This is a genomic window from Ensifer sp. (assembly GCF_035999135.1).
Lineage (GTDB): Bacteria > Pseudomonadota > Alphaproteobacteria > Rhizobiales > Rhizobiaceae > Ensifer.
The window spans coordinates 1-50,667 of the sequence record NZ_DASYGZ010000180.1 but is presented as its reverse complement, the minus strand read 5'-3'; the positions used below and the strand labels follow the sequence as shown (position 1 = coordinate 50,667).

Here is a 50,667-nt window from a genome sequence, read left to right as displayed (position 1 = left end):
AGAGGTGCCCTTCACCCGCCCCGATCTGATCTTGCAACCGGATCAGCCGTTCCGATCGGGGCTGATCATCGTGCCATGCGACGGCCCAAAGTGACATTTCTACTTTGCACCAACGCGGACAGTTCAACTTCGCTGCCACATTTCCCGTAGCCGGGCGGATTCCATTTTCAAATGCAACAGAGACAAACTGGCCATCGTTTCTCGATGGATGATGTGGCCACCTCACCTCAAGCAGACGGGAAAACGGGCATCGATAGCGCCTGCGTCGTCTTTTCGGCCATGCGGATCTCGTAGGCCTTGCCCCAATGGGACATCACCGTCACCGCCTGGTTCAGGCTGCGGCCGAACTCGGTTGCGGAGTACTCGACCCGCTGCACCTTGCCTGGAAAAACCTTGCGACGAAGGAGGTCGTCCGCCTCCATCTCGCGGAGCGCCTGGGCCAGCATCTTCTCGCTGACGCCCGAGAGAACCCTTTTAAGTTCGCCAAACCGGCGGGGCGCCACGTTGATCTCCCAGAGGATGTCGGTTTTCCATTTCCCGCCGATCACGTTGAGGGCGCTCGCAAAGCCACAGTCGTCGTCCGGCAGGCGCTTCATGTGTGTCTCCTTACTTCAAGGTAACCGGTTACTTGAAAGTGCGTAATTTACCAATGGCTTCTGGCCGACCTATCAAGTGGGATCTTCGGAACTGGAGTTCAATCGAATGACCAAAATAGGTTCCCTCGGTGCCGGCCGGATGGGCGCGGCCCTGATTAAAGGGTCTGCTCAACAGCGGCCACAAGATGCGATGGACAAGGCGCCGACGCAGCACTCGCACGGTTCATGGTTTCGCGATGAGTGAGCGAAAGACCGATGAAATCCGCACCGCCGCCTGCTCGTGCGGCAGTTTCCGCCTGACCGTAAAAGGAGCGCCTGAACGGGTCTATGCCTGCGCCTGTCTGGAGTGCCAGAAGGCGACCGGATCCGCATTTTCCTACCGTGCGCGCTACAGCAAGGACGCCATTGCCCTTGACGAGGGAGACCGGCGACGGTTTCGGCGCCTGAACGATGCCGGTATGTGGATGGACCAGGTGTTCTGCCCGAACTGCGGGACCATCCTCTACATGGAAGCCGAGGTCATCAACGACAAGCTCGTCGTATCCGTTGGCTGTTTCGGTGAGCCGGACTTCCGTGCGCCGGCCTCGATCTACTGGTCGAGACGGCGTCACGCCTGGTACGAACCCGATGGTGAAATCGACCTGATCGAATAGCCGCAAGCAGGACGGGCCAGGTGACGGCCGCCCTCGCCTTCACCACCTGCCCCGCCCGAATGGGTCGGCACGGGCGGAGATCCGCGCCGCCGGCGCCTACAGGCCCTCTTCCCTGGCATAGGCCGCAAGGAGATCCGACACGTCGTGCTCCGAGCTGTTCTTGAACAGCGCCCGCGACGTGATGGCTTCGATGTGATGGTCCATCAGTTTGCAGGCGCCTTCGCGATCGTTCCGCGCGAGCGCGGCGATCAACTCGCGGTGCTCGGACACGGCGCAATCGGACGAATGGGGACGGCCATAGAGAGATAGGATCATCGATGATCGTGAAACCAGTTCCGTCACGTACCGCGACAGGATCGCATTCTTCGTCAACTGCGCGAGCAGCACGTGAAACTCGCCGGCGAGTTGGATCGAGGCAGACGGATTGTCGATGCGGGCCTTGTCTTCAGCGTCCACATGCGCCTCGAGCGCCTTGACCATCGGAGCCGTGAGCTTGCCGATCAGGCTGTCGACGACCAAGGTCTCAAGCGATCGGCGCACTGCGAAAATGTCGTGTCCGTCTTCCAGGCTCGGATGGGCGACGCATGCGCCCTTGTTCGGGCGCTGCTCGATCAGACCTTCCCCGTTCAGGCGTGCCAGCGCCTGACGCACGATCGTGCGGCTCACGCCGAGCCGCTCGCCGATCGAATCTTCAGGCAGCTTGGCACCGGCGGCAAACGCCTGCTCCAGGATCGCCCGTTTCAAGATCCGATAGACCGCATCCGACTTCGGAACGGTCGATTTTTGATGGCTGCCGTTAGGGTTGGGGATCATGGTCATCCTGAACGTCGCAAAACACACTGCAGGAATCTGCCGGGTGCCGGGTTGCAAAAGGCTATCACTACACGGAAAGCACCGTAAAGCCGCTCTCCTGCCCTATTCATGGGCGGGCATGCTTCCAAGCACCTCCCCGCTGGCGACGACGACGCGGCCGCGCCTGATCACGGTCCGGTTTTGTGGCGTCAGGGCCACCGCTTCCGCCACGCTCCGTGCGGGCAGAAGCACGAGATCGCCGAAGCAGCCCTCATCAAGCGCGTGACCGGCAAGACCGATCCCCCTGGCACCGCCCGACGTACAGATGCGCGCGGTCTCTTCAAGGTCAGCATCGTTGGCCATGCCGTTTCGTTGAGCGAGATATTTGGCGCGCTCCAGCATGTCCCCACTGCCGAACGGGTCCCATGTTCCCTGAATGCCATCGGAGCCGGAAGCGACGGTGACACCGTGCTCGCGCATCAGCCGCAACGGCAGCGCCGGCGCCGAGGGGCTGCCGACCGTCATCACCGCGATCTCTTCGTCAACCATCGACTTGATCAGTGCCTGTTGGCGGGTCGCGTCGAGCATCCCGAGACAATAGGCATGGCTCACCATCACCTGGCCTTGAAGGGATAGCGCGCGCGTCCGCTCGATGATGAGTTCCAGACAAAAAGCGCCGAGATCCCCCGGTTCGTGCAGATGGATGTCGACAGGTTTGCCATGACGATCGGCAAGGGCGAAAATCGCGTCGAGATGGCGCACCGGATCACGCTCGATGGACGCAGGGTCGATGCCGCCGACCACATCCGCGCCGGCCCTCAAAGCCTCGTCCATCAGCTCGAAGGTGCCTTCACGCTGAAGCATGCCGCTCTGCGGAAAGGCTACGATCTGCAGGTCGATCAGATCGCGCATCGCCTCGCGCGTTTCGATCACCCCCAGGATATTGGCAATCCCGATCTCGGTGTCGACATCGACATGGCTGCGGATGCTGAGGACTCCAAAGGCAAGCGTCTGGGCGATCTGGCGGGCGGACTGGCGGCGCGCGTCGATGCCGAGCTCACGCTTGGCCTTTCGATCGGCGAGGATCCGGTCGTTGCGGGCTGGGCCCACCCGGTTCTCGAACCAGTCCATCCCGATCAATGTCTTGTCGAGATGGGTATGCGCCTCGACAAAGCCAGGCAGCGCAATGTGGCCGGACGCATCGATCTCGTCCGCCGGGCGGTCTCCAGCGATTGCGGTAAAGCGTCCGTCGCGAATGAACAGGTCCTGGACAGCGCCGCCGAAGGGACGGGCATTGCGTATTATCAGGTCTGCCGACATTTGGAATTCCTCTCCTCTCACGAGTGCGTGCCGAGCCCGGCGCGTGCCATGGCCCGATGGAAGGCGCTCAGCGCCCGCTCCAGAATGGCGTCTTCGTCCTGGTCGACGAGCCGTCGGCCGCGCATCAGGATGCGCCCGTCGACGATGGTCGTGTTGACGTCGGCTCCGTTGGCGTAGCGTGCAAGGCGTTGCGCCGGATCATGGGGCGGCCACAGATGCGGCTGGCGCATGTTCACCAGAATGATGTCGGCGCGCTTGCCGGCCTCAAGCGAACCGATCTCATCCGCCATGTTCAATGCGCGTGCGCCTTCGATTGTCGCCATGGCCAGGAGCTGCAGGGGCGGCAACACGGCGTCATCGGCAAAATGGCGCGCATGGTAGCGATGCGCCTGGAACATGTTGCGAAACATGTCGAAGGAGCGATCGGGCGCCGCCGCATCGGTTCCGAGCGATACGGTGACACCGTCCGCCATCAGTTCGGGTGCCGGGCAGCGACCATAAACCGACATGATGGCGCTCGGATTGTGTGCAATTTTTGCCCCAGTTCGTTTAAGAACCTCCCGATCCTTCGCAGTCAGATCGATGCAGTGGGCCAGCAGCGAGCGCTCATCGAAAAGCCCCAGCCGGTCGTCATTGGCTGCGATCGAGCCGCTTCGATGGCCGTCCTGCACCAGAAGCACGCCTCTTTCGCGCGCGCGATCGCGCACTTTGCATGCAATCCCGTGGATCGCCTCGTCCTGCAACTCCGCCTGATCGAATACCGGTAGGGAAAAGACAACCCGGAGCCGGTCGTTCCGTTCGGCCCAGGCGTCGACCAGGGCCGTTGCGACGTCCACCTGCCGGTCGGGAGACACGATGACGTCGTCATGCGCCGTCGATGTGTACTGGCGATAAACGTGGTCACGGCCGGTCCGGTTCGGCCCCACGGCAAGGACCTCGCGAAGGCCCATCGCCGCTATGGCCTCAAGGTGCGCCTCCGCCGCTTCGGGACCGTCGGTGCGCATGATGTCCGGCCCCCCGCCGAACAGCAGCGCCGCGGTCGTCGTGCCGCAGCGGATCCGTTCTGCCGCCGAGAGCGCCGCCTCTGCCGCCCAGAACTCGGGGTCGGTCGCCGTGGCATAGATTCGTCCGGTGACATCCATCCAGTCTTCCGCCTCGGTGCCAAGCCCCTTGGTCAGCATGTGGCCCGCATGGGCGTGGGTATCGATCAACCCGGGCATCGCCACCATTCCGCCAGCCTCGATCCGTTCGACCGGCGCCTCTCCGAAAAAGTCCCCCTCCCCGATACGGACGATGCGCCCGCCTTCAATGAGGATATGGCCGCGATCGATGATCCGCCGTCCTACATCCATCGTCACGATCGTGGCGTTTTCAATCAGCAGTGCATCCGTCATTGCGCGTTCCCTTCCTGGCTGCCGGATACGGCGAACTTTTTTGAGAAAGCGCCACCAAATCCGGTTTTACCCATCTTGATATTGTTCTGATCAGATGTACACTCTTTATGGGAACAATCGTATCCAACAGAAGCAAAAATATGTATACGTTAACTGGGAGAAATCGATGAAGACCTCTATCAAGACCCTTTTGGCGGGGTTCGCCCTGCTGGTGCCGATGTCAGCGCCGGCCCTTGCGGAAACCCTGCGCTGGGCCTCGTCCGGCGATGTCATTTCCTACGACCCCAACGCACAGGTCGACAGCTTCACGCAAAGCGTTCACCACATGGTTTTCGACCCGCTGGTGCGTCGCAACAAGGATCTGAAGCTTGAGCCGGCGCTGGCGACATCCTGGGAAGTCGTTGAGCCGACCCGCTGGCGCTTCAAGCTGCGCCAGGGCGTGAAATTCCATGAGGGCCAGCCGTTCAACGCCGACGACGTCGTGGCGACGATCCAGCGCCAGATCGATCCCGGCGCCCGCAACCGGGAAAACCTGTCGACGGTGGTTGGTGTCGAGAAGGTGGACGAATACACCGTCGACCTCATCCTGCGCGCACCGTATCCGCTGCTTCTCAACGATCTTGCCGCCATCTACATCATGAGCAAGCCCTGGATGGAGCAGCATGACGCCCTGAAGCCCGGCAATGCCTCGACCGGCGTCGTTACCTATGCCAGCAACCACGCCAATGGCACGGGCGCCTTCAAGCTGAAGGCCTATGAGCCGGATTCGCGCTCTGTCTTTGAAGTGAACAAGGAGTGGTGGGACAAGCCGCAGCACAATCTGGACGAGGTCGAGTTCCGCCCGATCGCCTCCGACGCCACCCGCGTTGCCGCGCTATTGTCCGGCGAAGTCGACATGATTGCGCCAGTACCTCTGCAGGACATCGATCGTATCGCGGCCACCGATGGGCTGAAGGTCGTTGAAAACCCGTCGCTGCGCACGATCTTCTTCGTCTTCAGCTACCGGCCGGAACTCCACGCAACGCCGGGCCAGCCGAACCCGCTTCGCGACGTACGTGTGCGCCAGGCCTTGTGGCAGGCGATCGATACCAACACGATCCAGAAGCGCCTGATGCGCGGCAAGTCGCGCACTGCCGGCATGCTGGTCGCGCCGGCCGTAACCGGTTACGACGAGGATATCGACGTGCCGCTGCCCTATGACGTCGCCAAGGCCAAGGCGCTGCTTGCCGAAGCCGGCTATCCCGACGGCTTCAAGACCGGGCTTGCCTGCCCCAACGACCGCTACATCGCCGATGAACAGATCTGCCTTGCGGTTGCTTCCATGTGGGCGCAGATCGGCGTTCAGGCCAATGTGAACGTCGAGAGTAAGACGACCTATTTCCCGCGCACCGACAAGGGCGAATTCGACGTCTACCTGCTCGGCTGGGCCTCGCTGCCGCCTATGGACGGCTTCAGCCCGCTGCAGGCGCTGCTTGCGACCAATGACGGCACGTTCGGCGGCAGCAATGCCGATGGGCTCTCCAATCCCGATATCGACAAGCTAGCCCACGCCGCTGCCAGCGAACTCGACGAGACCAAGCGTGTCGAGATGCTGAAGGAGGCCTTCCGCATCACCCATGACCAGGTACTCTACCTGCCGCTGCACCAGCAGCCGGTCGCCTGGGCCATGAGCAGCAAGGTCGACATGCCGCAGTTCCCGGACGAGTACGTTCGTCCGTGGTTTGCGCAGATCAAGAAGTAATCGGGAAACTCCCAGGCGCCGTCCCGGTTAAGCGAAAGCGAGCCGGGACGACGCGGCAGACCGGGCCAACCCCTCCCCGCTCCTTTGGAGCCCGGAGGAAGCGGGAGCGCAACACCCCGGTTTTCGCCCTTGGGCAAGCTCGCTCCCTCGCAAGGACTATCCGATGATCAGACTCTTCTCAGTCCGGTTGCTTCAAGCCATCGTCGTGATGGTTGCTGTGACCGCCATCGCCTTCTTCATGTTCCGTTTCGTCGGCGATCCCGTCGCCTCGATGGTGCGTGAGGGCGCCACGCAGGCGGAAAAGGACGCGGTCCGCGTCGCGCTCGGCCTCGACAAGCCGGTGTTCGTCCAGTTCGCCACTTTCGTCGGCCAGGTGCTGACGGGCGATCTCGGCACGAGCTACCGCTACCAACAGCCAGTGACGACCCTGCTGCTCAGCCGCCTGCCCGCCACACTGGAACTGGTGATGGTCGCCACCGTGCTGGCGCTGTCGCTCGGCATTCCGCTCGGCGTGCTCTGCGCGCTGAAGCCAAAGGCCTTCCTCTCCCGCTTCACGCAGTCTGCGACGCTTGTCGGCATCTCCATGCCCACCTTCGTCACGGGGCTGTTGCTGATCCTTATCTTTGCGGTCAATCTGCGCTGGCTGCCGTCCTCAGGGCGCGGCGATCTCGTCGATATCGGACCGTGGCAGACCGGATTCCTGTCGCTTTCGGGCCTGAAGTCCCTGATCCTGCCGTCGATCACGCTGGCCCTGTTTCAGCTGACGCTGATCATGCGGCTGGTGCGTTCTGAAATGATCGACGTTCTGTCGTCGGACTACATCCGCTTCGCCTTCGCACGCGGTCTGCCCCGGACCTACATTTACGGCCGGCTGGCATTGCGCAACGCGTTGATGCCTGTCGTCACCGTGACCGGTCTGCAGATCGGCCAGCTCATCGCCTTCGCCATCGTCACCGAAACGGTGTTCCAATGGCCGGGCATGGGCCTGCTCTTCACCAATGCCGTCGGCTACCCCGACGTGCCGGTGCTGGCGGCGTACCTGCTCTTCGTCGGCTTCCTGTTCGTGATGATCAACATGATCGTCGACATTCTCTACACCTTCATCGATCCGCGCCTGAGGACACGATAATGGCCACGCAATCCCTGATGCGCCGGCTTCCGCCGGTTTCCGTTATCATCGCCAGCCTGGTGCTTCTCATCATGCTGATCCTCGTGATATTCGCGCCGCTGATCGCGCCGATGGATCCGCGCGATGTCGCTTCCTATTCGCTGATGGACATGGAAATTCCACCAGCCTTCATGGACGGTGGCGATCCCCGCTTCCTGCTGGGCACTGACAACCAGGGTCGCGACCTTGTCTCGGTGATCCTGTTCGGCTTGAGGATCTCCGTCCTCATCGGCCTTGGCGCGGTGGTCTTTGCGGCCATGCTCGGCGTTGTGCTCGGCCTTGTCGCCGGCTTCTTTGGTGGGGTGGTCGACGGCATCGTCATGCGCATTGCCGACATCTTCGTCAGCTTCCCTACCATCCTCGTCGCGCTTCTGATCAGCGGCATCACCCGCGCGCAGCTCAGCGCCGAGACCATGCTCGCCTGGGCGCCGCTGGTTCTGATCTTTTCGATCGCCATCAACGAATGGGTGCAATATGCGCGCACCGTGCGCGCATCGACCATGGTGGAGATCGCCCGGGACTATGTGCGCGCCGCCAAGGTGATCGGGCTGCCGGCCCCGCGCATCATGGGGCGCCACATCCTGCCGAACATCATGAGTTCGGTCATGGTCATCGCCACGATCAACCTTGCAGGCGCCATCCTGACCGAGGCGACACTCTCCTTCCTCGGCGCCGGCATGCCACCGACCTATCCGTCGCTCGGCACGCTGATCCGCATCGGCAACCAGTTCCTCTTCTCCGGTCTCTGGTGGATCGCGGTCATGCCCGCAACGGTGCTCGTCGTCCTCGTTCTCGCCGTCAACGTGATCGGCGACTACCTGCGTGATCATTTCAACCCCAAACTGATGGCCCGATGAGATGACCGAAACAACGCGTCCCGTCCTCGACATCCGCAATCTCCGCGTCGAGTATCCGCTGGCCAATGGCGACACGCTTGTCGCGGTCAAGGATATCGACCTCACGATCCGGCCCGGCGAGATCCATGCCCTCGTCGGCGAATCCGGCGCCGGCAAGACCACGGTCGGCAATGCGCTCATGGGGCTGTTACAGGCACCCGGCAAGATCGCCGCCGGTTCGATCGTGATCGCCGGCAAGGAGATCGACCTGCGCACCGGCCGCACGGAGGGCATTGTGCCCGGCCGCGATGTCGGGGCGATCTTCCAGGACCCGATGACGAGCCTCAACCCGCTTTTCACGGTGGAAAGTCAGCTCTGCGAAGGCATGCTCACCCATCTGAAGCTTTCGTCCCGGGAAGCAAAGGCCCGCGCGCTCGACCTGATGAGGGCCGTCGGCATTCCCGAGCCTGAACGCCGGCTCGGCAGCTATCCGCACCAGCTGTCCGGCGGTCAACGCCAACGCGTCGTCATTGCCACGGCGCTCGCCTGCAACCCGCAACTGATCGTCGCCGACGAACCGACCACCGCCCTCGACGTTTCGGTCCAGGCGCAAATCCTCAAGCTGATCCGCGACCTCGCCGACGAGCGCGGCGTCGGGGTCCTGCTCGTCACCCACAACATGGGTGTCGTCGCCGAGATCGCCGATCGGGTCACCATAATGCAGAACGGGGCGGTCGTTGAAACCGGTCCGACACGCACGGTGCTGACTGCACCCAAGGCGCCCTACGCCCGCACGCTGATCGCAGCCGTGCCGCCCATCGATGCGCGCCTCGACCGTCTCCCGGTCCCAAGCGAAGAAACGCAGGTGACGCTTGACGCCCGCGCCAGCGTGCGGCGCAAGAGCGCGCGTGCCGAGACAGGCAGCCGCGAAGACGTGGTTCTTTCGGTGCGCGACCTTGCGGTGGAATATGGAGGACGGTCCCTGCTCCCCGGCCGCAAGGCGTCGGTGTTTAAGGCCGTCAAGGGCGTTTCGTTCGACGTCAGGCGCGGCGAGATCTTTGGCCTCGTCGGCGAGTCCGGTTGCGGCAAGACCACCGTTGCCAACACGATCGCCGGACTGGTGACCCAGAGTGCTGGCTCGATCGACTTCCAGGGCACGGCACTTGGCGCCCGACGCGAAAAATCGATCCGCCAATCCCTGCAGATGGTGTTCCAGGATCCCTATTCCGCCCTTAATCCGCGGCTGCGCATCAACGCCGCCATCGCCGAACCGATCCTGTTCTACAAGCTCGCCGCGAATGCGCAGGAAGCCCGTGAGGATGCCAGGACCCTGCTCGAAGCCGTCGGCCTCCCGTCGGACGCCGGAGCGCGCTTTGCGCATGCCTTCTCCGGCGGCCAGCGCCAGCGTATCGCCATTGCCCGCGCGCTTGGGCCCCGCCCGTCGCTGCTTATCTGCGACGAGCCGACTTCGGCACTCGACGTCTCCGTCCAGGCGCAGTTGCTCAACCTGTTGAAGGATCTGCGCGATCTCGCCGGCCTTTCCATGCTGTTCATCAGCCACGATCTGGCGGTCATCCGCCAGATGTGCGACCGCGTCGCGGTGATGAAGGCAGGCGAGATCGTCGAACTTTCGGAGACCGAAACGCTCTTCACCGCGCCGAAGCACGAATACACACGCGAGCTTCTGCGCCTTGCGCCATCGGTGGAGCGCATCTTCGGGCGCCAGCTGGCCTCGGCATAGGAACAATGTCGCGCCGAAGAAAAGGCGCGCCCGCCGGGCGCGCCCGTTCGGACCGACCGAATAAGAAGAAGACCCAAAGGAAACATCCGCTCATGTCCCCATCCACCCAGCCCCAATCGGGCCGGCAATGGCTGTTGCTGGTTCTCGTCGTGATGGTTGCCATCAACCTCAGACCATTCCTGACTGCACCCGGGCCGGTCCTGTCCGAAATCGTCGCCGATACCGGCATGGGATATGGCAGCCTCGCCCTGTTGACGCTGCTGCCGATGATGCTGATGGGCGTGGGCGCCTTTGTGTCGCCTGCCCTGCAGGCGATGATCGGCACGCGGCGCGGCATCCTGATCGCGCTCCTTGTCCTGGCGGCGGGTTCCTTGCTGCGGCTGGTCGCGCCTGGAGGCGTGGCGCTGGTGATGACTGCCGCGCTTTGCGGCGCGGGCGTGGCGTTCATCCAGGCGGCCTTTCCCGGCATCATCAAGGCGGAGTTCCCCAACAACATTCCTGTTGTCACTGGTCTTTATTCCGCGATCCTGATGGGCGGCGGCGCGTTGGGTGCACGACTGACGCCGTTGCTCGTCAATCACGGCTTCGGCTGGCGCCCGGCGCTTGCCTGGCTTGCAGCGCCGGCGATCATTGCATTCGGCGCCGCCTTCCTCATTCTCAAGGATTCGCGCAGCCAGCGGCCGGACAGGGCGCTTGCCGGGCGGCTCATGTGCCGACCCCGCACCTGGACGCTCATTCTCGCCTTCGGCCTCGTCAATGCCGGCTATTCCTCGGCCGTCGCCTGGCTTGCCTCCTATTATCAGTCGCTCGGCTGGAGCAGCGGTGACAGCGGCAACCTGGTGGCGCTGATGGCCATCTGTCAGGCGGCGGCCGCCCTCGGGCTGCCGGTGCTCGCGCGACGCAACGTCGATCGCCGCGCCTTTCTGCGCCTCACGCTCGCCATGCAGGCGATCGGCTTTGCCGGCCTCGCCTTCCTGCCCGAAGCCGCACCCGCGATCTGGGTGGGTCTCTGCGGCGCCGGCCTTGGAAGCAGCTTCTCGCTCGCAATCGTAACCGCACTCGACCATCTGCCGCGGCCCGAAGAGGCCGGCGTCCTTGTCGCGCTGATGCAGGGCGGCGGCTTCCTGATCGCGTCGCTCGGGCCGTTTGCAACCGCATTTCTTCACCACTTCAGCGGCAGCTTTGCCCCGGGCTGGACGCTTCATCTCCTTTGCGTCGCCACCGTGTTCTTCCTCTACATGCGCTTCAACCCGTCGCGCTACGCCCAGGCCATGCAAGCCCCGGCTTGAGGACGGGCGCATGGTCCCATACCGCTCCGTCGCCTCGATCGGGCTCACCGCGCGTGACTACGTCGCATCAACGTCAGGGTGAGCGCCCAAGGCGAGCCTTGCCCACGCCGCCATCAAAGCGCTGGACATTTCGGCATTTTGTATGCGATTCCGGGAGAAAATTGTCACGGCTTGGAGGAACGGGATGGCGAAGAAAGAGAGCGAAGGGGGCGGCGGCCGCGCACAGGCCGTTCACCGCGTCCTGAAGCGCGCAATCCTCGACCAGGCCCTGTCTCCCGGGTCGAAACTGCCGGAAGATTCGATCGGCGAAAGGCTGGGGGTCAGCCGCACTCTGGTGCGCGAAGCGCTGGTGCGCCTGAGCCAGGAGGGCCTTGTGGAGTTGCGGCCAAACAAGGGCGCGATGGTTGCACGGCCGACGCTCGAAGAAGGGCGCAACCTGTTTCTGACACGCATGGCGCTGGAGCGCCTGGTGGTCGAAACCCTTTCGGGCAAATTGACGTCCGAACAGATCGACGCGCTTTCGGCGCATATTGCCGCCGAGGAAGCAGCAAAGAAGGAGCGCGCGCCTTCGATCCGCCTGGCGGGCGAATTTCACACCCTGCTGGCGCAGATGACCAATAACTCCAGCCTCACGCGTTACGTCAACGAACTGGTCGCCCGCAGCTCGCTGATCCTTGCGCTCTACGGTCGTCCGCATTCTTCGGAGTGCGCCGTGTCGGAACACCAGGAGCTTCTGGACAAACTGGTTTCCGGCAAGACCGAAGAGGCGGCCGCCCTGATGGCGCACCACCTGGATTCGGTCACGACACGCGCGCTGCTGCCGCAGGACGGGGACAAGAACATCAAGGAAGTGCTGGCTGCCTACGCCGTGGCCGAGGGGCTTGCATAGCGGCGACCTCCCCGTTCGCCGATGATCCTACACGTCAGGCCCCGCGGAGCGCGAGGCCTAACAAGCGTCAAGCTATAAGCCGATCTTCAGGCGGAAGCCGGGCCCGATCAGGCCTGATCGACCCCGCCCGACACCAGACGGCCGCGGTGGAAGGTGGCGGACCTTGCCGAGACGCGCGCCACCGCCTCGGCCGAGCAGCTTGCAGCGGCCAGCGTAAACGACGCCGTATCGCCGACCTTTGGCCAGGCGCGATTGCCCTGGTCATCAAGCGGCAGCACGCCGCCGGTGGCGATCGACATCGCCCGCGACAGGCGGAACTCGTCCGATCCGCGGTAAAGCTGGGCGTAAAGATAAGCCTTTTCCAGCATGTCGCCGCTGCCGAAGGGCGACCAGTGATCGATGACGCTGTCGGTGCCGGTCATGACGAAAACGCCCTTCTGGCTCAGTTGCGGCAAGGGCATCGTCAGTCCGATCGGAACCGTCGAGGCGATCGAAATCCCGCTCGCCGCCATCCGCGTGGCCGTCTCGTCCAGTTTCTCCGGCGCAAGCGTGGAAAGCGCGAAGGCGTGGCTGATCGTGACCTTGCCGCGCAGGGCCGCGTTCTTCTCAACGGTATCGATCATGTAGTCGACCGCCGCGACGCCGGCGGGGCTGGTTTCGTGGAGGTGGATGTCCACGCCCTTGCCGGTATCAAGCGCGATCTGGAACATGGCGTCGAGCGACTTTTCCATGGCGGCGTCGACATTGGTGGGATCGAGACCACCGACATATTGCACGCCCATCTGCATGGCTTCACGCATCAGACCGTCGACCTTGGAATGAAGCAGGCCGTGCTGGGGGAACGCGACGATCTCGCACTCGAAATCGTCCCGATGGTTTTCGAGCGCGCGTTGCAGGTGCTCGAGGCTCTTCAGGCCGCTCACCGGATCGATGTTGCAATGACTGCGCGCAACGGTGCTTCCCTTGGACTGCAGCAGGGCGATCAGCCCTTCCGCGCGCTCCTGCGACGTCGGCAGCAGTTGCGGCAGCAGTTTTTCCTCGAGCGCGATCATGTCCATGATGGTCTTGCCCTGGCGCGGACGCGGCGCCTGCCATGGACCGCCGTAGAACGTCTTGTCCAGGTGAATATGCATATCGCGCATCGTCGGCAGCAGCAGCTGGCCGTTTGCCTGATAGCGCGGCAGACCTTCGGGCAGGACAGCCTTTTCAGGATGCAGGGCGACGATGACGCCGTCCTTGATCTCGAGAGTATAGAGTCCCGTACGAGTGGCGACGACGACGTCCTCGTCGTGCTCGAACCCCTCCTCAAGCCGCACGCCGGCAAGGAGATAATGGCGGTCGGCGAGCGAATTGGCCCGCATTGCATCCGCCTTGTCAGCCGTGCCGGCAGAGGCCGCTTGAGCGGATCCGGCAGATAGACCGCCGGCCGCGCAGGCCGTGGCCAGCATGCCCGTATGGCTGAGAAATGCCCTGCGGCTCTGGGATAGCGTGTGTTCCAACATCATTGCCTCATCGTCGATTGGGATGCGCCAATCTAGCGAACGGCACCTCGCGGTGGCAGCGACATTTCCCAATGATGAGCATTGGCATTTCCGATGCAAGCGCGCCCCAGCAGAGACATCTCAAATACAGCATGGTCGAGGCTCATTGCCTCAAGTCACAAAAGGCGATCAGGCGCTCCGCCAGCGCCAGGGTGGCCGGGCCGGCATTGTCCCTGTAAAACAGAGCCAACTCAAAATCGTCGACAGGCGGCAGCTTTTCGGCAGCGCCAAGGACACGGTGGGAAGGCAGCCGGCAGCTGGCGGGCAGCAGGGTGAGGCCTAGACCGGCCGCAGACGCGGCCGCCAACGCGGCAAGGCTGGCGCTGCTGTAGCTGATGCGCCAGCGAATGCCGAGACCGTCGAGCGCATGGCACAGTTCGTCCCGGTAGAGACCGTTGAGCGGAAACACCGCCAGCGGTACCGGGGTCTGCTCGATCGCCGGCCTGACCAGACTGTCCAGCCAAAGCAGCGGCTCGGGCCGTGCTGCGCGCGGTATATGCCTGCGACGCTGCTTGACGAGGACGAGATCGAGCTCTCCTTCAAGATAGGCGGCCTGCAGATCCGCGCTCAAACCACTGGTAACATCCAGTCGCAGATGCGGATGCTGGCCATTAAACGCCGCAAGCAGATCCACTGTCGGTACCGTGAAATCCTCGGGCATCCCCAGCCGAAGCACGCCGTCGCGCCACGGCCCGGCCAGGGCGTCATGCGCCTCCTCGTTGAGCGCGATGATGCGACGGGCATAGCTCAGGAGCTTGACGCCCTCCTCGGTCAATTGCACCTGATGCGACGAGCGCTCGAACAGCGCCTTGCCCAGCATTTCCTCAAGCCGTCGAATCTGCTGGCTGACGGTGGACTGCGAGAGGTTCACCCGCTCGGCCGCGCGCGTGAAGCTGTTGCTTTCGCAGATGGCCACGAAACTCAGCAACAGCTGAGGGCTGAACATGGGATAGCGGTTCATTCTTCCCCTTGATCGCGCTGGCGCAACGGTTCGCGGCCGGGTGTCAGGCATGCATTCAGCGCCCGAACTCGCTGCCCCTGCCAGAACGCGCGCCGCGCCGGCAATCAGGCCTTGAAGCGGTCGAACGCCGTCAGGCGCTTCACCGGCGGGTCAGCATCCTTCCAGCGATAGATCTCCGCGCGCAGGTAGCCCAATTCGTCTTCGGCCGCATCCTCGCCCACTTCGATCCACCACGATTTCGGCCGGCCGTCGCTTCCGTCCGACCAGCGATAGCCCCGTGCCTTGAGGTGATCCTTCATGTCAAAGGGGCTGTTTTCGGCAAATATGCGGACACGGGACTGTTGGCTGGCCTGGTAAAGCTCGGACAGCGGGGGATGCCCATCGTCTTCGTCCGTCAGAGCCAGAACCTCCAGCAGGGCGAAACAGTCATCGACCGCCCGATGCCCGTCGTGGAAGTAGCCCGCCTGGCCGACGAGGTAGCCGAGCTTGGTGCCTTCGAAGCCTCGCCCCGACCAATCGATCTCGGAAACCGAACACGCCCATGCCTTGGCGGAAAAGATCGGCGAAAACGCCTCGCAGAACGGACGATCGAAGCGGGCATTGTGCGCGATGATGAGGTCGGCCGGTTCGATCAGCGCGGCCAGCGCGCTAAGATCAATGGTCTGCCCGGCCACCATGTCATCGGTGATGCCGGTCAACTTCGTGATTTCCGCCGGGACCGAAACGCCCGGCTGCCGCAATCCGCCGTAAACGCCGATAACGTCGCCGACGCCACCGGTCGCATCGAACGTAAAGGCAACGGCGCCGATCTCGATGATCTCGTCCTTGCGGTGACTAAGTCCGGTCGTCTCGGTGTCGAGAATGACGCCCCGCAAGGGGAACCCAGGCCGAGGAGATGTAACGACCGGTCGTGCTTCCAGCTTTTTCAGGATGCGGTAGCGCTCGGTTTCCCGGAGCATGCGCACCATGTCGTCTTCGCTCAAGGCGGGCGCGGACCGCCGCCTGCCTGCCGACAACCCTCCGACGTTCCCGGGGGCAGGCCCGCCTGCAACGAAAAGATCGAACTGCTGCGTCATCCGACTGCTTTCACCGACTCACTGAACGGCCACGCCGTCGGTTCCGCTATAAGCCATTCGGACGCACAAATCAGGCGAAAGACGTCGTCAACCACAAAAGCCTTGCCGCGTCGCGGCAGTATCGCCCGCGAAGCACAACCGCGGGTTCAACCGACTGACCGATGAAGCTTGTGGTGGGCCGCCTCGGCCTCACCGGTCGGATCAGATTTGCGTTCCTGGCCCTAACGCATCATCGCGGCGACGTTGCCGCCGTCGACGGTGAGAACGGCGCCAGTGCTGGTGCGGGCCTTCGCCAGGTGGACAAAAGCTTCCGCGACATCCCTTGCCGCGACCTCGCGGTGCACGAGGTTCCCGCGCATATAGGCCTCCGGCGTGATGCCGCGGGCACGGCTGCGCTCCTCGACCATCTGGTCGGTCATCAGCCCCGTGCGTATGCGGTCTGCGTTGACGGCATTCGACGTGATCCCGTCGCCACCGTGCTCGACCGCGTACTGCCGCATCAGCGCCATCAGTGCCGCTTTCGAGGTCCCGTAAGGGCCGAAGTCGGGACCGGGGTTCACCGCCTGCTTGGAAACGTTGAAGACAAGTGCGCCACCCGTACCTTGTGCCTTCATGATCTTGACCGCCCGGCGCGCGATATAGTGGTGTCCCCAGAAGTTGAGGGCGAAGGCCTTCTCAAACAGCGCGTCAGAGACCTCTGCGATGGCACCCTGGAATGCCGCCCCCGCATTGGAGATGACGATATCGATGCCACCGAAATGCGCCGCGACGTCGCCAAGTGCTGCATCGACCGCCTCGGGGCTGGTCACGTCGCAAACGAGGCCGAAACCGCCGAGGCGCTTGGCTTCCTTCTGCAGTGCTTGTTCGGAAAGGTCGAGCAACGCGATTTCAGCGCCTTCGGCCCTGAGCGCCTCGGCAATTGCCAGCCCCAGCCCGCCGGCGCCGCCGGTGACCACGGCAACCTGGCGGCTCAGCGGCTTCTCCACCTGCTTCGTCAACTTGACCTGCTCGAGCGACCAGTACTCGATGTCGAACAGATCCGCTTCCGACAGCGCCTCGAAACTCTCGATGCCCTCGGCATTGCGGATCACGTTGATCGTCGCCTCGGCAACGTCGGCGCCAACGCGCGCAGCCGTCTTCGTCGGACCGGCTGCAAAGAGCCCGACCCCTGCGACATAGAAGACCCGGGGCATCGGATCGAGCATCGTCTTGTGGCCGCCGACGCGGGCATTGTTGCGTTCGAAATAGGCGCGATACTCGTCGGCGTAGGCTGATATCGCCGCGCGCACGGTCTCGGCCCAGGCGGCGGTTTCGCCCGCCAACGGAGCCGACAGGGCAAGGCCGAAGCGCTTGATATGGATGACGTGTTCCGGCGTGGCGTTTCCGCGCCGGGAAAGGTCGGCGACGTTCTCGGCATTGCAGAATTCAAGCACCGGCTCGCTTGCGCGGTGCTCGAGCACGAAACGCTTCGGGCAGCCCTCGATGCCGGTTTCGATCGCGATCGCGCCGCGCAGGATGGGCGCGATCTCTGCGGCGGTCGCAAGCTCCTTCGGCTGTGCGACGGGCGTGAAGGGACGCGCCCTGCCCTTTGCGATGCGGCGCTCCGCCTTGTCGATCGCCGCAATCATCTTCTCGTAGGATTCGCGCGGATCTTCCGACCAGGTGAAGATGCCGTGTTTCAGGAGGATCATGCCGTCGGCGCCGGGGTCGGCCTTGAAGGCCGCGTCACAGGCCTTGGCGAGATCAAAGCCGGGCATGACGTAGGGCACGATGATGGAATTGGGGAACAGTTCTCGGATGATCTCCTCGCCATGCGGCTGGTTGGTCAGGGACACGATCGCGTTGGCGTGGGTGTGATCGATATGCTTGAACGGCAGGTTCGCGTGCAGAATAGCTTCGACCGAGGGGTTGGGGGCCGTCGGATCAAGCAGCAGCCGGCGCTGCAGCATGACCATGTCGTCGTCACTGAGCGTCTCAAAGCCGACCATCGCCTGAAGTGGGTGGAGCCGGACGGCTGGCAGACCCGCCGGCTCAATCGTTCCCATGTCCCAGCCGCTTCCCTTGACGCAGAGAACCGGAATTTCCGAACCGTCGAGATCGACGAAAGTCGTCTTCACCGAGGTATTGCCGCCACCGTGCAGGACCAGTTCCGGGTCGGACCCAAGAAGCCGCGTCGTGTAGGTTCGGATCGCGAGGTCGCGATTCACGCCGTTCTTCACATAGGTGTCGACGACGCTTGCGTGGTCGGTTTCGGACCATCTCGATTTCATCAAAGGCTCCTCTGCTACCGGTGCCCGGGCATGTTGCGCGACGGATCCGGACTGGAAATTGGACGCGCAGCATCGCCCTCGCCAGACCGCGTGCGGCAGGCAAGGCATGTCGCGCATGTGAAGCTTGGAATCGGCAACCAGCTCCGACCGCGCCAGAACCTGGCCCCGGTCTTCCGTTTGCCTCGGCCTCCCCCGCACGCACATCCGCATTGACGGCGCCACGCGCAAACAGGAATCCGGCCTCGATTGTCCGTAACAACGAGACGAATACAAATGACAACATGCCGTGTCAAATGTCAATCTTGCTTTCGAATTTGTTTGACCGCGAGGGATTTTCCGGTTTGAGGTGGCGCAAACGATATCAGGCGGAGTGACATATGACGGATGGCGGACGGGCAAGCGGGATGATCGGCGAAGGCAAGTCGTTGCCGCCCGAGTTCGATGACGGCGTCGTGTGGGCCGCATGGCTCTACTACGTCGATCAGCTGACCCAGAGCGACATCGCCAAGATCCTCGGCATGTCGCGCGCGACAATCGTCAACTATCTGCAGGAAGCGCGCGAGCGCGGCCTTGTGTCGATCCGCGTCAACACCGACGTCGGCGGGCGTGTCGCCATTGCGCGCAAACTCAAGGAGAGGTTCGGACTTGAAGGGGCGCTTGTCATTCCCGGCAGTGATCCGGCCACACTGGTGACAAGGCTCGGCGAGGCCGGCGCACGCCTTCTCGCCGACATGGTGAAGCAAGGTGACACGATCGGCGTTGCATGGGGGCGCACCGTGCTCGCCGTTGCGGACCAGATCTCCCTGCCGGAGCCGCTCGACGGGCTGACGGTGGTTCAGGTCTCCGGCAGCTCGATCGCCAACCCGGAGTTTTCGCCCGAATTCTGCACCTCGCTGATGTCGCAACGCATCCATGCGCGCTGCGTCAACCTGCTTGCCCCGGCGCTGCTTTCGACACCGGAGCTCAAGCGCTGGCTGCTCGCCGAGCCGGTGCTCGTCAAACAGTTCGAACTCATCCATTCCACCAACGTCCTCGTCTTCGGGGTCGGCGATATCGGGCCGGATACGCTGATCCGCTCCGCCAATGTCGCCAGCCAGGAAGACTTCGACGCCTACCAGGCCGATGGCGCCGTCGCGGTGCTGATCTGCCGTTTCATCGATGAGGCTGGGCGGCAGGTGAAGGGCGAGCTCGACGACCGGATGGTGGGTATCGAGCTCGACGAGCTGGTGCGCATCCCCAGCCGGATCTGCGTCGCCGGTGGCGCCAACAAGATTGCAGCGATCCGCGCCACGATGAATGGCGGCTATGCGACGCATCTCGTCACCGACGTTGCGACAGCCGAATTGCTCCTGGCCGGGCGCCCCTAGATCATTTTCACTGTTTCATCGAAACTGTGAAAATGATCTAACTCTTTGATATCACGCAATTCCGGACGGAAAACCGTTACACACTTTTCCTGGAATTGACTTAGGGCGCTCGGCGTGGCGTCGCGATAGCGGCGTCAATTCGCCTTGATGCGCGCGGTCTTCATAAAGTCGAGCGTGGCCTCGAAGGAGGTGATGCCGGCGTCAGAGCCGAGGCCCGTGGCAACCAGGGCGGCCGACGCCTGGGCGAACCGCAGCCCGGTTTCCGTATCCATGCGGTGGTGCAGACCGGCAATGAAGCCGGCATTGAAGGCATCGCCACAGCCGGTGGTATCGACGACGTCGATTTCGAACGCCGGCAGCTTCAGGCTGTTGCGATCCGGGTCCATGAAATAGACCCCCTCCCCGCCCAGCGTGAACAGGCAGTGCTTTACCCCGAGATCGGAGAAGAAGAGGGCCGCGTCCTCGGCGCTGCGGCGACCGGAGATCAGCAGCGCTTCCTCGACCGACGGCATGAAGTAATCGATATAGGGAAAGAGCGGGCGGATCAGCGACAACGTCTTGTCGCTCACGCCGAGAAGGTCGAACGTGACGGTCTTTCCCTTGCGCTTGGCGGTCTCGAGAAGCACGCGGCTCGGCTCGCCGTCGAGACTGTCGAGCAGGCCGGTGCCGCCGAGGTGAACGATCGGCGCTTCCGTCACGCGATCAAGCGCGTCTGCGGGAATCTCGAAACGGCCGGACGCGCCGCGGACATGAAGCGCCGGACGCTCGCCATTGCGGCGAATGTTGAGGATGGTCGCGGATGTCGGAACACCCCGGATACGCTGCATTTCCGCCGTATCGACACCGAAGCGCTGCAACGTCGAAATGACGAAATCGGCCTTCTCGTCCTCGCCGACGGCGCCGACCGCAAGGCAATTGAGGCCGAGCTTCGCAAGGTCCACGACCGTTCCGCCGGCCGTGCCGGCGACCGTCAGGCGGATTTCGTCGATGAACTCGACATTGCCGCCCTCCGGAATGCGGTCGACGGGACGACCGAGGATATCGAGGATGTAAAGACCGATTACCGATACATCGTGCGTCATGCGTTCAAACCTCTCTCATGAAACTCAAGTACTAGCGACGTCGAAGGAAAGCCCGGCGTGGCGGGCGCGGATCGCCCTCATGATGTCCTGCCGCGCATCGAGAAGATTGCGCCGGCGAGAATGATGAATATGCCGACGATCACCAGCTGCCAGGTGCTGGGGATGCCGACGAGGATGAGGACGTTGCTGACAAGCGTGATGAGAACCACGCCGAGCAATGTGCCGATGACACTGCCTGAGCCGCCGGTGATCCGCGCGCCGCCGAGAACGACGGCCGCGATGATTTCGAGTTCGGCGCCGGCAAGATCGAACGGATTGGCGAGGCGATTGCTGGAGACGTGGATGATGCCAGCAATGCCGGCGAGAAGCCCGGCATAGGCAAAGACGAAAATGCGCACCGTGCGCAGATTGTAGCCGAGCCGTTCGGCCACGTTGGCGTTGCCGCCGACGGCATAGACCGCGCGGCCGATCAGGGTGCGCTCCAGGATCCACCAGGTGACGACAGAGGCGACAGCGAGCACCAGGACGAAGGCCGGCAAGGTCGACGTCGAGCCGTTGGCGCTATGGTGTGTGAAGAGCGCCAGTTTTCCGAACCCGTCCATGGCCGCAGGGATGTTCATGAACAGCGCCGTGCCGACGAAGGTGAGCAGGAAGCTGCGAATAACATATTGCGTGCCGATCGTGACGATCAGCGACGGCGCGCGAAGCGTGTGAACAAGAATGCCGTTCAAGGCGCCGAAACAGGCGCCGCCGGCAGCACCGAGCACGAGGATCGCAAGGATCGGCATGTCGGGCACGACGTTAACGACGAGCATCGTGACGGCATACATGACGAACGCCGCAATCGCCGTGAACGAAACGTCGATGCCGCCGGACGCAAGAACGACGAGGACGCCAAGGGCAAAGAGCCCGCGCACAACAGAGGCACGCAGGATGTCGAACAGGTTCGACATCTGCCAGAAATCGGTGTTGATCGCGCCGACGACGATGGAAACGGCCACGATGAGGATCAGGGTAAACGCCGGCGGATGGCGCAGCAGCCAGGACCAGACGCCGCGCATGCTGCCGGAACCTTCGGCCCGCGGCGTAGTCGTCGGGAGGGTCGTTTCGGTCATTGTAACCTCGCAATGGTCTCGTCGCTCAACGCCCGATAAAGGGCGTCCTCCGCCAGTCCCTCGGCGGTGAAGGTTTTGACGACACGGCCCTTGCGCATCACCATGATGCGGTCGCAGTTCTGCAGCAGCTCGGGCAGGTCGTCGCTGATGATGAGGACACCCATGCCATCGTCCGCGAGCCTTTGAATGATGCGGTAGATCGTCTCCTTGGAGCCGACATCGACGCCGACGGTCGGGCCGTGAAGGATGAGAAGCTTCGGATTGATCGTCAGCCAGCGGCCAATGAGCACACGCTGCTGATTGCCGCCGGAAAGCGATTGCACCGGCTTGTCGACGCCGGCGGAAGCAACCTGGAGATCAGCGACGGTACGCTCGGCAAGGGCGCGGGCGCGGCGTCCGTCGACGACGCCAATCGCGTTGCGCAGCCGATCGAGCACCGGCACCACGATGTTGTCCCTGATCGATTGCGACAGGAACAGGCCCTCCGAAAGGCGGTCCTCGGGCACATAGCCGATGCCCGACGCGATCGCATTCGTCGGTTTTTCGAGCGCGATCGGCTTGCCCTCAAGGCGCACCTGCCCCTGGTCCGCCGGATTGACGCCAGCCAGGGCAAGGGCCAGTTCGTTGCGCCCGGAATCGAGCAGGCCGGTGACACCGACGATCTCGCCCTTGCCGAGCGAAAACGACACGTCAGAAAAGAAGCCCGTGCGCGACAGCCTCTCGACGTCAAGCAGGCCTTCGCGGGCTGTCACCGTGGAACGCTGGCGAGCATCGTCCAGCACCCTGCCGGTCATCCAAAAGGCCAGATCCGCTTTCGAATGGCTTTCGACGGCGCATTCGGCAACCTTCTGGCCGTCGCGCATGATGATCGCGCGGCCGCCGAGCGATTTGCATTCGTCAAGCTTGTGCGTAACGAACAGCACCGCGACACCCTTGGCGCGCAGGCGATCGACGACACCGATGAGATTGTCGACCTCAGGCTTGGTCAGCGCCGTTGTCGGTTCGTCCATGATGACGAGGCGGGCGTCCGAGGCAATCGCGCGGGCGATCGCGATCAGCTGGCGCGTTGCCATCGGCAATTCATCGGTGCGCGTCGACAGGAAGGACCGATCTGCCTTTAGGCCAACTGCTGCAAGCGCGCGCTCGGCCGTCTCCCGCATCTTCGGAATGTCGAGCCGTCGCGCAAGTTTGCCGGAGGACGCCACCAGTTGCTGCGTCAAGCCGATGTTTTCGGCAACCGAGAGATTCGGCAGCAGCGAGAAATCCTGGTACACCGTCTCGATCCCTGCAGCGAGCGCTGCAACGGGCGTTAGTTGTTCGACCGGCTTGCCGTCGATTAGCAGCGCACCGGCGTCAGCAGCCTGAGCGCCTGAGATGATCTTGATCAGCGTGCTCTTACCGCAACCGTTTTCGCCCATCAGGTGGTAGATGTTGCCGGCCTCGATCGAAAGGCTCACGCCTTTCAGCGCACGAACGCCGCCGAAACGCTTCTCGATATCGCGAACCTCAAGAAACGGGACTACAGGCTCGTTCCGCGGAGCCGGCGCGCTGTCAGTGGGCTGAGGTTGCATGGTTTAATCCTGGTGGAACGTGCCAGCAGCGCCCGGCCCCTTTCGGGCACTCGGGGATCGCTGCAGCGCGTTGATTTGCGGCAGATACAGGCCGCCGCGCCGGCAAGCGGCGCGACGATTGTCAGGAAAACCGATCAGAACGGGTACTTGGCGTAGTTCGACTTGTCGACGTCGACCCAGGCTTCGCCGACGACGATGATGCCGTCTCCTGCGCCCTTCTTGACCGACACCTTTTCGTAGCCGGGCACGCCGAGGTTCATGCCGTCCTTGATCTCTTCACCCTTGATGACCATGTCGGCCACCTTGTTCATGACGTAGCCGGCATCCTTCGGATCCCAGAAGCTGATGCCATCCACGGCGCCGGACTCGAGATACGAACCGGTGTCCTTCGGCAGGCCGATACCGAAGACGCAGGTTTTGTCCTGAAGGCCAGCCTCCTCGACGGCACGGCCGATGCCGATGACGTCGATGGCCGACCCGCCCTGGAAGCCCTTGATGTCAGGGTACTTGCGCAGGATCTCGCGCGCCTTCTCATAGGCGCGGTTGGCATCGTTGAAGGATTCGTTCTTTTCCGAGACGAGTTCCATCTCGGGATACTTCTTGGCGTTTTCGGCGCCGCCGTCGGCCCATTGCACATGCGTCAGGCTGCCGAGCGAACCGACGAAGGAGGTCCACTTGCCCGACTTGCCCATGCATTCGGCGATCTTCTCGTTGAAGCGGGCGCCGAACGCCTTGTTCTCAAAGGCTTCGATGTCAACAAGCGTGTTCTTCATGCTGTCGGCCTCGTGGGTCACGACCTTGATGCCGCGCTGGGCGGCGCGCTTCAGCACGCCTTCAAGCGATGCCGCGTCCATCGGTACCACGGCGATGGCGCTGACCTTCTTGGCGACGAGGTCCTCGATCAACCGCGCCTGCTGTGCAGCATCTGCCTTGCCTGGACCGATCTGGCTGGTGGAGACCGTGTCGTTGTCGTTGCCATAGGCGGCGACACCCTCTTCCATGCGCGTGAACCAGTTCTCGCCGGTGACCTTGACGACGGTGACGATGGACGGCTTCTCCTCAGCCGTTGCGACCGCCGCACCGAAGACGGTGCTCAGGGCGACGGTGCAGGCGGCAATCTTACGAAAATCAGGCATAATTCCTCCCATTGCGCCTCCGAAGACAACGAGCTGCCGACGCGCGAAGGCTCGCGCCGGAGCTGCCGGTAATGGTGATAAAGGTCAGTTGCGCGCGGCTCTGAACCAGGCCCTGACGTCGATGCCCGACGTAGCGACGAAAACGAGCAGAAGCACGCCCCAGGCAAGATCGCGGAAGAAGTTGGAAATGTTCATGAAGTTGAAGAGGCTCGAGAGCATCTGCAGCGAGGTCGCAGACAGCACCACGCAAATCACCCGCCCGTAGCCGCCTTCCGGGCGAACGCCGGCCATGACCGCAATCAGGATTGCGATGAGAACGTAGGACGTTCCGTAGTCCCATTTGACGCTCGAGGTGCGCGCAGCAATCACGATGCCGGCGACCGAGGCCAGAAGGCCGCACAGCGTATAGGTTACGAACAGGATCCGCTTTTCGGCGATGCCCGCGTATCGCGCGGCCTTTGCGTTATTGCCGAGCAGCAGCAGCCGGTGGCCAAAGGGGGTGTAGCGCAGCACGATGCCGATCCCGAAGGCGACCGCGAGGAAAAGCGCGAAACACTGGGGAACACTGAGGATCGTGGCATTGCCGAAATCGTCGAGCGGTTCGACATAACCAAGGCTCAGAGCCGAACCGTTTGTGAGCACGACGGCAAGGCCCGTGAAGAGCAATTGCGTGCCGAGCGTGGTGATGATCGGCGTCAGGCCGAGCTGCGCGATCAGAAAGCCGTTCAGCATGCCGCCGACAAGGCCGATCGCAAGCGCTACGCCGACGAAGCTCCATGTAAAGGCCAGCGGCGCATCGTCTGCCGAAATCACGTCGCGCAGCAAGAAGTAGGCCGCGACGCCCGCAAGATTGGCGAGCGCTATGCCGGAGAGATCGATGCCGCCATTGCCGGATATCATCGCGAGCATGACACCGAGTGCGAGGAAACCGAGTTCCGGCACCTGTGATGCCATGGACTGGAAGTTATAGAGCTCGACGAAACTGCCGCCCACAAGTGTGGCGCCCGCCACGATGACGGCGACATTCACGGCGGACAAGAAGCCCAACTGCCGGTCCATCTGAAAAGCCAAGACAAGTCCTCCACCTCGGTATCTGCGCAGGTCGAAGCCGTCATTCGGACCGTTGGTTTCTGCTCCAGTCTCCCTTGGAACAAACCGGCCGAGTGACAATCGCTACCTGCTTCTGACATTTGCCAACGATCAGTGTGTTTTGTCAACAGCGATCTTCAAGTGATGGAAAACAGGTCGCGGCGGCTCATGCCGCGCCTCGCGGCGCGCAGGAAATCGTTGCTTTCGGAAGAACGCATTCAAGGAGGGGGTGGAGCAGTCTCACCGCTGCTAACCGGCGCGGCCATGCTTGGGCCGCGCGCGGGACCGAAAGGGTCGTGCAAAAAGGCGACGGCGTTCGGGCCTTGACGCCAGCGGTCAGCCTCGGTGGCGAAGGAGCGACCAGACCAGCCGGAAGTCAACCCGCGAGAACCAGTTTAGAGTCGCCCCTACGCCAGTTGCTCCGCTCAGTAGCCCAGCGCCGCCAGGGCGCGCTCGACCTGCTCGCTTGGTGACAGCGCCACGTCGACGACCACGCCGTCCTCGTCCCGACCGAGCGGCTCGAGGGCCGCCAGTTGAGAATCGAGCAACGCGGCGGGGAAGAAGTGTCCGGCACGATGCGAAAGCCGGTCGGCAAGCACGGCGCGATCGCCATGCACATGCACGAAGCGCACGCGCGGCGCCCCGCTGCGCAGAATGTCGCGATAGGACCGCTTGAGGGCGGAGCATCCAAGCACGGAAGACCGGCCAGCCGCTTCATCCTTGGCGATCTCGCCCGCAAGGGTCTTCAGCCAGGGAAAGCGGTCGTCGTCGCTGAGCGGGGTGCCCGCCGACATCTTCGCGACGTTCTCAGCGGAATGGAAGCTGTCGCCCTCGATGAAACGCCAGCCGACCCTCTCGGCCAGTAGCTCACCGACCGTCGTCTTGCCGCTCCCGGATACGCCCATCACCACGATATGCTGCAATTGCCCGCTCATAGCAGCCACCATCCCACAAGCGCGAACGCAAAGCCAATCACGCCGAGCAAGGTTTCCATCACGGTCCAGGTCTTCAGCGTCGTCTTTTCGTCCATCTCAAGGAAGCGACCGACAAGCCAGAAGCCGGAATCGTTCACGTGGCTCAGCACCGTTGCACCACAAGCGATGGCGATGACGAGGAAGCAGAGATCGAACGGGCTGAGGCCTGTCGTCGCAGCAACGGTCGGCGCCAGCAGCCCCGCCGTCGTCGTCAGCGCCACTGTGGCGGATCCTTGCGCCACCCGCAGCGCGGTCGAAATAAGAAATGCCGCGACGATCAGCGGCATGCCGATCGCCTCGAGGCTTCCGGCAAGCGCCTGACCGATGCCACTCGCCCTGAGCACGCCGCCGAACATGCCGCCGGCGCCCGTCACCAGGATAATGCCGCAGATCGGGCCAAGTGCGCCGTCCATCAGCTTTTCCATGTCCTTGAGCGTCCTGTGGCCGCTGAGGACAAGCATGCCGACAAGGACGGTGATCAGCAGCGCAACGGGGGTTTGCCCCGCCATGCGCAGGATGTTCACCCACGTCGCACTGCCGTCGATCATCTTCGCGGTTGCAAGCGTCCCGAGGCCCGTGTTGAGGAAGATCAACAGAAGCGGCAGCAACAGCACGAGCATGACGACGCCGAACGATGGCGGCTGCTGGTCGCTTGTCGCCTCACTGGACGATCCGAGAATCGCCGGAACCGGAAGCTCGAAGCGCTTGCCGGCCCATAGGCCATATACGTAGCTGCCGAGATACCACGTCGGCAGGGCGACAACGAGACCGACCAGAACGAGCAGACCGATATCCGCGCCAAGCAGTTCGCTCGCAGCGACCGGGCCCGGGTGCGGCGGAAGGAAGGCATGCATGACCGCAAAGGCGCCGGCCGAAGGCAGCGCATAGAGCAGCACGGAGCCGCCAAAGCGCTTTGCGACGCTGAAGATGATCGGCAGCATGACGACGAGCCCGGCGTCAAAAAAGATCGGAAAACCGAACAGCAGGGACGCGACGCCAAGCGCCAGAGGCGCGCGATCGTGACCAAACTGCCCGATCAGCCGGTCGGCAAGAACCTGCGCTCCCCCCGAGACTTCCAGCATCCGCCCGATCATCGCGCCAAAGCCCACCAGCAGCGCGACCGAAGCAAGCGTCGAGCCGAAACCCTGCAACAGCGTCGGGACGACGTCCTGAAAGGAGATGCCGGTGACCAGCGCCGTCAGCAGGCTGACCAGCACCAGCGCAACGAAGGCATGCAGGCGCAAGCGCAGGATCAGCAACAGAAGAAGCCCAACGGCTGCCGCCGCGATCAGCAGCAGCGTCACGGTCCCGTAAACTGGTTCGCTCGAAGTCATGGATGCCCTTTCGCAATAATCGATCGGTCGCCCATATAGTCTATGGCCTTTGCCGGCAACCCGACTGAATTGGGGGGGGCAAAAGTGCCGCAGTCTCCAACGATCAGCACCCAGCCGCCCAATTCCGCTTCTCGACCCGTGGGCTTGAGGCACCGACGCGTCGGCATCATGGCATCGCTGTCTCGTTCCCCGATGCCGCCACCTTGAAAACGCGGTGCCATGTGAGCACATCCGCGCTATAATCGGTTGCGGGGCAGAAAGAAGGGTGAGGCCGATGAAGAGGCTAGCAATCTTTGCCTTGGCGCTGACGGCGGCGGCTGCGAACGTTCCGCCGGCCATGGCATTCCCTACAAACATCGCGATGGCGGTCGAAACGCCGAAAGCGCAACTGGTCCAATACCGTCACTCCGGCGGTTACCACGGCGGCTACCACCATGGGCATAGCCATGGCGGTGGCGATGATTGGGCGTGGGCGCTTGGCGGGCTCGCCGCCGGCGCAATCATCGGCGGCCTGATTGCGCAACCGCGCTACTATGGCCCAAGCTATTACGATGACGGCTACGACGGCCAGGCGTATTACGGGCAAACATATTACGCTCTACGTTATTACGCCCCGCGCTACTCTGCTCCGCGTTACTATCGCCAGACCTATTACGGCGGCAGCGGGCACACGCGCTGGTGCTATGCGCGCTATCGGTCGTACAGGGCCTATGACAATACGTTCCAGCCCTATTATGGTCCGCGACAGGCGTGCATCTCGCCGTATTACTGAGAGGATGCGCGGCTCGGGACCGTCGAGGCAAGCACGGTCCCCCGGCCCTGCGGTTACGCGCCATCGGCCTGCTCGACCGCAACAGCGCTCGCTTGCACTGTCCAAGGATGCAATCGAAATGTTTTGCATGCCTAATGTACGCAATGGTAGAGTGTGACGACAGCATTTCCCGCCTGAAACGTTCCGCAGACGCCAAGTGTCGTATTCCTGAATGAAAACGTCCGGGGCCAAGCATGCAGAACCTGCCGCGCCTGCCGCTTCTTGAAAACCTGCGGGGCTATCAGGCGGCGTGGGTGCGCAACGACGTGTCCGCGGGCGTCGCCATTGCCGCGGTGGGCCTGCCAAGCGCAATTGCCTACCCTGCCATTGCAGGCTTGCCGGCCGAGACCGGTCTTTACGCCAGCATTGCCCCGCTTATCGCCTATGCGCTCTTCGGCCCGTCCCGGCAACTGATCGTCGGGCCGGATGCGGCCACGATGACGGTGTTGGCGGCGGTGATGACGACAGTCGCCGCCTCGCCTTCGGACCGCGTGACGGCCGCCGCGCTCCTTGCCCTGATCGTCGGGGCCTTTTGCCTGATCGCTCGCCTGGTGCGGCTTGGCGTGCTTGCAACCTTCCTTTCCCGCCCGATCCTGACGGGCTTTTTCGCCGGTATCTCGCTGTCGATACTGGTCGGGCAGATCAAGCGTGTCACCGGCGTGCAGGTCGCGTCGGATGGCGTCATCGCCCCGCTTGTCGATCTTGCCAGGCAGGCCGGCGCCATTCACTGGCCGACTTTCATCTTCGCGCTTGCCTGCTTTGCGCTGCTGCAAGTCGCGCGGCACTATCGTTCGCCCGTGCCGGGTCCGGTCATCGTGGTTTTCTTGGCGGTCCTGCTCTCGTTTCTTTTCGATTTCGAGGGACGAGGCATGGCAGTGGTCGGCGACATTCCGAAGGGCCTGCCGTCGCTCGTCGTACCGCGATTGGGCGAGCTCCCGCTTGAGGGCCTCATCACTGGCGCAGCCGCCATTTTCCTCGTCAGCTTCGGCTCCGGCGTCATCGCCGCCCGAAGCTTCGCGGCGATCGGCGGCTATCGCGTCGATCCGAACCGCGAACTGACCGGCTTTGGCGCCGCCAATATCGCAGCGGGTCTCTTCGCGACCTTTCCGGTCACGGCTTCCGATTCACGCACGGCCGTCAATTTTGCCGTTGGCGGTCGATCGCAGATCGCAAGCCTGGTCGCCGCCGCTACGCTGATGGTGGTTCTGCTCTTTCTGGGCGATGTCCTGCGTATCCTGCCGATCGCCGCACTCGGGGCAATCCTGGCGGCGACCGCGCTCAGCCTGATCGACATCGAAGGGCTGAGGCGCATCTGGCGCGTCAACCGGATCGAGTTCGTTTTCGCGTTGATCGCACTGTGGGGGCCGATCGGACTTGGCGTACTGAACGGCGTCGTCATCGCGATTGCCGCAACGCTGGTCTATCTTCTGCTGCAGACCATGTACCCGCACGACGCCGTTCTCGGCCGCATTGCCGGCCGCGACGGCTTTTACAAGCTGCACCGGCACCCCGATGCGCGACCGGTTGCGGGCTTCGGCGCCTGCATGATCCAGGACAGTCTGCTGTTTTACAATGCGGACTATGTCCGCGAGCGCCTGACGGCGATTGCCGCCGATCTGCCCCCGCCTGCCCGCTGGCTGGTGATCGACGCAAGCGCGATCCCCCAGATCGACAGCACTGCTGCCGACATGCTCGCCGAACTTCATGATGAGCTGAAGGATCGCGGCATCGCCCTCGGCCTTGCGGAATTGCACACTGACGCACGGGCCCTGCTCGACCGCGCCGGAACCGCCGACAGGATCGGCAAGGAGATGATCTTCGAGGGCATGGAAGACGCGCTCGACGCCTACGAGGCCAGGTTCGGCAGGGTCGGCGCGCTTTCCGCCCGTCCTGTCGAAACACGGCAAGGAGACGTCGAGGCAAAAGGGAGGGAAAAATGAGCAAGCATGACGGCAAGAAGAAGCACAAGGGCAAGAAGGATGAAGGCGGCGTTGCCGCCGCGACAGCGTCCGAGGAGCGCCCATCGGACGGCTACGACAAGGCGCTCGAACGTCTGCAGGAGGAAATCGCTCATCTGCAGGCCTGGGTGAAGTCATCAGGAGCGCGCATCGTCATCATCTTTGAGGGGCGTGATGCCGCCGGCAAGGGCGGCGTCATCAAGCGACTGACCGAGCGGGTCAGCCCTCGCGTCTTCCGCGTGACCGCCCTTCCCGCGCCGACGGACCGGGAAAAGACGCAGATCTACATGCAGCGCTACATCCAGCACCTGCCGGCGGCCGGCGAAATCGTCATCTTCGACCGCTCCTGGTACAACCGCCCTGGCGTCGAGCGCGTCATGGGCTTCTGCTCGGACGATGCGGCGCGGCGCTTTCTCGAACTGGCGCCGCGCTTCGAAGCCGCGATGGTGGAAAGCGGGATCATCCTGCTCAAATACTTCCTCGACGTCAGCGAGAAGGAACAGGAACGCCGCTTCCGCCAGCGCATTGCCGACCCGCTGCGCCAATGGAAACTCAGTCCGATGGACATCGAATCCTATCGCCGCTGGTGGGATTACACACGCGCCTATAACGAGATGCTGCGCATGACGGACACCGAATACGCACCCTGGTGGATCGTGCCCTCGGACGACAAGAAGCGGGCGCGGATCAACTGCATCTCGCACATTCTCGCGTCGATCCCGTATGAGCGGGTGAAATATGCCGAGCCGGAACTCGGAAAGCGGCAAAAGCGTCCTGACGATTTTGAAGACGATATGAGCAAGCGTCGGACGGTGCCCGACGTGCATTGAGCGCGGTCATCCGCTCCGGTTAGGCTGGTCGCGGAGATGCAGGCGACGGCAATCAGAACGAGATTGCCGTCGTTGTTTCACTCACGGTCAGGCTTTGTCCGGCGCCCAGTTCAGGAACATGCCGACATCGCCGGGCACGCCACCGGGAAAGTTGATGATCATGGCCTTCAACTTGTAGCCGTTCGGCTTGCCATAGGTCTGGTAGCGTTCGAAAAACTCTTTCGCCTTGCCCTGCAGGGTGCTCGGCCAGTCCCGGTCACCGCTGTTGATCGCCCGTCCGCTGTCGCTGCAGAGTTCGGACGGAAAGCTATAGACCATGGCTTCGAACTTGCCCGCCTTGACGGCGTTTGCCACGAGCCGGCGAACCATGGCGATTTCTTCCTCGGTCACGTGCTTCTTGAGGAAATCCGCAGCAAAGTCGGCGTGCTTCTGCTCTTCGATCGACTTCAGACGCCGCTCCTTGTCCATTTCCTCCATCTCACGCTGGAGCATCTGCATGCGAAGGTCCTGGGCGCTCACCGGGGCCGCATTCACAATATCCTTGTCGTCAGGCATCGCGTTGATCCACTTCAAGCAAAGGGGACGCTTTCCAACAGAAATGCACGGAGGCCGTGCATCGCCTGTACCAAAGACGTCCCGCAGGTACATCCAAGGGAACCCGATGGATATCGGCATACCAATTCGGGGACGAATTACTTTCGAACGGGAGCCTCTGCAAACCCGCGCGGCTCTTGTGCGTACTTTCGAACACTAGCATGCGGTCGGGCTACAGAAACAGAATTCCCTACAATGCCCATCTAAAATACTACAACTGCAAGAGGACGATGACAACTCGCGCGGCATCGGCACATGGACTGCCGGATTGCCTCCCGCGAGCGCAAAAACTCCGGGACGCTAGATCGCCGAACGCTCCTCGCTGGCCGTAAACGCGCCTTGCGGCTCGGCTTTAGCCCCTATGCCGAAGATCGACTGAAGCCGCGGGTCGCTCTCGCCGAGACGGTCGTCGATCCATGCGCGGGCCCAATGGTATGCCGCTTCGAACAGTTCGGAGTGCCGGCTCCAGTCCATGAAGCTGATGGCGGCCGAAACCGGTGGCGAGATCAGGATATCCTGTTCGCCGAGCGCCACTTCCTGCGGCCTGTGCGCCAGCATGCTCGCGGTGATCACCTGGATCATGTTGGGAATCTTCGGCAGTCCTGCACGGCCGAAAGGATTGAGCAGTCGCACCGTCAACTCAGATGCACCGGGGATGCTGTCATAGTCTATGTGATGCTTGCGCGGGCCGTCTGCGCCAAGATTGACGACGACGTTCGGGCCGCTCTTCAGTTCCTTCATTTGGTCAAGCGGCAGGTTGTTCATGATCGCACCGTCCACCAGCATGTCGCCCTCGGCGGTAAAGAAGGGCGGCAGGACGCCCGGGATCGAGCCGGATGCGCGCACGGCCTGCCACAGCTTCCCGCGACGGTGGATGTGCGGCTGGCCGCTGCTGAGATTGGTCGAGAGCGCAAAAAACGGCAGCCACAGGTCCTCGATGAGGACGTCGCCATATTCCGCCCGAAGGGTCCGGTCGAGGACCTTGTGATCGAGCAGCGCATATTGCGGCACGGTGAGACGGCGAAAGGCACGGCTCTTGACGAAGATCTGGTGCGTTGCGTCGTTGATCTGGTCCGCGTCCAATCCACTGGCGAAGCCCGCCATCATTGCCGCACCCGAACTCGTGCCGCCAAGATAGTCGAAACTGGCGCCGGCAGCGGCAAAGGCCTTGTAGACACCGAGATGCGCGCAGCCAAGCGAACCGCCCCCGGCCGCCACCCATCCCCTCGCCTCGCCGGAAACAAACCGCACCAGCCGCTCCACGTCGGTCTGGTCTTCCAGCGACACGTGATGGTGCTGGCGGATGTCGGGGCGGGCGTCTAGCCACGCGGCCGTACCACTCACCGCCGCGGCGCGTTCACCATGCACCAACGCAAGCCTGAGGTTGGACGGCGAATGGATCGCCAGTGCCAGCGCTTCGCAGGGACTGACCCCAGGCGAGCCCGCCGCGTCGGCGACCAGAAGCACACTGTCGGCCTGGCGGATGCAGACATGGGTCCATTCGCTCGGTCCATCATCGGCCACGTAGACGATGATTTCCGCCCTTGTTTCCAGGTGATTGAGCCAATCGAGCACCTGCTGATCGTCAAGCGTGAGGGCGGGAAAGCGGCTCTCGACATCGGCCTTCGTCAGGAATGCCGCCTGGCCGTTCGCCGCAAACACCACGCGCAAGTGATCGACGAATGTCGACGAGATGCGGGTGCCACCGGCGGGAACGACGGCGAGCGTGCGCAACCGGCACGACGGCTTGGCACGGGCGGTCGCCGGCGCCTGCATCGCGAACCGCCGCGCCAGAAAGGTCGTAACCGACTGGCGCAGACTGGGAAGCGATCTGGCCGCCCTTTCGAATTGCTCGTCACGAATTTCAAGGACGATGGAATCGCGGGCCGCAACCACTGTCGCGATACGCGGCAAGCTCGCAAAAAATCCGACTTCACCAACGAGCTCGCCATAGCCGATTTCGGCCACCGGCGTTTCGGCGCCAGCCCGGTGGACGGTGAAACGTCCGGAAAGCACAACGAAAAAGCGATCCGACTGCTCGCCCTCGCGCACGAGAACATCACCGCGCCGCAGCAACCTGCGGTCGGAATTGGCGGCAAGCGCCTCCAGTGCCGCGACCGATGTCCGATCAAACATCAGCGTCGCTGACAGCAGCTTGGCCGCAAGGGAGCTTGTTGCATCCATCGAAGCATCCTTGGAACGTGCAGCGCCCAAGCTTAGCTGTTTCCAAACGGATTTCCGAACAGATTTCTTTCCGCTGAGGATTGAGCCAACTTCCACCTTCGGCCAAAACTCTCGCCGCCGACCGGCGATGACGCCGGCCCTCAGCCATGCGTCTCCCGGAGCGGCCCGATGCCTTCGATACCCCTGCCCTTCGTGATGGCGCTGTTGCTGGCGATCCTCTTCGTTCGCGTGCTGGCCCTAAGCGCATGGCGCCTTCGACCACCTTCGGTTTTCATCGCCGCCTGCCTCGTCCTCGTGACCACCGTCGGGCTTCGCTGGACCGCCGACCTGCAATGGACGAGGTTCATCCAGCCTGTGGTTGCGTCCCTGTTGCCGCCGATCGCGTGGTTTTGCTTCTCTGACTTGAGCAATCCGTACCGGCGACGAGCCTGGCCGCATTTACTCGTCCCCGTTTCCGTATTCCTGCTCTCCTCGATGTGGCAGCGGTGGCAGCCGCCAATCGACCTGATCCTTGCTTTCCTCTATTTCGGCTACGGCGCAGCCCTCGTTCGCGGCGTCTATGCGGCACGCGGGGAATTCGAGAGCGCGAGGCTCACCGATATGGCTCATGCTCGCCGGGCCGTGCTCCTGGTGGCGGCCCTGCTGCTGATGTCAGGCACTGTCGACCTTCTGATCGCCGCGGATTTCGATCTTTATCAGGGTAACCACGCGGCATCGATCGTCGCTGCGACCCATATGTTGATGCTTCCACTGATTGCCTGGACGATCGTCGTCATGAGCCGGAGCATACCGGACGAGGTCACTGCCAACGATCGCTCGGCCGGCGCAGCAACGATTGCCGCAGACGTGACGCCGATCGCAGCCGCACCGAACGACGACGACCACAGTGTCTTGGCGGCGATCGACAGAACGATGCGCGAGAACAAGCTCTATCGCGATCCGGATCTGACCCTGGGCCGTCTGGCGCGTCGCCTCGCAATGCCGGCAAGGCAGATATCCGGCGCGATCAGTCGCGCCTCATCCGGCAACGTGTCGCAAGTGGTTAACGGGTACCGGATCCGGGAGGCCGAGCGTTTGCTGAAGGAGACGGACCTGACGGTCACAGCGGTCATGTTCGAGTGCGGGTTCCAAACGAAGTCGAACTTCAATCGGGAGTTTTTGCGGATAACCGGGATGAACCCGCGCGCGTACCGGCTCTCGCAGACACCGGGCGCGAACACTCCCCACGATCCTACGGCCGGACAGGCAAGGCTTCAGCCAGAAAGCCTATGATAAGAAAAGCGATTTCGCGGTGGATCTGTTCGCGGCTGCGGACCCCGCCATCCCTGCACACGACACCGTCGCCAGGTGTTTCTTCCTCGATCAGCGCGGCCGCTCCCGGTTTGCACGGCGACATGAAGCTGAAATGCATGGCGTCGGGGATCTCGACATAGGTCGAGGTGGCTTTGGGCAAGTGTGACGTAAGGTAGCCCGATTCAAGGTCAGCGGGCATGTCACCGATATCGGTGCCGGCTGCGATCACGAGGGCCGGGGCGCGAAGCCTTGCCAGGCTCTGAGGGCTGAACCCGCGCGCAAGACCCAGGTCGAGAGATACGAATGCGCGCAGGCGATTGTCGCTCATGTCGTCTTGAAGCTTGCTTGCCCCAAGTCCGAGTTCGTCGCTGAGCGCACACGCCCGTGGACTTGCGTTGACCCGGCAACCGGCCCTGAAAAGCTCGGTGTCGAACCTTGCACCCGCCAGCGCCGTCACGGTCCATCCGCCAAGAGAATGACCAACGGCCGCGATCTGCGACTCGTCAATCCTGCCGCCGAGTTGGGGATCGGCGACGAGCGCGTCGATGGTGCGGCTGAGGTCGCGCGGACGCTCAAAGGACATCGCGGCATCCTTCGCGTTCCTGTCGAACGTCGTCGTGCCGGGATGGTCAGGGGCGGCAACGATGTAGCCCTGCTGGACCAACCGGCTCGCCAGCCAGTTCAGGTTGCGCCAACTGCCGCCGTAGCCGTGTGAAAGGACCACCAGTGGCGACACCTCGTCGGTGGCCGCAGCGTTCACGATGGCGCTTATGCCGACGAAGGCCCGATTTTCGCCAACCGCCACGGCGCCCGTTCGATCGGGTGTGGGATACCACAGCGCGACGTGAAGCGGCCGGGCGCTGGCGGGAAATATCTCAATCTGCCGAAAGCCGATCGGCTCTGCCGCATGGGCGTGCCCAACAGCAAAGATCCACAGGCCGGCTGCAAAGATGGAAAAACGAAACATTGGAAGCCCTCGGTTCTGACAACGAGACCTTCATCGACTGTGATCGGCGCAGCCGCGACCTGATTCACGATCGAGGTCGTTTCGCCCCCTCGCCCCCGAAAGACGAGCGATCCCGGACCGTCAGCGCTACCGCTGGTCCTGCGACTTGCCCGCATCGGGTGGTTCGTCGCCTTGCGCCGCCACGGCATTCCGATCGCTCTTATGTGACGGCTCGATGAGGCCGAGCACAATCAGAACAGTAAATGCGGATCCGACGGCAATTGCTGCAACGATCCAATGGCCGAACCCGACCGATAGGCCGATGGCGCCGGCGAGCCACAGACTGGCGCCTGTCGTGATCCCATGGACTTCGCCGCGCGACAGCACGATTGTTCCCGCGGCAAGGAAGGCAACGCCGGCGGTCACGGCTTCCACCACGCGCAGAGGGTCGATCCGCACCCGGTCGTCGACAAAATCGCCGAGCCGTACGCTTTCCAGCGAGACAATGCTGAACGTACATGCGGCAAGGCTGACGAGCATATGTGTTTTGAGACCGGCAGGCCGTGCCTTTGCCTCGCGCTCGAAGCCGATGACGGCGCCCATCAGCAATGCTCCGAGGATACGTGCAAGAATGATCGGATAGGGAACCTGGGAGGGCGGAAACAATTCGGCGGTGATCTGATCCATGCGGAACCAACGCGGAGCCCCCACATTGGTTCCGACCGCCTTCTTTGCGCCCGAACCGATGTCGGGCGCAGCAGACAATCCTCACGTCGTTGCGTGACTTGCCTAGTTGCCGAGCGCCGCCAGTGCAGCATCGAGGCGCTCCTGCGCCTTCTTCGGGTTCTTCGCGGATTTGACCGCTTCGAGGTTGGCGGGGCTGTCGCCGACCTGGATCACGCCGACCATGCCCATGCCGTAGTGCGGCGTGCATTTCACGCCATAAAGGCCAGCGGCGGTGAAGGTCACCTTGAAGGTCTCGTTGATCTTGCTCCTGAAGGTTTCCGCGCCTTCAGGGATCATGCCCTTTATGCTCTCGACATTGTGGCCCTTGTCCGTCGGGATGAACGTGACCGTGTCGCCCGGCATGACTTTCAATGACGCCGGTTCGAACACCATTGCACCGTCCTTGCCCTTGTTCAGCATGTGCACTTCGAAATCTGCCGCGGCTGCAGGTGCAGCGACAACCATTGCCGCGAACGCCATAGCGAGCCCGCGCTTGATTGCATTCAACATCGTCTTCTCCACGTGAGCGGCCGCCCGAGGTTCAAGGCGGTCGGAAGGAGCATTAGTTCGAAGTCGACGATCCGACTTTGATACGCATCAACTTCGCAGAGCATTTCAGTGCGCATTGACTCAACGCACATTGACATTACATAGGAATCCTATATTCATGTACCCATGAGCAACGAAACCAACAGCACCCCTCCACTGGTTGACAGGATCGGCGACGGCCTGTCCCGTGTCGCGACCGCCATGCGGACTGAGGCATGGACGGCAGCGGACGCCATCGGCCTCAACCCGACACAGTTGCAGATCCTGACCTTTCTGGTCGCGCGTGGCTCTACGGGAATGCGGGTGAAACAGATCGCGGCCTATCTCGGCGTCAGCCAACCAACGACGACCGATTCGATCAACGCGCTGCTGCGCAAGGGGCTGGTCGAAAAGCGCGCCGACCCGAGCGACGCGCGCGCGCTGTCGGTGGCGGCGACAGAACAAGGCGAAGACGCTTTGCGCCAGGCGGGGCGGCTTGCGTCTGCTACTGAAGATGCAATTGCCGGGCTTTCCAGGCTGGAGCAGCAGGATCTGCTCACGCACCTCGTCAAGATCATCCGCAATCTGCAGACGTCAGGCGCCATTCCCGAACAGCGCATGTGCGTCAACTGTCGGTACTTCCGCCCCAACGCCCACGACGATCCGCAAACTCCACATCATTGTGCGTTCGTCGATGCGGCATTCGGTCCGGCCCAGTTGCGGATCGATTGCGGCGAATACGAAGGCGCAGCGAAAGATGCGCAGGATGCAGCCTGGCACATATTCAATCGCACGTCTGCCGGTGCCTAATGCAAGCGCGCGCAGACCAAAAGGGATAGAGACAAAAAGATCATGAAGTTACGTCGTCAACTTCACACAAGACTTCAACATCGGGTCCGCATGCGCTGTTTCGCGATACAAGCGGACGCCCGGTGATGTCGGCGCCGGTCCGACGACTGCCATCGGCGGACCGGCAATTTTCCCCCTCCACGCAAATAGAAAGAGAAAACCATGAGCAGAATTAATCTAGTCGACCCCGCTTCGGCAACCGGCGCCAGCGCAGAATTGCTTGGCGACATCCGTTCGGCCTTCGGCGTGACCCCCAACATGTTCAAGGCGGTCGCCAACTCTCCTGCTGCCCTTGCCAGCATGTGGGGTTTCTTCGGCGCACTCGGCAGGGGCCGGCTCGGCGCCAAGCTCGGCGAACAGATCGCCGTCGCCGTCGCCGACCGCAACGATTGCCATTATTGCCTGGCGGCCCACACCGCACTCGGCCGCAAGGCCGGCGCGACCGCCGAGGAAATGGCGAGCGCGCAGCGCGGCCTTTCTTCGGACCCGAAAACGGCCGCTGCCCTCACCTTTGCGCGGGCGCTCGTCGAGGCGCGGGGGAACGTGCACGATGCGGATGTGCGCAGCCTGCGCGACGCCGGTTTCGACGATCAGGACATCGTCGAGATCATCGCCCACGTCGCGCTCAACCTGTTCACCAACTACATCAATGTGGCGCTTGCGGTACCGGTCGATTTTCCCGGCGTGAAGCTCGTCCGCGAAGCCGCTTGACCTCAGGCATTCACGGGGATGCGAGCGGCGCCGTTCGCGTGTCTCGCTTTCCCGTTCCCTGCCGGGCGGCACCCACCGTCCGGCGCTCCCCGGAGACAAGGACAATGAACAGCAATTTTCGCATGCATGCGCCGGAACTCGCCGTATCGACCTGGTTCAATACGCCGGCACCCTTGAGCCTCAACCGGCTGCGCGGGCGGGTGGTGTTTCTCCATGCCTTCCAGATGCTCTGCCCGGCCTGCGTCTCGCACGGCCTGCCACAGACACAGCGCGTCCAGAACATCTTTCGCGACACCGATCTGCAGGTGATCGGGTTGCACACCGTGTTCGAGCATCATGCCGCAATGGCGCCGGAAGCGCTGAAGGCGTTCATTCACGAATACCGACTGACCTTCCCGATCGGCGTCGATCAGCCCTCAGATAGCGGGCCGATACCGACGACGATGGATCGCTACGGCATGCGCGGCACGCCGACGGCGATCATGATCGGCCGCGACGGTCACGTCGAATACCATCGCTTCGGAATTGAAGACGACATGATCATCGGTGCCCGCCTCGCCACGCTGCTCGCCTCCCCCGCAAACATCAGCACCGATACCGGCGCCTCGGACGGATGCACGGCCGAAGGCTGCGTTGCCGATCGCAGCAAACAGTTGAACTCTCTCGAAGGACGAAACGACATCATGACGAGCAAAAAGCGATCGCGATCAGGCACGTCCACTTCGAGGATCTCGGAAACTTCGCCGAACCTTTGCGTTCCGCCGGCTTTGAAATCGAATATCGCGATGTGGGCGACGAGGATTACCTCTCCTTCGACCCTCTGGAGCCGGACCTCGTCGTGGTGCTCGGCGGCCCGATCGGCGTATACGAGGACAAAGCCTATCCGTTTCTCGCCGACGAGATCGCGCTGTTGAAATCGCGCCTTGCCGCGGATCGGCCGACGCTCGGCATCTGCCTTGGCGCCCAGCTAATCGCCCGCGCGCTCGGCGCCCGGGTCTATGCATCAGGCCTCAAGGAGATCGGATTTTCTCCGTTGAAGCTGACTGCGGCCGGTCGTGTTTCGTGCCTGCGCCATCTCGCCGACGTCCCGGTGCTGCATTGGCATGGTGACACCTATGATCAACCTGATGGCACCGAACTGTTGGCATCGAGCGAACTGGTTACCCAGCAGGCCTTCGCGCGCGGCAGAAATCTGCTCGGCCTGCAGTTCCATCCGGAGGCAGAGACGGAAGCGGCGTTCGAACGCTGGCTCGTCGGTCATGCCTGTGAGCTTGCAGGGGCGGGATTGAGCGTACCGGACCTGCGCAATGACGCGCGACGCTTCGGTGAGACGCTTAAGAGAGCAGCCGACCTGATGCTTGGCGCGTGGCTGGAGACCATCGATGGTTGACCACGAGCCGTTCGTACTCGATGCCCTTCTTGTCGGCACGCTGTCGCCGATCGACGATCAGGGAACATTGAGCGGCATAGACAAGCGGCCGGCACCCGGATCCGTGCACCTCGGCACCCTCGGATTTTCGGGCGACCGGCAGGGTGACCTGAAGCGACATGGCGGCATCGACAAGGCCGTGCATCACTATCCGCGGGAGCACTACAGGGCCTGGACGGACGAGATCGGCGCGCTGCCGCTTCTCGAGCAACCGGGCGCCTTCGGCGAAAACCTCTCCGTCTCGGGGCTGACTGAAAGCGATGTGGCGGTCGGCGACCGCTTTCGTCTGGGCGGGGCGCTCGTCGAGGTCAGCCAGGGGCGGCAGCCCTGCTGGAAGCTCAACCGTCGCTTCGGACTTCAGGACATGGCCCGCCGCGTGCAGCAGTCCGGTCGCACCGGGTGGTACTACCGCGTGATCGAAGAGGGCCCGGTCTCGGCCGGCGACGGGATGGAACGGGTCGAGCGTCGCCATCCCGATTGGACGATTGCCCGGCTCTGGCACTATCTCTACGTCGACACGCTGAACCGTGAGGCGCTCGCCGAGATCGCCGCTCTCGCAATTCTGCCGTCAAGTTGGCGCGACTATGCGACAAAGCGCCTGAACACGCGAAGCGTCGAGGATTGGGCGCGGCGCCTCGACGGAGACGCCCGGCCGCTCAGCCGCTGACGTTGCCGCCGAGCGCCGGAGTTGTCCGTCCCTGGGGCTTCGACGCGCGGCTGGCCCTGCGGCCGGAGACCCGAACTGGGCGCGCCAACATTTCGGCGATCTCGTCGGCAACGAAGATGGCGTGGTCGTTAACCTGCGGCAGCCCCATGAGTTCGCCGAACGTGCCGCGCGCAAGCGGCCCCGCAATGATCAGCGATCGTTCCGCCGCCCCGTCCACACCGATGGCGCGGCTCTTTTCGTCGCAGGCAAGACCAAGCCCAACGGTATCGAGGCTCAGATGGCCCTCAGACGCAAGATCCGCAAGCCAGCTCTGGCTCGATAGAATGCCCCGATGGGCCGGCCCCGTCGTTACCACGCAGGCGTCGAACAACAGGCGTTCGCAGCCTTGCGTCCGGCGATGGCGGATATCGGCGGCGATCACCTCACCGCAGGTCTCGACGGACTCGATCTCGCCGCCAAGAATACGCACCTGTCCCGCATCGATCGCATCGCGGATCGTATCATCGACCTGCGGCGCCACCCGGAACCGGTGCGCGTCCCAAAATGGCCGCAGGCGCCGAACGAGACGGCGACGCTCAGCCACCGGCAGTGCGCGCCAGATCTGGCCACCCTGGCTTCGCAGGGCGTCGAAAACCGCATGCCAGCTGGCGCCGACCACCGCCGCGTCCCGCACCGCCTTGCGCACGCGCCGCAACAGTTCTAGGGCATTTCGGGCGGGATCGCTGATGAAATCGCCGAACGGCTCCTGCGTTCTGCCGGCGTGACCGCGCGACCTGAGGCCTCGCCGCGACAGGGCAACGATCGGGCCTCGATGCGCGGCGCGGCTCAGCGTCGCAATCACATCTGCGGCCGTCAGGCCGTTGCCGAGCACAAGGACACGGTCATCGGGACGAATGACGGCGAGCGCGCTGGCTGCCGTCGTGTCTGGTACGTAGCGCGGGTGGTTACCAAGAGCTTCGACCACGCCTCTCGGTGCGCACGGGGCCGGGTGCGTGGTGGCGATCACGACGATATCGGCCAGCAGTTCCGTGCCGACATCCGTGCGCAGCCGCCAGCGCTTCCCGCGCCTTGACACCTGCTCGACCCGCTCACGCCGGTGCGCGACCTTGCCGTTCCTTACGAACGGTGCGACGAACGCGCCGACATAGCGGCCGAAAACCGCCCGCCGCACATAAAGGTTGCCGTCGGCGGCGCGGGCCTGCGCATCATCTCGCGGCTCGCCATTGGCCACCAGCCATTTGAGAAAGTCGTCACAATCTTCAGGCACGAGGCTCATGCGCGCCGCCGGCACGTTGGTGCGGTGGGCAAGATTGGCCGTGTCGTAGGCAAGCCCCGCTCCGAGGCGCTCGCGCGGCTCGAAGACGACGATCGCCGCCCCGTCGCTTGCGTCCTTGCGCGCGAGGTTCGCCGCAATGACTGCACCGGTGAAGCCGCCACCGATAATGGCGATGACCGGTCGCCGCACGCCCGTCACGATTGGGATACCTTCAGTTTCGGGCGATGATCGCCCGCAATCGTTTCACCGAATGGCCCGGTGTTGATCGATGTCTCGCGCGCGGGAACCGAATGGGCAAGCGGCAGGTTCGGCAAGACGAGTTCGCCGAACCGGTAGGCTTCCTCCAGATGGGGGTACCCAGACAAAATGAAGCTGTCGATGCCAGCCTGCCGATACTCCTCCATGCGCGCCCTGACCTGATCGGGATCGCCGACGAGCGCCGTGCCTGCACCACCGCGCACCAGGCCGACGCCAGCCCAGAGATTCGGAGCAATTTCGAGCTTGTCACGGCGCCCGCCATGCAGGCGGCTCATGCGGCTCTGACCAACCGAATCCATACGCTCGAACACCTTCTGTGCGGCGGCAATCGTGTCGTCATCCACATATTGTATCAGGTCGTCGGCGGCCTGCCACGCTTCCTTCGCGGTTTCGCGAACGATCACGTGTAGACGGATGCCGAAGGTGACGTCCCTGCCCTCCGCCTCGGCCAGCGCCCGGACCTCGGCAATCTTGCGCGCGACGTCCTCGACCGGTTCGCCCCAGGTCAGGTACTTGTCGATCGTGCGTGCGGCAACCTCCTGACCCTTGCCCGACGACCCGCCGAAATAGAGCGGCGGATGAGGCTGTTGGAAACACTGGAACAGCAGCTTGCCGCCTTCGATATCGAAGTGGCTGCCCTTGAAATCGACCTCCTCGCCTCGAAGCACAGCCTTGTAGATATTGAGGAATTCCTCGGTTACCTCGTAGCGTTCGGTGTGCGAAAGATGAATGCCGTCGCCCTTGTTCTCGATCGGGTCGCCGCCGGTGACGACGTTGATCAACAGGCGCCCGCCCGAAAGCCGGTCCAAGGTCGCGGTCATGCGCGCCGCAAGCGTCGGCGACAGCAGCCCCGGCCGCACCGCAATCAGGAAGCGCAGCTTTTCTGTGAGCGGCGCGAGTGCCGAAGCGACCACCCAGCTGTCTTCGCAGCTGCGGCCCGTCGGAATGAGCACGCCGTAGTAGCCGAGCTGGTCGGCCGCCTGCGCCACCTGTTTCAGGTAGTTGAGATCGACATTGCGGCCGCCGCGCGTGGTCCCGAGATAACGGCTATCGCCGTGGGTCGGCAGGAACCAGAGCACGTTGATCTTCTCGGGGATAATGGACTTCTCCGGCACAATTCCCATTTGGCGAAAGCCTCCTCGCAAGCCTCGTCCGGCGGCATCCTCGCAACCGGCGTCGATGTGAAAAACATAAACTCTATAAAATTTATTGACAATCAAAAATCGGGCGCTCATTTTTGAAGAGAGGAAAAATTTTTCCCGTATCGGCAGATTGCAACCGGGAATTAGGTCAAATTTTTCGAGGGTTTGTCATGACAATCGCGCTTGCCGCTTCTCCAGCATTCGATGCAGTGGTTCCGCCCAACAGCGCCTACGAGCCGATCACGCCGCCGGCCTTACGGTCAGCCATGCGCAACCTGTCGGGCGGCGTGTCCGTCATTACCGCCGGCATCGGCGACGAGAAAACAGGCGCAACCGTGACCTCGGCGACGGCGCTGTCGGTCGATCCGCCGACCATGGTCGTCAACATCAACCGGACATCTTCAACCTGGCCCATCATCCAGCGCTACCGGCATTTCTGCGTCAACGTGCTCTCCCGGGAACAGCAGAAGGTCGCAGAACGCTTTTCCGGCGTCGATGGCGCGAAGGGTGCTGCGCGGTACGACGGAGCCGAATGGACCAGGCTCGCGAGCGGCGCCTCTGCCTTGATCGGGGCGCTTTCGGCCATCGACTGCGAGGTCGAGGAAATCATCGAGCGTCATAGCCACGCCATCATCATCGGCCGCGTCGTGGCGATCACCACCGGCACGGGCGAGCCGATCGTATACCACAACGGCCTCTACGGCGGCGTCACGATCTGAGCTGGCGCCGGGCGGCATGAACCGCTGCCCGGAGCGGCAAATTTGGAACGGGCTCGCACCGAGGCACCGAAATGCGGAATAAATTATCTACATATAATCGATGTTTTTAGTCAGCATACTCACGAGACTTCATTACGGGGTCCGAACCTTTCCATTGAGGAGCAGACAATGACGATCCGCAGACGCACCCTTATCGCCACCGCCGCCGTCGTTCTGGCCGCGCCCTTGTTCTCGCTTCCGGCCCTTGCCGGTGAAACGTCGCTGACCATCGGGTACCAGCCGATCGTCGAGCCGTCGCGCGTGCCTCAGGCTGACGGCACCTACGAGAAGGTTACCGGCGCCAAGATCACCTGGCAGAAGTTCGACGGCGGTGCGGACGTGATCGCAGCGCTCGCCTCCGGATCGATCGACATCGGCTATGTCGGCTCGTCGCCGCTTGCAGCCGCCGCCAGCCGGCAGCTGCCGTTCGAAACCATTTTCGTGGTCGGCCTGATCAGCGATGCCGAAGCGCTCGCGGTCAAGGGTGTCGACAAGCCCGAGCAACTGGCCGGCAAGAAGATCGCCACACCCTTCGTCTCCACAGCCCATTACAGCCTGCTGACCGCACTGAAACACTGGAACATCGATCCGAAGTCGGTCGAAATCCTGAACCTCAGGCCCCCGGAAATTGCCGCAGCCTGGCAGCGCGGCGACATCGACGGCGCCTATGTCTGGGATCCGGTGCTGACCGAGATCAAGAAGACATCGACGGTTCTCGCCACATCAGGCGATGTGGCAAAGTGGGGCGGCCCCACCTTCGACGCCTGGATCGTCAGCAAGAAATTCGCCGAGGAACATCCCGATATCGTCACCGGTTTCGTCAAGGTGACCGGCGATGCCTATGCGGACTATCGTGCCAGGCCGGATGCCTGGAACGCCGGCTCGCCCGAAGCTGAAAAGATTGCACGGCTGACCGGCGCAAAGACCGAGGATGTGCCGGCCCTGCTCAAGGGCTACTACTTCCCGTCGCTCGAGGAACAGGCCGGCGCCGGACTGCTGGGCGGCGACACCGTCAAGGCTGTCGCCCAGACCTCGGCCTTCCTGCTGGAACAGGGCAAGATCCCGGCCGCCCTTCCGGATTACGCGCCCTATGTCTCGCCACGCTGGGCGCAGGAAGCAGCCAAGCTGTCGTTCTGACCGCGTTTTTCTCCGCGCCCGTCCGGCTCGATAGCCGGGCGGGTTCTTCCCATTATCCCGCATCCGGAACCGTTCCATGGCCGTTCTTTCCCTCGAAGCCGTGACGCTGCGTTATCCTGCTGGCGACAGGCATGCGGCCCCTGTGCTGGCCACGGTCGATCTGGCGCTCGAACAGGACGAATTCGTCGTCGTCATTGGCCGCTCCGGCTCGGGCAAGACCAGCCTTCTCAATCTGGCGGCAGGTTTTGTGGCACCCAGCAGCGGCCGCGTCGCCATCGACGGTGCTCCGGTCTCGGGCCCCGGGGCCGATCGCGCCGTGGTGTTTCAGGACGACGCGCTTTATCCGTGGCTGACAGCTCTCGACAACGTCGCCTTCCCGCTGCGCTTGCGCGGCGTTCCGCGCACGCAACGGCTGGCGCGCGCCCGGGAGCTCCTTGCCCGGGTTGGTCTGCCCGATGCGGGCGACCGCGACGTTTGGGAGCTGTCCGGTGGCATGCGCCAGCGGGTCGGCATTGCCAGGGCTCTCGCGTCCGATCCGAAATTTCTGCTGATGGATGAGCCGCTCGGCGCACTCGACGCGCTGACCCGCAGCCGGATGCAGGGTTTCATCCTCGACGTCTGGCAGGCAAATGGCGTCGGGGCGCTTTTGATCACCCATAGCATCGAGGAAGCCTTGCTGCTGGCAACCCGCATCATCGTGCTTGCTCCCAACCCTGGCCGGATCGTCAGCGAGATCCGCACGACCTTCGGCCGTGATCATCTCGCAGGAACGCCGCTCTCCGAAATCCGCAGCTCGCTTGCGTTCCGCCGCCTGCAGGACGATCTGACCGCACTCATTCATGCCGAAGATGAAGGGATCGCCGCATGAGCCTTTCTCTGGAAAGCACGCCATCCGCCCTGGACCATCCTCAGGGCAGCACAGAGGCCCCCGCACGCGAAGCGCAGCGCGCACCCGTGCCGCTTGTCTGGATATCGCTCGCGACGATCGCAGCGCTCTTGTCGCTGTGGAGCCTTGCGGCAAGCTATGGTCTTGTCTCGCCGCTGTTCCTTCCCTCTCCTCTCTCGGTCTACCAGGCCCTGCGGAGCCTCGCCGTCACCGGCTTTGTCGACGCCACGCTGCTGCAGCATGCGATAGCCAGCCTGATCAGGATTTTCGGCGCGCTTGCCGTTGCGATCGTGCTCGGCGTGCCTGCCGGGCTCGCCATCGGGACCAGCCGGATCGGCAAGGGCATTCTCGATCCGATCGTCGAATTCCTGCGTCCTCTGCCGCCGCTCGCCTATCTTCCCCTTGTGATCATCTGGCTCGGGATCGGCGAAGCCTCGAAGATCGCCGTCATTGCGCTGGCGATGCTGCCACCGATCATCCTGTCGACGGCGACAGGCGTCCGGTCCACTTCCACCGATCACGTCAATGCAGCGCGCGCCTTCGGCGCTTCGAGAATGCAGGTGCTTGGCCACGTCGTCCTGCCGAGTGCCCTGCCCGCGATCCTGACGGGCACCCGGATCGCGCTGGGAGCCGGCTGGTCGACGCTGGTGGCGGCAGAACTGGTCGCGGCAACAAGGGGACTTGGCTTCATGATCCAGTCGGCCGCCCAGTTCCTGGTTACCGACGTGGTGATCGCGGGCATCATCGTGATCGCCGCCGTCGCCTTCCTGTTCGAACTTGCCGCCCGTCTGCTCGAACGCTGGCTGGTGCCGTGGTCAACGCGACGCTGAAGGCCGCGGCCCCTCGTCAGCCGGTCTTGTGCGTCAGCCGGTGCCGTGTGGCGATCAGCCTTGCCGCGGCATAGCTTTGCGTGACGATCTCGGGCACGAGGTCGATGTCCGGCAGGCTGCCGACACCAAGCGGACCGATCGCATAGAGATTGCGCGTACGCTGGCCACCCACGAGCACCTCGCCGGCCGGGCTGACGGCGATGCCAAGGCCAAGTTCGTCGGGCTCCGCAAGACCGCCTGCAAAAAGGCTCTGCATCAGCGATGCGCCGAGATCGGGCGCCGAACACCGACAGTCGATCACCTGGTCGGCAGCAAGCAATGTCTCCTGGCTTTCCCCGGCCCAGCGCACCATCAGCCCTTCGGCGCGGCGCCGGCCCGCCCAGCCTTTGCGCAGGACCGTTCGGCCATCCGTCAATTCCTGCCGCAGACGCAGGTAAAGCGGGGCCGGCAGCCGATTACGATGACTGTCATAGATCGAGCGCAGATGCCGGTTGAAACGATGCTTCTCCTCCTGGGGCAACGCCTGCCACAGCGAGCGCGCACGCCGGCGCAGGCCGTTCATGGCCGCCTGCCAGCCGAGCCCGGCCGCTTCCGCTTCCTCGCAAGCCTGTCTCACGAACCGGACGATATCACCGAGCCGTGTCGGCATCGGCTCGACCGGAAAGGTCGGTGCGGCGGCGAGGCGCGTGTGCGGCTGCGGCAGAAATCCATGGCGCGAGACGATGGTGATCTCGCCGGCAAAGCCGTTGTCGCGCAGTTGCAGCAGCCGGTCGACGACCCGCACCCCGCTTCCGAGCAGGACGGTGTGGCGCGGCACGACGAGACGGCGCGCACGAACCAGCGGCTTTTCCTCCTCGGCGACCTGCATTTCACCCTGGCGCAGGCCGAAGCCGGTTGCGAGCACCACCGCGTCGCATTCGACCGTCGCCCCCTCCTGCAACACGGCGAAGCGACCATTGCCCTGCTTTCTGAGGCCGAGCACTGCCTGGCAGGAAAGCTGCATGGAGATATCGGGCCGGCGCGTCAGTGCCTCCGAAAACCGCTGATAGACGTAGTCGCTGAAAATGCTCTTCGGCACGAAAATCTGCTGAAAACCGGGAATTGCGGCAGAAACCGCCGAGCGAAACTCGTCGTTGGCTAGAAGCCAGTCATTGAAATCTTCGGCCTGACCGGCAGCGACCGACAGGTCGCGCACCCGGCTGTTGAGAATTTCGCCGCTGAGGGCGGCGGCCAGCACCTGCCCGCCGCTGATCGCCGGCTGCGGATCGAAGAGATGAACGTGGAATGCTGTGCGGACCGATTTCATCAGCGCAATCGCCATCATCACGCCCGAAAAGCCGCGGCCGATGATGGCAATATGGGGTTTTGCCGCTGCGCCAGTGTCCCTCGGCGCCATCTTGGCAAACAGTCCATGGACAGTCATGTGCTCTCTCCTGTCGCCGGCCCGGCCGGCAAAGATTGAAATGCATGGCTGTTCGGTCGAAAACGCAAAATCTGACCGCATTACACATCGAGGGCAACCGCGCGTCCACGTCAGAGGCGCTGGACGAAGGAACGGAGGCCGAGATATGTGCACGGCCGACCGAGGCATCGATCGGCGTTCGCGCACGTCGCTTCACGCCACCCCTAGATGGCATTCTCTATATACTTTGTGGTTATTAGAGCGCGAAAAGGCGCCGACATCAAGTGTCGTATTTGGCCTGTGACGAAGGCCTGCTCATCCGGCCTCAATCTCAGGCGACACCGCCCGGCAACGGGATCCGTCGCGCTCCGTCGACTGGTTGCGTTAGCAACTCCCGACGCGTCATGCCGTTCAAGACCCGCAGCAGGTCATAGCCATGCGACCAGCGACCGAAGCCGCTGGCGATGTTGATGTGCCCCGCGTGCCCAAGATCGACAAGCCGGCTTCCCCATCGCGTCGAGTAATGGCGCAGCCGATCGAAAGGCATGTACGGGTCGTTGAGGCTGCCGACGACAAGGCTCGAAAAGGGCAAGGGCTGTTCAGGCATGCGCCCGAAGTCGACCGTATCCGGATGAAGCCGCTCGGTCGCGCCGAGATCGCATGGCGCGACAAGCAGAACGCTGCGCACGTGCCGGGCGAGCGGCCGTCGCGCCAGGTTGGCAACGAGAAGACAGCCGAGACTGTGGGCGACCAGATCGACCGTCCCATGTCTCAAAATCTCGTGCTCCAGCCGGTCGCGCCAGCTATCGAGCTTCGGCCTGTCCCAATCCCCCTGCTCCACCAGAACCGCTTGCGGATGATCGTCGAGCCAGTGACGCTGCCAATGGCCCGGCCCCGATCCGAACAGTCCGGGAATGATGAGCGTTTTTGCCATGTCATCAACCATTTGCGCGGACGCTTCCAAGGTGGACGACGCATGCGCGCCATCCGTTTCATGCTGGATTATGGAAGAGCCCATCGACATCCGTAAGCAAGAAACACCCAATATCTATAAAATCTATAGTATAACTTTTTCAAGCCTGCGATCGCATCTCTATATTTTAGAGATCGAACATGAAACAATGTGCCAAGGAGAGTGTTTCTTTCTACGCGGCTCAAAAGCGAAATCAGTTTCCTTGCGAGCGGCGTAAGCGTCAAAATTTTGCGTTGTTGGAGCCCACGAAATTGGTAGTTTGACGCCGAAATGCACCGGCGCTCGAACAAGCCGGCCAACCGGCGATTTGAAGATCGGTTTGGAACAGGGGATATGCGGTTGCCAGGCAACCGCAGGGCTTATGAGGTGACGGGAAGTTGACGGAGCGACGCAATGGGAGCCGCTGGCGGTTTCGCCAGCCGAGTATCTTGCCGGGTTTTGGATTGTCGCTCGGTATCACGCTGAGCTGGCTGGTTCTGATCGTGTTGATCCCGCTGTCGGGGCTGGTGTTTCGGGCAAGCGGCCTTGGCTGGGCCAAGTTCTT

At 63.1% G+C, this 50,667-nt stretch carries 44 protein-coding genes and 2 pseudogenes; 22 read left to right on the top strand and 24 right to left on the bottom strand.

Annotated elements, in window-relative coordinates; genetic code table 11:
• Positions 1-227: 227 nt before the first annotated feature.
• Positions 228-596 (bottom strand): helix-turn-helix domain-containing protein, encoded by a 369-nt coding sequence (locus tag VGO12_RS23735; RefSeq protein WP_327515189.1) that lies wholly within the window; start codon positions 594-596, stop codon positions 228-230.
• 236 nt (positions 597-832) lie between these two features.
• On the opposite strand from VGO12_RS23735, the gene VGO12_RS23730 reads away from it, so the two are divergent.
• Complete coding sequence (locus VGO12_RS23730; RefSeq protein WP_327515188.1) at positions 833-1,249, top strand: GFA family protein; 417 nt, start codon at positions 833-835, stop codon at positions 1,247-1,249.
• Positions 1,250-1,345: 96 nt separating this feature from the next.
• Here the strand turns inward: VGO12_RS23730 and VGO12_RS23725 are convergent, their stop codons facing one another.
• The 3 genes from VGO12_RS23725 to VGO12_RS23715 all read right to left on the bottom strand — a co-directional run bounded on the left by VGO12_RS23725 (position 1,346) and on the right by VGO12_RS23715 (position 4,755).
• Entirely contained in the window at positions 1,346-2,062 is a 717-nt protein-coding gene (locus VGO12_RS23725; protein WP_327515187.1) for a GntR family transcriptional regulator, read from the bottom strand.
• Positions 2,063-2,164: 102 nt separating this feature from the next.
• Complete coding sequence (locus tag VGO12_RS23720; protein ID WP_327515186.1) at positions 2,165-3,361, bottom strand: amidohydrolase; 1,197 nt, start codon at positions 3,359-3,361, stop codon at positions 2,165-2,167.
• A 17-nt stretch (positions 3,362-3,378) separates the two neighbouring features.
• Entirely contained in the window at positions 3,379-4,755 is a 1,377-nt protein-coding gene (locus VGO12_RS23715; protein ID WP_327515185.1) for an amidohydrolase family protein, read from the bottom strand.
• Positions 4,756-4,921: 166 nt separating this feature from the next.
• Between VGO12_RS23715 and VGO12_RS23710 the strand changes: the two genes are divergently transcribed.
• From VGO12_RS23710 to VGO12_RS23685, 6 genes are all read left to right on the top strand, one after another.
• Positions 4,922-6,496 carry an ABC transporter substrate-binding protein gene (locus tag VGO12_RS23710; protein WP_327515184.1) on the top strand — a complete coding sequence of 525 codons (1,575 nt, stop codon included), beginning with the start codon at positions 4,922-4,924 and terminating at the stop codon, positions 6,494-6,496.
• Positions 6,497-6,659: 163 nt separating this feature from the next.
• The gene (locus tag VGO12_RS23705; protein WP_327515183.1) at positions 6,660-7,625 is read left to right on the top strand and encodes an ABC transporter permease; all 966 of its coding nucleotides are present in this window, start codon (positions 6,660-6,662) and stop codon (positions 7,623-7,625) included.
• Positions 7,625-8,521, top strand: coding sequence for an ABC transporter permease (locus VGO12_RS23700; RefSeq protein ID WP_327515182.1), 897 nt, complete (start codon positions 7,625-7,627; stop codon positions 8,519-8,521). The genes VGO12_RS23705 and VGO12_RS23700 overlap by 1 nt, the downstream gene beginning before the upstream one ends.
• A 1-nt stretch (position 8,522) precedes the next feature.
• Entirely contained in the window at positions 8,523-10,241 is a 1,719-nt protein-coding gene (locus VGO12_RS23695) for an ABC transporter ATP-binding protein (protein ID WP_327515181.1), read from the top strand.
• 92 nt (positions 10,242-10,333) lie between these two features.
• Entirely contained in the window at positions 10,334-11,530 is a 1,197-nt protein-coding gene (locus VGO12_RS23690; protein ID WP_327515180.1) for a cyanate transporter, read from the top strand.
• A gap of 184 nt (positions 11,531-11,714) precedes the next feature.
• Positions 11,715-12,419, top strand: a complete 705-nt coding sequence (locus VGO12_RS23685; protein ID WP_327515179.1) for a GntR family transcriptional regulator — start codon at positions 11,715-11,717, stop codon at positions 12,417-12,419.
• A 107-nt stretch (positions 12,420-12,526) separates the two neighbouring features.
• Here VGO12_RS23685 and VGO12_RS23680 read toward each other — a convergent pair whose 3' ends face one another.
• The 4 genes from VGO12_RS23680 to VGO12_RS23665 all read right to left on the bottom strand — a co-directional run bounded on the left by VGO12_RS23680 (position 12,527) and on the right by VGO12_RS23665 (position 18,267).
• Entirely contained in the window at positions 12,527-13,924 is a 1,398-nt protein-coding gene (locus tag VGO12_RS23680; RefSeq protein ID WP_327515178.1) for an amidohydrolase family protein, read from the bottom strand.
• A gap of 139 nt (positions 13,925-14,063) precedes the next feature.
• Complete coding sequence (locus VGO12_RS23675; protein ID WP_327515177.1) at positions 14,064-14,921, bottom strand: LysR family transcriptional regulator; 858 nt, start codon at positions 14,919-14,921, stop codon at positions 14,064-14,066.
• A 104-nt stretch (positions 14,922-15,025) separates the two neighbouring features.
• On the bottom strand, positions 15,026-15,997 hold the full coding sequence (locus VGO12_RS23670; RefSeq protein WP_327515176.1) for a 3'-5' exonuclease: 972 nt from the start codon (positions 15,995-15,997) through the stop codon (positions 15,026-15,028).
• 221 nt (positions 15,998-16,218) lie between these two features.
• Positions 16,219-18,267 carry a bifunctional aldolase/short-chain dehydrogenase gene (locus tag VGO12_RS23665; protein WP_327515175.1) on the bottom strand — a complete coding sequence of 683 codons (2,049 nt, stop codon included), beginning with the start codon at positions 18,265-18,267 and terminating at the stop codon, positions 16,219-16,221.
• A gap of 377 nt (positions 18,268-18,644) precedes the next feature.
• Here VGO12_RS23665 and VGO12_RS23660 point away from each other — a divergent pair, with 377 nt between their 5' ends.
• Complete coding sequence (locus VGO12_RS23660; protein ID WP_327515174.1) at positions 18,645-19,634, top strand: sugar-binding transcriptional regulator; 990 nt, start codon at positions 18,645-18,647, stop codon at positions 19,632-19,634.
• A gap of 134 nt (positions 19,635-19,768) precedes the next feature.
• Here VGO12_RS23660 and VGO12_RS23655 read toward each other — a convergent pair whose 3' ends face one another.
• The 7 genes from VGO12_RS23655 to VGO12_RS23625 all read right to left on the bottom strand — a co-directional run bounded on the left by VGO12_RS23655 (position 19,769) and on the right by VGO12_RS23625 (position 27,935).
• On the bottom strand, positions 19,769-20,716 hold the full coding sequence (locus tag VGO12_RS23655) for a sugar kinase (protein ID WP_327515173.1): 948 nt from the start codon (positions 20,714-20,716) through the stop codon (positions 19,769-19,771).
• A 77-nt stretch (positions 20,717-20,793) separates the two neighbouring features.
• Positions 20,794-21,777, bottom strand: coding sequence for an ABC transporter permease (locus tag VGO12_RS23650; protein ID WP_327515193.1), 984 nt, complete (start codon positions 21,775-21,777; stop codon positions 20,794-20,796).
• Between the two features lie 50 nt (positions 21,778-21,827).
• On the bottom strand, positions 21,828-23,402 hold the full coding sequence (locus VGO12_RS23645; protein WP_327515172.1) for a sugar ABC transporter ATP-binding protein: 1,575 nt from the start codon (positions 23,400-23,402) through the stop codon (positions 21,828-21,830).
• 134 nt (positions 23,403-23,536) lie between these two features.
• Positions 23,537-24,538 (bottom strand): substrate-binding domain-containing protein, encoded by a 1,002-nt coding sequence (locus VGO12_RS23640; protein WP_327515171.1) that lies wholly within the window; start codon positions 24,536-24,538, stop codon positions 23,537-23,539.
• Positions 24,539-24,622: 84 nt separating this feature from the next.
• Entirely contained in the window at positions 24,623-25,597 is a 975-nt protein-coding gene (locus VGO12_RS23635; RefSeq protein WP_327515192.1) for an ABC transporter permease, read from the bottom strand.
• Between the two features lie 455 nt (positions 25,598-26,052).
• A complete protein-coding gene (locus VGO12_RS23630; RefSeq protein ID WP_327515170.1) occupies positions 26,053-26,562 on the bottom strand; it encodes a gluconokinase in 510 nt (169 codons plus the stop codon).
• Entirely contained in the window at positions 26,559-27,935 is a 1,377-nt protein-coding gene (locus VGO12_RS23625) for a GntP family permease (protein ID WP_327515169.1), read from the bottom strand. The genes VGO12_RS23630 and VGO12_RS23625 overlap by 4 nt, the downstream gene beginning before the upstream one ends.
• A 274-nt stretch (positions 27,936-28,209) precedes the next feature.
• Between VGO12_RS23625 and VGO12_RS23620 the strand changes: the two genes are divergently transcribed.
• The 3 genes from VGO12_RS23620 to ppk2 all read left to right on the top strand — a co-directional run bounded on the left by VGO12_RS23620 (position 28,210) and on the right by ppk2 (position 31,534).
• Complete coding sequence (locus VGO12_RS23620) at positions 28,210-28,707, top strand: BA14K family protein (RefSeq protein WP_327515168.1); 498 nt, start codon at positions 28,210-28,212, stop codon at positions 28,705-28,707.
• Between the two features lie 233 nt (positions 28,708-28,940).
• Positions 28,941-30,686 (top strand): SulP family inorganic anion transporter, encoded by a 1,746-nt coding sequence (locus VGO12_RS23615; protein WP_327515167.1) that lies wholly within the window; start codon positions 28,941-28,943, stop codon positions 30,684-30,686.
• Positions 30,683-31,534, top strand: coding sequence for a polyphosphate kinase 2 (gene ppk2, locus VGO12_RS23610; protein WP_327515166.1), 852 nt, complete (start codon positions 30,683-30,685; stop codon positions 31,532-31,534). Before VGO12_RS23615 ends, ppk2 begins: the two co-directional genes overlap by 4 nt.
• Positions 31,535-31,621: 87 nt before the next feature.
• Here ppk2 and VGO12_RS23605 read toward each other — a convergent pair whose 3' ends face one another.
• Entirely contained in the window at positions 31,622-32,089 is a 468-nt protein-coding gene (locus VGO12_RS23605; protein ID WP_327515165.1) for a histidine kinase, read from the bottom strand.
• Between the two features lie 339 nt (positions 32,090-32,428).
• Positions 32,429-34,312 carry a patatin-like phospholipase family protein gene (locus tag VGO12_RS23600; protein ID WP_327515164.1) on the bottom strand — a complete coding sequence of 628 codons (1,884 nt, stop codon included), beginning with the start codon at positions 34,310-34,312 and terminating at the stop codon, positions 32,429-32,431.
• 168 nt (positions 34,313-34,480) lie between these two features.
• Between VGO12_RS23600 and VGO12_RS23595 the strand changes: the two genes are divergently transcribed.
• Positions 34,481-35,584, top strand: coding sequence for an AraC family transcriptional regulator (locus tag VGO12_RS23595; RefSeq protein ID WP_327515163.1), 1,104 nt, complete (start codon positions 34,481-34,483; stop codon positions 35,582-35,584).
• Here VGO12_RS23595 and VGO12_RS23590 read toward each other — a convergent pair.
• The 3 genes from VGO12_RS23590 to VGO12_RS23580 form a co-directional block, all read right to left on the bottom strand.
• A complete protein-coding gene (locus tag VGO12_RS23590) occupies positions 35,544-36,572 on the bottom strand; it encodes an alpha/beta hydrolase family protein (RefSeq protein WP_327515162.1) in 1,029 nt (342 codons plus the stop codon). The two genes, VGO12_RS23595 and VGO12_RS23590, sit on opposite strands and share 41 nt — an antisense overlap.
• Before the next feature lie 126 nt (positions 36,573-36,698).
• Positions 36,699-37,238, bottom strand: a complete 540-nt coding sequence (locus VGO12_RS23585; RefSeq protein ID WP_327515161.1) for an MgtC/SapB family protein — start codon at positions 37,236-37,238, stop codon at positions 36,699-36,701.
• Between the two features lie 102 nt (positions 37,239-37,340).
• Positions 37,341-37,757 carry a pseudoazurin gene (locus tag VGO12_RS23580; protein WP_327515191.1) on the bottom strand — a complete coding sequence of 139 codons (417 nt, stop codon included), beginning with the start codon at positions 37,755-37,757 and terminating at the stop codon, positions 37,341-37,343.
• A 195-nt stretch (positions 37,758-37,952) separates the two neighbouring features.
• On the opposite strand from VGO12_RS23580, the gene VGO12_RS23575 reads away from it, so the two are divergent.
• The 5 genes and pseudogenes from VGO12_RS23575 to VGO12_RS23555 all read left to right on the top strand — a co-directional run bounded on the left by VGO12_RS23575 (position 37,953) and on the right by VGO12_RS23555 (position 41,461).
• On the top strand, positions 37,953-38,615 hold the full coding sequence (locus VGO12_RS23575) for a MarR family winged helix-turn-helix transcriptional regulator (protein ID WP_327515160.1): 663 nt from the start codon (positions 37,953-37,955) through the stop codon (positions 38,613-38,615).
• A 201-nt stretch (positions 38,616-38,816) separates the two neighbouring features.
• Positions 38,817-39,365, top strand: a complete 549-nt coding sequence (locus tag VGO12_RS23570) for a peroxidase-related enzyme (RefSeq protein WP_327515159.1) — start codon at positions 38,817-38,819, stop codon at positions 39,363-39,365.
• A gap of 122 nt (positions 39,366-39,487) precedes the next feature.
• Positions 39,488-39,943 (top strand): annotated as a pseudogene (locus VGO12_RS23565) (redoxin domain-containing protein); the annotation flags it as partial.
• A 35-nt stretch (positions 39,944-39,978) separates the two neighbouring features.
• A complete protein-coding gene (locus VGO12_RS23560; RefSeq protein WP_327515158.1) occupies positions 39,979-40,755 on the top strand; it encodes a glutamine amidotransferase in 777 nt (258 codons plus the stop codon).
• On the top strand, positions 40,748-41,461 hold the full coding sequence (locus VGO12_RS23555) for an MOSC domain-containing protein (protein ID WP_327515157.1): 714 nt from the start codon (positions 40,748-40,750) through the stop codon (positions 41,459-41,461). The genes VGO12_RS23560 and VGO12_RS23555 overlap by 8 nt, the downstream gene beginning before the upstream one ends.
• Here VGO12_RS23555 and VGO12_RS23550 read toward each other — a convergent pair.
• Complete coding sequence (locus VGO12_RS23550) at positions 41,451-42,935, bottom strand: FAD/NAD(P)-binding protein (RefSeq protein ID WP_327515156.1); 1,485 nt, start codon at positions 42,933-42,935, stop codon at positions 41,451-41,453. The genes VGO12_RS23555 and VGO12_RS23550 overlap by 11 nt on opposite strands.
• Positions 42,932-44,119 carry an FMNH2-dependent alkanesulfonate monooxygenase gene (ssuD, locus tag VGO12_RS23545; protein WP_327515155.1) on the bottom strand — a complete coding sequence of 396 codons (1,188 nt, stop codon included), beginning with the start codon at positions 44,117-44,119 and terminating at the stop codon, positions 42,932-42,934. The genes VGO12_RS23550 and ssuD overlap by 4 nt, the downstream gene beginning before the upstream one ends.
• A gap of 188 nt (positions 44,120-44,307) precedes the next feature.
• Between ssuD and VGO12_RS23540 the strand changes: the two genes are divergently transcribed.
• From VGO12_RS23540 to VGO12_RS23525, 4 genes are all read left to right on the top strand, one after another.
• Entirely contained in the window at positions 44,308-44,856 is a 549-nt protein-coding gene (locus tag VGO12_RS23540) for a flavin reductase family protein (RefSeq protein WP_414650770.1), read from the top strand.
• Positions 44,857-45,024: 168 nt separating this feature from the next.
• Positions 45,025-46,032 (top strand): taurine ABC transporter substrate-binding protein, encoded by a 1,008-nt coding sequence (gene tauA / locus VGO12_RS23535; RefSeq protein WP_327515154.1) that lies wholly within the window; start codon positions 45,025-45,027, stop codon positions 46,030-46,032.
• A 76-nt stretch (positions 46,033-46,108) separates the two neighbouring features.
• Complete coding sequence (locus VGO12_RS23530; RefSeq protein WP_327515153.1) at positions 46,109-46,900, top strand: taurine ABC transporter ATP-binding protein; 792 nt, start codon at positions 46,109-46,111, stop codon at positions 46,898-46,900.
• Complete coding sequence (locus VGO12_RS23525) at positions 46,897-47,748, top strand: ABC transporter permease subunit (RefSeq protein WP_327515152.1); 852 nt, start codon at positions 46,897-46,899, stop codon at positions 47,746-47,748. Before VGO12_RS23530 ends, VGO12_RS23525 begins: the two co-directional genes overlap by 4 nt.
• A 16-nt stretch (positions 47,749-47,764) precedes the next feature.
• Here the strand turns inward: VGO12_RS23525 and VGO12_RS23520 are convergent, their stop codons facing one another.
• Together VGO12_RS23520 and VGO12_RS23515 are read right to left on the bottom strand one after the other, a co-directional pair.
• Positions 47,765-49,171: an FAD/NAD(P)-binding protein gene (locus VGO12_RS23520; RefSeq protein WP_327515151.1), complete on the bottom strand. Its 1,407-nt coding sequence runs from the start codon at positions 49,169-49,171 to the stop codon at positions 47,765-47,767.
• A 310-nt stretch (positions 49,172-49,481) separates the two neighbouring features.
• Positions 49,482-50,084 carry an alpha/beta hydrolase gene (locus VGO12_RS23515; protein ID WP_327515150.1) on the bottom strand — a complete coding sequence of 201 codons (603 nt, stop codon included), beginning with the start codon at positions 50,082-50,084 and terminating at the stop codon, positions 49,482-49,484.
• Between the two features lie 416 nt (positions 50,085-50,500).
• Here VGO12_RS23515 and VGO12_RS23510 point away from each other — a divergent pair.
• Positions 50,501-50,667, top strand: a pseudogene (locus VGO12_RS23510) (molybdate ABC transporter permease subunit); the annotation flags it as partial.

Bases quoted from the DNA above. Each gene is read 5' to 3' on its own strand.
- VGO12_RS23585 (WP_327515161.1), bottom strand. From the start codon at position 37,238: ATGGATCAGATCACCGCCGAATTGTTTCCGCCCTCCCAGGTTCCCTAT.
- VGO12_RS23630 (WP_327515170.1), bottom strand. From the start codon at position 26,562: ATGAGCGGGCAATTGCAGCATATCGTGGTGATGGGCGTATCCGGGAGC.
- VGO12_RS23680 (WP_327515178.1), bottom strand. From the start codon at position 13,924: ATGATGTTGGAACACACGCTATCCCAGAGCCGCAGGGCATTTCTCAGC.
- VGO12_RS23530 (WP_327515153.1), top strand. From the start codon at position 46,109: ATGGCCGTTCTTTCCCTCGAAGCCGTGACGCTGCGTTATCCTGCTGGC.
- VGO12_RS23520 (WP_327515151.1), bottom strand. From the start codon at position 49,171: ATGACTGTCCATGGACTGTTTGCCAAGATGGCGCCGAGGGACACTGGC.
- VGO12_RS23525 (WP_327515152.1), top strand. From the start codon at position 46,897: ATGAGCCTTTCTCTGGAAAGCACGCCATCCGCCCTGGACCATCCTCAG.
- VGO12_RS23540 (WP_414650770.1), top strand. From the start codon at position 44,308: ATGACAATCGCGCTTGCCGCTTCTCCAGCATTCGATGCAGTGGTTCCG.
- VGO12_RS23580 (WP_327515191.1), bottom strand. From the start codon at position 37,757: ATGGCGTTCGCGGCAATGGTTGTCGCTGCACCTGCAGCCGCGGCAGAT.
- VGO12_RS23615 (WP_327515167.1), top strand. From the start codon at position 28,941: ATGCAGAACCTGCCGCGCCTGCCGCTTCTTGAAAACCTGCGGGGCTAT.
- VGO12_RS23675 (WP_327515177.1), bottom strand. From the start codon at position 14,921: ATGAACCGCTATCCCATGTTCAGCCCTCAGCTGTTGCTGAGTTTCGTG.
- VGO12_RS23560 (WP_327515158.1), top strand. From the start codon at position 39,979: ATGCACGGCCGAAGGCTGCGTTGCCGATCGCAGCAAACAGTTGAACTC.
- VGO12_RS23685 (WP_327515179.1), top strand. From the start codon at position 11,715: ATGGCGAAGAAAGAGAGCGAAGGGGGCGGCGGCCGCGCACAGGCCGTT.
- VGO12_RS23620 (WP_327515168.1), top strand. From the start codon at position 28,210: ATGAAGAGGCTAGCAATCTTTGCCTTGGCGCTGACGGCGGCGGCTGCG.
- VGO12_RS23730 (WP_327515188.1), top strand. From the start codon at position 833: ATGAGTGAGCGAAAGACCGATGAAATCCGCACCGCCGCCTGCTCGTGC.
- VGO12_RS23735 (WP_327515189.1), bottom strand. From the start codon at position 596: ATGAAGCGCCTGCCGGACGACGACTGTGGCTTTGCGAGCGCCCTCAAC.
- VGO12_RS23640 (WP_327515171.1), bottom strand. From the start codon at position 24,538: ATGCCTGATTTTCGTAAGATTGCCGCCTGCACCGTCGCCCTGAGCACC.
- VGO12_RS23570 (WP_327515159.1), top strand. From the start codon at position 38,817: ATGAGCAGAATTAATCTAGTCGACCCCGCTTCGGCAACCGGCGCCAGC.
- VGO12_RS23660 (WP_327515174.1), top strand. From the start codon at position 18,645: ATGACGGATGGCGGACGGGCAAGCGGGATGATCGGCGAAGGCAAGTCG.
- VGO12_RS23625 (WP_327515169.1), bottom strand. From the start codon at position 27,935: ATGACTTCGAGCGAACCAGTTTACGGGACCGTGACGCTGCTGCTGATC.
- VGO12_RS23690 (WP_327515180.1), top strand. From the start codon at position 10,334: ATGTCCCCATCCACCCAGCCCCAATCGGGCCGGCAATGGCTGTTGCTG.
- VGO12_RS23705 (WP_327515183.1), top strand. From the start codon at position 6,660: ATGATCAGACTCTTCTCAGTCCGGTTGCTTCAAGCCATCGTCGTGATG.
- tauA (WP_327515154.1), top strand. From the start codon at position 45,025: ATGACGATCCGCAGACGCACCCTTATCGCCACCGCCGCCGTCGTTCTG.
- VGO12_RS23695 (WP_327515181.1), top strand. From the start codon at position 8,523: ATGACCGAAACAACGCGTCCCGTCCTCGACATCCGCAATCTCCGCGTC.
- VGO12_RS23590 (WP_327515162.1), bottom strand. From the start codon at position 36,572: ATGTTTCGTTTTTCCATCTTTGCAGCCGGCCTGTGGATCTTTGCTGTT.
- VGO12_RS23665 (WP_327515175.1), bottom strand. From the start codon at position 18,267: ATGAAATCGAGATGGTCCGAAACCGACCACGCAAGCGTCGTCGACACC.
- VGO12_RS23635 (WP_327515192.1), bottom strand. From the start codon at position 25,597: ATGGACCGGCAGTTGGGCTTCTTGTCCGCCGTGAATGTCGCCGTCATC.
- VGO12_RS23715 (WP_327515185.1), bottom strand. From the start codon at position 4,755: ATGACGGATGCACTGCTGATTGAAAACGCCACGATCGTGACGATGGAT.
- VGO12_RS23700 (WP_327515182.1), top strand. From the start codon at position 7,625: ATGGCCACGCAATCCCTGATGCGCCGGCTTCCGCCGGTTTCCGTTATC.
- VGO12_RS23670 (WP_327515176.1), bottom strand. From the start codon at position 15,997: ATGACGCAGCAGTTCGATCTTTTCGTTGCAGGCGGGCCTGCCCCCGGG.
- VGO12_RS23650 (WP_327515193.1), bottom strand. From the start codon at position 21,777: ATGCGCGGCGTCTGGTCCTGGCTGCTGCGCCATCCGCCGGCGTTTACC.
- VGO12_RS23725 (WP_327515187.1), bottom strand. From the start codon at position 2,062: ATGATCCCCAACCCTAACGGCAGCCATCAAAAATCGACCGTTCCGAAG.
- VGO12_RS23515 (WP_327515150.1), bottom strand. From the start codon at position 50,084: ATGGCAAAAACGCTCATCATTCCCGGACTGTTCGGATCGGGGCCGGGC.
- ppk2 (WP_327515166.1), top strand. From the start codon at position 30,683: ATGAGCAAGCATGACGGCAAGAAGAAGCACAAGGGCAAGAAGGATGAA.
- VGO12_RS23645 (WP_327515172.1), bottom strand. From the start codon at position 23,402: ATGCAACCTCAGCCCACTGACAGCGCGCCGGCTCCGCGGAACGAGCCT.
- VGO12_RS23595 (WP_327515163.1), top strand. From the start codon at position 34,481: ATGCCTTCGATACCCCTGCCCTTCGTGATGGCGCTGTTGCTGGCGATC.
- VGO12_RS23575 (WP_327515160.1), top strand. From the start codon at position 37,953: ATGAGCAACGAAACCAACAGCACCCCTCCACTGGTTGACAGGATCGGC.
- VGO12_RS23655 (WP_327515173.1), bottom strand. From the start codon at position 20,716: ATGACGCACGATGTATCGGTAATCGGTCTTTACATCCTCGATATCCTC.
- VGO12_RS23720 (WP_327515186.1), bottom strand. From the start codon at position 3,361: ATGTCGGCAGACCTGATAATACGCAATGCCCGTCCCTTCGGCGGCGCT.
- ssuD (WP_327515155.1), bottom strand. From the start codon at position 44,119: ATGGGAATTGTGCCGGAGAAGTCCATTATCCCCGAGAAGATCAACGTG.
- VGO12_RS23710 (WP_327515184.1), top strand. From the start codon at position 4,922: ATGAAGACCTCTATCAAGACCCTTTTGGCGGGGTTCGCCCTGCTGGTG.
- VGO12_RS23605 (WP_327515165.1), bottom strand. From the start codon at position 32,089: ATGCCTGACGACAAGGATATTGTGAATGCGGCCCCGGTGAGCGCCCAG.
- VGO12_RS23555 (WP_327515157.1), top strand. From the start codon at position 40,748: ATGGTTGACCACGAGCCGTTCGTACTCGATGCCCTTCTTGTCGGCACG.
- VGO12_RS23600 (WP_327515164.1), bottom strand. From the start codon at position 34,312: ATGGATGCAACAAGCTCCCTTGCGGCCAAGCTGCTGTCAGCGACGCTG.